At 60.0% G+C, this 57,671-nt stretch carries 45 protein-coding genes and 1 pseudogene (1 of these 46 running past the window's edge); 20 read left to right on the top strand and 26 right to left on the bottom strand.

Annotation, left to right across the window (positions count from 1 at the left end; translation table 11 throughout):
* Both AC27VU_RS22435 and AC27VU_RS22430 read left to right on the top strand, forming a co-directional pair.
* A protein-coding gene (locus tag AC27VU_RS22435) for a heavy metal response regulator transcription factor (RefSeq protein ID WP_103520045.1) crosses the window boundary here: on the top strand, window positions 1-363 show its 3' portion. 318 nt of this gene lie to the left of the window's left edge; only the last 363 of its 681 coding nucleotides appear in the window; the start codon falls outside the window, past its left edge; it ends in the stop codon at window positions 361-363.
* Complete coding sequence (locus AC27VU_RS22430; protein WP_488724954.1) at window positions 363-1,712, top strand: heavy metal sensor histidine kinase; 1,350 nt, start codon at window positions 363-365, stop codon at window positions 1,710-1,712. Before AC27VU_RS22435 ends, AC27VU_RS22430 begins: the two co-directional genes overlap by 1 nt.
* A 108-nt stretch (window positions 1,713-1,820) precedes the next feature.
* On the opposite strand, the gene AC27VU_RS22425 is transcribed toward AC27VU_RS22430, so the two are convergent.
* The 3 genes from AC27VU_RS22425 to AC27VU_RS22415 form a co-directional block, all read right to left on the bottom strand.
* Entirely contained in the window at window positions 1,821-3,065 is a 1,245-nt protein-coding gene (locus tag AC27VU_RS22425; protein ID WP_103485785.1) for a lipoprotein-releasing ABC transporter permease subunit, read from the bottom strand.
* Window positions 3,066-3,128: 63 nt separating this feature from the next.
* Complete coding sequence (gene lolD, locus AC27VU_RS22420; RefSeq protein ID WP_177327499.1) at window positions 3,129-3,812, bottom strand: lipoprotein-releasing ABC transporter ATP-binding protein LolD; 684 nt, start codon at window positions 3,810-3,812, stop codon at window positions 3,129-3,131.
* Window positions 3,813-3,819: 7 nt separating this feature from the next.
* Window positions 3,820-5,070 carry a lipoprotein-releasing ABC transporter permease subunit gene (locus tag AC27VU_RS22415; protein ID WP_003226577.1) on the bottom strand — a complete coding sequence of 417 codons (1,251 nt, stop codon included), beginning with the start codon at window positions 5,068-5,070 and terminating at the stop codon, window positions 3,820-3,822.
* 94 nt (window positions 5,071-5,164) lie between these two features.
* On the opposite strand from AC27VU_RS22415, the gene AC27VU_RS22410 reads away from it, so the two are divergent.
* Together AC27VU_RS22410 and AC27VU_RS22405 are read left to right on the top strand one after the other, a co-directional pair.
* On the top strand, window positions 5,165-5,746 hold the full coding sequence (locus AC27VU_RS22410; RefSeq protein WP_003226578.1) for a PilZ domain-containing protein: 582 nt from the start codon (window positions 5,165-5,167) through the stop codon (window positions 5,744-5,746).
* 14 nt (window positions 5,747-5,760) lie between these two features.
* Complete coding sequence (locus AC27VU_RS22405) at window positions 5,761-6,483, top strand: glycerophosphodiester phosphodiesterase (RefSeq protein ID WP_003226579.1); 723 nt, start codon at window positions 5,761-5,763, stop codon at window positions 6,481-6,483.
* Between the two features lie 42 nt (window positions 6,484-6,525).
* Here AC27VU_RS22405 and sthA read toward each other — a convergent pair whose 3' ends face one another.
* Both sthA and AC27VU_RS22395 read right to left on the bottom strand, forming a co-directional pair.
* A complete protein-coding gene (gene sthA, locus AC27VU_RS22400; protein ID WP_003226580.1) occupies window positions 6,526-7,920 on the bottom strand; it encodes a Si-specific NAD(P)(+) transhydrogenase in 1,395 nt (464 codons plus the stop codon).
* A 197-nt stretch (window positions 7,921-8,117) separates the two neighbouring features.
* On the bottom strand, window positions 8,118-9,062 hold the full coding sequence (locus AC27VU_RS22395; RefSeq protein WP_488724965.1) for an FAD:protein FMN transferase: 945 nt from the start codon (window positions 9,060-9,062) through the stop codon (window positions 8,118-8,120).
* Window positions 9,063-9,477: 415 nt separating this feature from the next.
* Here AC27VU_RS22395 and AC27VU_RS22390 point away from each other — a divergent pair, with 415 nt between their 5' ends.
* Window positions 9,478-10,779: an MFS transporter gene (locus AC27VU_RS22390; RefSeq protein WP_003226582.1), complete on the top strand. Its 1,302-nt coding sequence runs from the start codon at window positions 9,478-9,480 to the stop codon at window positions 10,777-10,779.
* A gap of 181 nt (window positions 10,780-10,960) precedes the next feature.
* Here the strand turns inward: AC27VU_RS22390 and AC27VU_RS22385 are convergent, their stop codons facing one another.
* Complete coding sequence (locus AC27VU_RS22385) at window positions 10,961-12,424, bottom strand: glyceraldehyde-3-phosphate dehydrogenase (protein ID WP_003226583.1); 1,464 nt, start codon at window positions 12,422-12,424, stop codon at window positions 10,961-10,963.
* Window positions 12,425-12,778: 354 nt separating this feature from the next.
* Between AC27VU_RS22385 and mfd the strand changes: the two genes are divergently transcribed.
* Genes mfd through AC27VU_RS22370 form a run of 3 tightly spaced genes read left to right on the top strand, consistent with a single transcriptional unit; the run spans window position 12,779 to window position 19,507 of the window.
* Entirely contained in the window at window positions 12,779-16,228 is a 3,450-nt protein-coding gene (gene mfd / locus AC27VU_RS22380; protein WP_103521281.1) for a transcription-repair coupling factor, read from the top strand.
* Between the two features lie 10 nt (window positions 16,229-16,238).
* Entirely contained in the window at window positions 16,239-16,805 is a 567-nt protein-coding gene (locus AC27VU_RS22375) for a CsiV family protein (RefSeq protein WP_103485790.1), read from the top strand.
* 11 nt (window positions 16,806-16,816) lie between these two features.
* On the top strand, window positions 16,817-19,507 hold the full coding sequence (locus AC27VU_RS22370) for an SNF2-related protein (protein WP_488724953.1): 2,691 nt from the start codon (window positions 16,817-16,819) through the stop codon (window positions 19,505-19,507).
* Between the two features lie 148 nt (window positions 19,508-19,655).
* Here the strand turns inward: AC27VU_RS22370 and AC27VU_RS22365 are convergent, their stop codons facing one another.
* The 4 genes from AC27VU_RS22365 to AC27VU_RS22350 form a co-directional block, all read right to left on the bottom strand.
* Entirely contained in the window at window positions 19,656-22,949 is a 3,294-nt protein-coding gene (locus AC27VU_RS22365) for a DEAD/DEAH box helicase (RefSeq protein ID WP_488724952.1), read from the bottom strand.
* A 9-nt stretch (window positions 22,950-22,958) separates the two neighbouring features.
* Entirely contained in the window at window positions 22,959-23,696 is a 738-nt protein-coding gene (locus AC27VU_RS22360) for an S-methyl-5'-thioinosine phosphorylase (RefSeq protein ID WP_103485793.1), read from the bottom strand.
* A 12-nt stretch (window positions 23,697-23,708) separates the two neighbouring features.
* Window positions 23,709-24,707, bottom strand: coding sequence for a beta-N-acetylhexosaminidase (nagZ, locus tag AC27VU_RS22355; protein ID WP_169844079.1), 999 nt, complete (start codon window positions 24,705-24,707; stop codon window positions 23,709-23,711).
* Window positions 24,708-24,878: 171 nt separating this feature from the next.
* On the bottom strand, window positions 24,879-25,586 hold the full coding sequence (locus AC27VU_RS22350; protein WP_007961819.1) for a TetR/AcrR family transcriptional regulator: 708 nt from the start codon (window positions 25,584-25,586) through the stop codon (window positions 24,879-24,881).
* A gap of 229 nt (window positions 25,587-25,815) precedes the next feature.
* Between AC27VU_RS22350 and lexA the strand changes: the two genes are divergently transcribed.
* Both lexA and sulA read left to right on the top strand, forming a co-directional pair.
* Complete coding sequence (gene lexA / locus AC27VU_RS22345) at window positions 25,816-26,424, top strand: transcriptional repressor LexA (protein WP_103485794.1); 609 nt, start codon at window positions 25,816-25,818, stop codon at window positions 26,422-26,424.
* A gap of 10 nt (window positions 26,425-26,434) precedes the next feature.
* Window positions 26,435-26,908 carry an SOS-induced cell division inhibitor SulA gene (sulA, locus tag AC27VU_RS22340; RefSeq protein ID WP_003226591.1) on the top strand — a complete coding sequence of 158 codons (474 nt, stop codon included), beginning with the start codon at window positions 26,435-26,437 and terminating at the stop codon, window positions 26,906-26,908.
* A 94-nt stretch (window positions 26,909-27,002) separates the two neighbouring features.
* On the opposite strand, the gene AC27VU_RS22335 is transcribed toward sulA, so the two are convergent.
* The 7 genes from AC27VU_RS22335 to AC27VU_RS22305 form a co-directional block, all read right to left on the bottom strand.
* Window positions 27,003-27,236 carry a hypothetical protein gene (locus tag AC27VU_RS22335; protein WP_003226592.1) on the bottom strand — a complete coding sequence of 78 codons (234 nt, stop codon included), beginning with the start codon at window positions 27,234-27,236 and terminating at the stop codon, window positions 27,003-27,005.
* Window positions 27,237-27,342: 106 nt separating this feature from the next.
* Window positions 27,343-27,867: a DUF6586 family protein gene (locus tag AC27VU_RS22330; RefSeq protein ID WP_488724951.1), complete on the bottom strand. Its 525-nt coding sequence runs from the start codon at window positions 27,865-27,867 to the stop codon at window positions 27,343-27,345.
* 144 nt (window positions 27,868-28,011) lie between these two features.
* Window positions 28,012-30,642 carry a type I DNA topoisomerase gene (gene topA, locus AC27VU_RS22325; RefSeq protein ID WP_003226594.1) on the bottom strand — a complete coding sequence of 877 codons (2,631 nt, stop codon included), beginning with the start codon at window positions 30,640-30,642 and terminating at the stop codon, window positions 28,012-28,014.
* A 114-nt stretch (window positions 30,643-30,756) separates the two neighbouring features.
* Window positions 30,757-30,993 carry a DUF1653 domain-containing protein gene (locus tag AC27VU_RS22320; RefSeq protein WP_003226597.1) on the bottom strand — a complete coding sequence of 79 codons (237 nt, stop codon included), beginning with the start codon at window positions 30,991-30,993 and terminating at the stop codon, window positions 30,757-30,759.
* Window positions 30,994-31,091: 98 nt separating this feature from the next.
* On the bottom strand, window positions 31,092-32,267 hold the full coding sequence (gene fadA / locus AC27VU_RS22315; RefSeq protein ID WP_488724950.1) for an acetyl-CoA C-acyltransferase FadA: 1,176 nt from the start codon (window positions 32,265-32,267) through the stop codon (window positions 31,092-31,094).
* A 29-nt stretch (window positions 32,268-32,296) separates the two neighbouring features.
* The gene (fadB, locus tag AC27VU_RS22310) at window positions 32,297-34,444 is read right to left on the bottom strand and encodes a fatty acid oxidation complex subunit alpha FadB (RefSeq protein WP_024013640.1); all 2,148 of its coding nucleotides are present in this window, start codon (window positions 34,442-34,444) and stop codon (window positions 32,297-32,299) included.
* 527 nt (window positions 34,445-34,971) lie between these two features.
* A complete protein-coding gene (locus AC27VU_RS22305; RefSeq protein WP_003226602.1) occupies window positions 34,972-35,409 on the bottom strand; it encodes a hypothetical protein in 438 nt (145 codons plus the stop codon).
* 104 nt (window positions 35,410-35,513) lie between these two features.
* Between AC27VU_RS22305 and AC27VU_RS22300 the strand changes: the two genes are divergently transcribed.
* Complete coding sequence (locus tag AC27VU_RS22300; protein WP_262142945.1) at window positions 35,514-35,951, top strand: universal stress protein; 438 nt, start codon at window positions 35,514-35,516, stop codon at window positions 35,949-35,951.
* Between the two features lie 174 nt (window positions 35,952-36,125).
* Here AC27VU_RS22300 and AC27VU_RS22295 read toward each other — a convergent pair whose 3' ends face one another.
* Window positions 36,126-38,048, bottom strand: a complete 1,923-nt coding sequence (locus AC27VU_RS22295; RefSeq protein WP_488724949.1) for an ATP-binding cassette domain-containing protein — start codon at window positions 38,046-38,048, stop codon at window positions 36,126-36,128.
* A 214-nt stretch (window positions 38,049-38,262) separates the two neighbouring features.
* On the opposite strand from AC27VU_RS22295, the gene AC27VU_RS22290 reads away from it, so the two are divergent.
* Window positions 38,263-40,191: a transglycosylase SLT domain-containing protein gene (locus AC27VU_RS22290; RefSeq protein WP_262143425.1), complete on the top strand. Its 1,929-nt coding sequence runs from the start codon at window positions 38,263-38,265 to the stop codon at window positions 40,189-40,191.
* Window positions 40,192-40,275: 84 nt separating this feature from the next.
* Here AC27VU_RS22290 and AC27VU_RS22285 read toward each other — a convergent pair whose 3' ends face one another.
* On the bottom strand, window positions 40,276-42,054 hold the full coding sequence (locus AC27VU_RS22285; protein WP_488724948.1) for an ABC transporter transmembrane domain-containing protein: 1,779 nt from the start codon (window positions 42,052-42,054) through the stop codon (window positions 40,276-40,278).
* Between the two features lie 256 nt (window positions 42,055-42,310).
* On the opposite strand from AC27VU_RS22285, the gene AC27VU_RS22280 reads away from it, so the two are divergent.
* Complete coding sequence (locus AC27VU_RS22280) at window positions 42,311-42,490, top strand: PA1571 family protein (protein ID WP_045122558.1); 180 nt, start codon at window positions 42,311-42,313, stop codon at window positions 42,488-42,490.
* Window positions 42,491-42,658: 168 nt separating this feature from the next.
* Here the strand turns inward: AC27VU_RS22280 and pdxB are convergent, their stop codons facing one another.
* Window positions 42,659-43,801, bottom strand: coding sequence for a 4-phosphoerythronate dehydrogenase PdxB (pdxB, locus tag AC27VU_RS22275; RefSeq protein ID WP_488724947.1), 1,143 nt, complete (start codon window positions 43,799-43,801; stop codon window positions 42,659-42,661).
* Window positions 43,802-44,026: 225 nt separating this feature from the next.
* On the opposite strand from pdxB, the gene AC27VU_RS22270 reads away from it, so the two are divergent.
* Window positions 44,027-45,436: an MATE family efflux transporter gene (locus tag AC27VU_RS22270; RefSeq protein ID WP_003226614.1), complete on the top strand. Its 1,410-nt coding sequence runs from the start codon at window positions 44,027-44,029 to the stop codon at window positions 45,434-45,436.
* A gap of 135 nt (window positions 45,437-45,571) precedes the next feature.
* On the opposite strand, the gene tusA is transcribed toward AC27VU_RS22270, so the two are convergent.
* Both tusA and rlmM read right to left on the bottom strand, forming a co-directional pair.
* Window positions 45,572-45,823 carry a sulfurtransferase TusA gene (tusA, locus tag AC27VU_RS22265; protein ID WP_488724946.1) on the bottom strand — a complete coding sequence of 84 codons (252 nt, stop codon included), beginning with the start codon at window positions 45,821-45,823 and terminating at the stop codon, window positions 45,572-45,574.
* A 178-nt stretch (window positions 45,824-46,001) separates the two neighbouring features.
* Window positions 46,002-47,075, bottom strand: coding sequence for a 23S rRNA (cytidine(2498)-2'-O)-methyltransferase RlmM (rlmM, locus tag AC27VU_RS22260; RefSeq protein WP_338802560.1), 1,074 nt, complete (start codon window positions 47,073-47,075; stop codon window positions 46,002-46,004).
* A gap of 222 nt (window positions 47,076-47,297) precedes the next feature.
* Between rlmM and acnA the strand changes: the two genes are divergently transcribed.
* On the top strand, window positions 47,298-50,039 hold the full coding sequence (gene acnA, locus AC27VU_RS22255; RefSeq protein ID WP_262143429.1) for an aconitate hydratase AcnA: 2,742 nt from the start codon (window positions 47,298-47,300) through the stop codon (window positions 50,037-50,039).
* 361 nt (window positions 50,040-50,400) lie between these two features.
* Here acnA and AC27VU_RS22250 read toward each other — a convergent pair whose 3' ends face one another.
* Together AC27VU_RS22250 and AC27VU_RS22245 are read right to left on the bottom strand one after the other, a co-directional pair.
* On the bottom strand, window positions 50,401-51,222 hold the full coding sequence (locus tag AC27VU_RS22250) for an aminoglycoside phosphotransferase family protein (RefSeq protein WP_488724945.1): 822 nt from the start codon (window positions 51,220-51,222) through the stop codon (window positions 50,401-50,403).
* Window positions 51,209-51,697: an SRPBCC family protein gene (locus tag AC27VU_RS22245; protein WP_201136982.1), complete on the bottom strand. Its 489-nt coding sequence runs from the start codon at window positions 51,695-51,697 to the stop codon at window positions 51,209-51,211. Before AC27VU_RS22245 ends, AC27VU_RS22250 begins: the two co-directional genes overlap by 14 nt.
* Window positions 51,698-51,882: 185 nt before the next feature.
* On the opposite strand from AC27VU_RS22245, the gene AC27VU_RS22240 reads away from it, so the two are divergent.
* Window positions 51,883-52,803, top strand: coding sequence for an ADP-ribosylglycohydrolase family protein (locus AC27VU_RS22240; protein WP_400509571.1), 921 nt, complete (start codon window positions 51,883-51,885; stop codon window positions 52,801-52,803).
* Window positions 52,804-52,859: 56 nt separating this feature from the next.
* Entirely contained in the window at window positions 52,860-53,264 is a 405-nt protein-coding gene (locus AC27VU_RS22235; RefSeq protein WP_003226627.1) for a lysozyme inhibitor LprI family protein, read from the top strand.
* Between the two features lie 113 nt (window positions 53,265-53,377).
* On the opposite strand, the pseudogene AC27VU_RS22230 reads toward AC27VU_RS22235, so the two are convergent.
* A pseudogene (locus AC27VU_RS22230) lies at window positions 53,378-53,698 on the bottom strand (hypothetical protein); the annotation flags it as partial.
* Window positions 53,699-53,955: 257 nt separating this feature from the next.
* Between AC27VU_RS22230 and AC27VU_RS22225 the strand changes: the two are divergent.
* The 3 genes from AC27VU_RS22225 to AC27VU_RS22215 all read left to right on the top strand — a co-directional run bounded on the left by AC27VU_RS22225 (window position 53,956) and on the right by AC27VU_RS22215 (window position 55,533).
* Complete coding sequence (locus AC27VU_RS22225; protein ID WP_003226630.1) at window positions 53,956-54,561, top strand: hypothetical protein; 606 nt, start codon at window positions 53,956-53,958, stop codon at window positions 54,559-54,561.
* A gap of 9 nt (window positions 54,562-54,570) precedes the next feature.
* The gene (locus AC27VU_RS22220) at window positions 54,571-54,777 is read left to right on the top strand and encodes a helix-turn-helix domain-containing protein (protein ID WP_102356381.1); all 207 of its coding nucleotides are present in this window, start codon (window positions 54,571-54,573) and stop codon (window positions 54,775-54,777) included.
* An 84-nt stretch (window positions 54,778-54,861) separates the two neighbouring features.
* The gene (locus AC27VU_RS22215) at window positions 54,862-55,533 is read left to right on the top strand and encodes a hypothetical protein (protein WP_262143436.1); all 672 of its coding nucleotides are present in this window, start codon (window positions 54,862-54,864) and stop codon (window positions 55,531-55,533) included.
* A 67-nt stretch (window positions 55,534-55,600) separates the two neighbouring features.
* Here the strand turns inward: AC27VU_RS22215 and mrdA are convergent, their stop codons facing one another.
* Window positions 55,601-57,493 carry a penicillin-binding protein 2 gene (gene mrdA / locus AC27VU_RS22210; RefSeq protein ID WP_488724944.1) on the bottom strand — a complete coding sequence of 631 codons (1,893 nt, stop codon included), beginning with the start codon at window positions 57,491-57,493 and terminating at the stop codon, window positions 55,601-55,603.
* Between the last annotated feature and the right edge of the window lie 178 nt (window positions 57,494-57,671).

Here is a 57,671-nt window from a genome sequence, read left to right as displayed (position 1 = left end):
GAACTGCTGGCCCGGGTGCGCAGCCTGCTGCGCCGGGGCAGCGCCCTGCCCCAGGAAACCAGTCTGCAACTGGCCGATCTGCGTCTGGACCTGATCCGTCGTCGGGTCGAACGCAGCGGTCAGCGCATCGACCTGACCGCCAAGGAGTTCGCCCTGCTGGAAATGCTCCTGCGCCGTCAGGGTGAAGTGCTGCCGAAATCGCTGATTGCCTCGCAAGTCTGGGACATGAACTTCGACAGCGACACCAACGTGATCGAAGTGGCAATCCGGCGCCTGCGCCTGAAGATCGACGATGACTTCCCCAACAAACTGATCCACACCGTGCGCGGCATGGGTTACGTGCTTGAAGAGCGTCCGGCCTGATGCCTCGCCTGTCCCTGAGTTCGCGTCTGGCCTTGCTGTTTGCCGCCTGCACCGCCGTGGTCTCGCTGTTCGCCGGGGTGCTGTTCAACCGCGCCAGCGAGGCGCACTTCATTGAGCTCGACCAGCAATTGCTCGACGGCAAGCTGATCGGTTTGCGCCGTGCCTTGCAGGATGTTCAGGCCAGCGAGAGTGAAACGCGGCTGGCCGATGAACTCAGCCGGCAGGCCGATCTTTCGCTGCGCATCACCGGGGCCGATGGCCAGCGCTGGTACGACAGCTCGATCAAGGTGCCACCGGACTTGCCGCAACAGCCCGGCCTGTCGACCATCAGCAATGACGGCATAGACTATCGCGTGCTCAATGCCCCGCTCTACCCGGACAAACCCGATACGCCCCAACTGACACTGCTGCTGGACATCACCCATCACCAGCACTTTTTGCAACGCATGCAGCACCTGATCTGGCTGACCGTCGGGCTGTCGGCGCTGGCCACCGCGCTGCTCGGCGCCTGGGCCGCACGCAGCGGCTTGCGTCCGCTGCGGCGCATGAGTGCAGTGGCGCGTGGGATTTCCGCACATTCGCTCAACGCCCGACTGCCGGAAGCGCAAATGCCGCCAGAACTTGCGGAAATGGCCCACAGCTTCAACGCCATGCTCGGACGCCTCGACGACTCGTTTCAACGGCTGTCGGCGTTCTCTGCCGACATCGCCCATGAACTGCGCACACCGCTGTCGAACCTGCTGACCCACACCCAGGTCACCCTCACCCGCCCGCGACCGATCGAGGATTACCGCGAAGCCCTGCACAGCAATCTCGAAGAACTGCAATGGATGGCGCAACTGATCAACGACATGCTTTATCTGGCCAAGGCTGACCACGGTTTGCTGATGCCCAAGCGTGAGGCACTGGAACTGGCGGATGAGAGCGATGTGCTGCTGGAGTTTTTTGCGCCATTGGCCGAGGACGCCGGGGTGACGCTGAGCCGCGAAGGTCATGCGCGCATGGACGGTGATCGCAATATGTTGCGCCGGGCCTTGTCGAATCTGCTGGACAACGCGCTGCGCTTTACTCCGGCGACAGGCAGCGTGCGCTTGTCCATCGTCGATCAGCCGCACAGGGTGCAGGTGTCGGTGGAGAACAGTGGTGAAGGGATTTCAGCAGAACTGTTGCCACGGCTGTTTGACCGGTTTTATCGGGCGGATCCGGCGCGGCAGGAAGGCAGCAGTGAGCATGCTGGGTTGGGGTTGGCGATTACCCAGTCGATCGTCCGCGCGCATGGTGGGCAGATTCATTGCGAATCGGCTGCGGGGTGGACGCGGTTTGTGATTGAGTTGCCCAAGGGAGTTTGAGGCCAGCAGGTCCGGCCCCTTCGCGAGCAAGCCCGCTCCCACATTGGATCTGCGTCGTACACAAATCCCCTGTGGGAGCGGGCTTGCTCGCGAAGGCGGTATTGGCGCTTACGAATATCTCAACGCGTGAGCCGGCTCGATCTTCGCCGCCCGCAACGCCGGGTACACCGTCGCCAGGAAGCTCAGAATAAAGCCCGCCGAGCAGATCAACAGCACATCCCCGCCCTGCAATTCCGAAGGCAGGTTGCTGACGAAGTACACGTCGGAACTGAAGATGTGCTGCCCGGTAACGCGCTCAACCCAGCCGACCATCTCGCTGACATTCAGTGCCGCGATCACCCCGAGCACGCCGCCAATCAGTGTGCCGACAATGCCGATCACCGTGCCCTGCACCATGAAGATCGCCATGATCTGCCGTGGCGTGGCGCCGATGGTGCGCAGGATCGCGATGTCCGCGCCCTTGTCGTTCACCACCATGATCAGCGTGGCGATGATGTTGAACGCCGCCACGGCGACGATCATCAGCAACAGCAGGCCGATCATGGTTTTTTCCATTTTCATCGCGCTGAACAGGCTGCCCTGGGTGTGGGTCCAGTCATCCGCCTTGAAGTCGGCACCGAGGCCCGCGGCGATGTCCGAGGAGACTTTCGGCGCGGCGTACAGGTCCTTCACCGCCAGGCGCACGCTCTGCACCTGATTCGGCTGCCAGTGCTGCATGGTCGCGGCATCGGCCACGTGGATCAGGCCCATCGAACCGTCCAGCTCGGCGCCGACCTTGAACACACCGACTACGTTCAGGCGCTGCATGCGCGGGGTGATGCCCCCCGGTGCGGTGCTGACTTCCGGCACGATCAGGGTGATCTTGTCACCGACATTGAGACGGAAGCGCCGCGCGGTGATTTCACCGATCACCACACCGAACTCGCCGGGTTTCAGATCATCAAGACGGCCCTGCACGATGTGCTGGGCCACGATCGACACCTTGCCTTCCTGGGCCGGATCGACACCACTGATCTGGATCGGCTGCATCGAGCCCTTGTAGGACAGCATGCCTTCCATCTCGGTGAACGGCACGGCGGCGGTCACTTCGGGATTTTTCAGCGCGGCGGCGGCCACTGGCTGCCAGTCATCGATCGGCTTGACGCCAACGATGGTCGCGTGCGGCACCATGCCGAGGATGCGCGAGCTCATCTCGCGCTGAAAACCGTTCATCACCGACAGCACCACGATCATCGCCAGCACGCCGAGGGCGAGCCCGATCATCGAAGTCATCGAGATGAACGAAACAAAGCGATTGCGGCGTTTGGCGCGGGTATAGCGCGTGCCGATAAAGATCGATAACGGTCTGAACATTCGCTGGGGCACCGTATAAAAATAAAAGACCCGATGCCTTTTCAGGCACCGGGTTTCGGTCGGTCAGATGGTGGTCAAGCAGCCTTCCTGCAATTGAAGGACGCGGTCCATCTGGCGGGCCAGGTTCATGTCGTGAGTCACCACCAGGAACGCCGTGCGCATCGAGGTGCTGAGTTCCAGCATCAAGTCCTGAATGCCTTCGGCGGTGTGCGAATCGAGGTTGCCAGTCGGCTCGTCGAGCATTACCAGGCCCGGATTGTTCACCAGTGCACGGGCGATAGCCACACGCTGGCGTTCACCACCGGACAGCTCGGCCGGTTTGTGTTCCAGACGATGACCCAGACCTACGCGCTCGAGCAACGCCGTAGCGCGCTGACGTGCTTCCGGGATCGCAGTCTTGCCGATCAGCAGCGGCATGCAGACGTTTTCCAGCGCGGTGAACTCCGGCAGCAAGTGGTGGAACTGATACACGAACCCGAGGGCGCGGTTACGCAGCAGGCCACGCTTCTTCTCGCTCAGGGCCGACAGTTCTTCACCGTCGAGCCAGACGCTGCCCTCGGTCGGCGTATCGAGACCGCCCAGCAGGTTGAGCAAGGTACTTTTGCCCGAACCGGACTTGCCGACGATCGCGACACGCTCGCCCGGGTGCAACTCCAGTTGCAGACCGGCCAACACTTGCACCGACTCCGGGCCTTCCTCGTAGGATTTGCCGAGGTTGCGGCAGCTCAAGATTGCTTTATCACTCATGCCCGACTCACTCATAACGTAGCGCCTCCGCCGGCTGGGTGCGCGCGGCACGCCAGGCGGGATACAGGGTGGCGAGGAAACTCAGGACCAACGCAGCCGCGCAGACCATGACCACGTCCTGGCTCTGCACCTGCGACGGCAGGTAATCAATGAAATACACATCGGCGTTGAGGAACTTGTGGCCGATCAGCCCTTCGAGGGCGGAAATCGCCGCGCTGACGTTCAACGCCGCGAGAATCCCGACCACCGCGCCGATGGCCGTACCGACCACGCCGATCACGGTGCCCTGCACCATGAACGTGCGCATGATCGTCCCCGGCGTAGCGCCGAGGGTGCGCAGAATGGCGATGTCGCTCTTCTTGTCATTCACCACCATCACCAGCGTGGAAATGATGTTGAACGCAGCCACGGCGACGATCAGCAGCAACAGCAGACCGATCATGGCTTTTTCCATGCGGATCGCCTGATACAGATTGCCGTGGGTGCGGGTCCAGTCGCGGGCGTAGTAATGGTCTTCGCCCAGTTGCTGGGCGATGGTCCAGGCCACGCGCGGCGCCTGGAACAGATCATCGAACTTCAACCGGATGCCCTGCACCTGATCAGGTTTCCAGCGGTGCATCTTCGCCAGATCCTGCAGGTTGGTGACGCCCAGATAGCCGTCCAGCTCACCGGCGCCGACATGAAAAATGCCGACCACGGTGAAACGCTTCATGCGCGGGAACATCCCGGCCGGGGTCACGCTGACCTCCGGCGCGACGAAGGTGACCTTGTCACCGAGGCCTACGCCGAGCTTGGTCGCGGCCTTGTCGCCGATGACGATGCCGAAGCTGCCCGGCGTCAGGTCGTCGAGTTTGCCCTGCTTCATGAAGTTGTCGATGATCGACACATTGCGCTCGAGCGCGGGGTCGATGGCGTTGAGCAACACCTTGGACACCTGGCCGTTGTTGGTCAGCAAACCCTGCATCTGGGTGAACGGCGCAACGGCCGTCACCTCCGGGTTGCGCTTGACCTTGGCGGCGAGGCTTTGCCAATCGTTGATCGGTTCGCCGGTTTCAAGAGTCGCGTGGGGCACCATGCCCAACACGCGGGTGCGCATCTCATGATCGAAGCCGTTCATCACCGATAGCACCACGATCATCACGACCACGCCAAGGGCGAGCCCGATCATCGAAGTCAGGGAAATGAATGACACAAAATGATTGCGACGCTTTGCACGGGTATAACGCGTGCCGATAAATACGAAGAGAGGTCTGAACATGTCGGGGCTTGTTCGGAGGGAAAAGGAACGTCCTTGTGGCGGGGGTCGATAACCAGCTTTACACTCAGACCACCGCCGCTACCATGGGTTCGCCATGTCGACATTAGATGAAGAAGATCGCCGCGAATACTACCGTATCGAGGACACGATCGCACTGGAAATTCGGCCCCTGTCCGCTCCCGAAGCCGCAGGCCAGGAAGTGTTGCAGGATGCTTCCCCGCTGTTCAACCTGCTCAGCGAACTGCACCTGAGCGAATTCGAGTCGCAGCACCTGTTGCGCCAGATCAGCGAGCGCGACCGGGCCATCGCCGCGTTCCTCAAATCCCAGAACAAACGTATCGACCTGCTCAGCCAGGTGGTCGCCCTGACCGTGCTCGGCCATATCGGCGAGCCGCAACCGGTGATCATCTCCGAAGGCGGGATCGATTTTCAGCACCCGACCGCGCTGGCCACTGGCGCGCACCTGTCGGTGAAACTGGTGCTGATGCCGCAGGCGCTGGGTCTGTTGCTGCGCGCCCGCGTCACCCATTGCGACCGCAAGGGCGATGGCTACGACGTCGGCACCGAGTTCGAACACTTGACCGACGCCCAGCGCCAGTTGCTCGCCCGCTATATCCTGCAGAAACAGGCCCAGGAACGACGCCTGGCCCGTGAACAGAACGAATCAGGCATTTAAATTAAGGAAGCACCGTGACCCTCATCTACGGCCACCGCGGCGCCAAGGGCGAAGCACCGGAAAACACCCTGACCAGTTTTCAGGAATGTCTCAAGCACGGCGTGCGCCGTTGCGAACTGGATCTGCACTTGTCCAAGGACGGCGAGCTGATGGTGATCCACGACCCTACCCTCAAGCGCACCACCGACCGGCGCGGCAAGGTGGTCGAGCACACCGCCGCCGAGCTGGTGACCTACGACGCGCGCAAGGGCGGCCCGGGCTGGATCAAGCCGTGCCCGATTCCGACACTGGAAGAGCTTTTCGAAAAATGTGATTTCGAGCACTGGCAGCTGGAAGTCAAAAGTGCATCGCGCACCCGCGCGGCGACCACCGTGCTGGCGATTCGCGAGATGGCCCAGCGTCATGGTTTGCTGGACAAGGTCACCATTACTTCGAGTTCGCGAGAAGTGCTGAAGGCGGCACTGGACCTGGTGCCGGACGTGTCGCGGGGACTGGTAGCCGAATACGCCTGGCTCGACCCGCTAAAGGTCGCGGCCAGCTATGGCTGTGAGATTCTGGCGTTGAACTGGACGCTGTGTACGCCGGAACGCCTGCAGAAGGCGCAGCGTCAGGGGCTGCATGTGTCAGTGTGGACCGTCAACGAGCCTGCGCTGATGCGCAGACTCGCAGACTTCGGCGTTGACAGCCTGATTACAGACTTTCCCGGTTTGGCCACTGCCACCCTCGAGAATTGCTGAAATCGGTCTCCCCGGCCGGCTCAGGCCACCGGCCGGAGCCCGTCAAAAAAGCCGGTTGAGGCCGTCGTACGCCGCTACCCGATAGGCTTCGGCCATGGTCGGGTAGTTGAACGTGGTGTTGACGAAGTACTTCAGGGTGTTCAACTCGCCCGGCTGGCTCATGATCGCCTGACCGATGTGCACGATCTCCGACGCCTGATAACCGAAGCAGTGAACGCCCAGCACTTCCAGGGTTTCACGGTGGAACAGGATCTTCAGCATGCCTTGCGGCTCGCCGGCGATCTGCGCACGCGCCATGCTCTTGAAGAACGCCTTGCCGACTTCATACGGCACCTTGGCCTGGGTCAGCTCCTGCTCGTTCTTGCCGATCGAGCTGATCTCCGGAATGGTGTAGATGCCGGTCGGCACGTCGTTCACAAAGCGCCAGCTACCGTTATCAACGATGCTGCCGGCAGCCGAACGACCCTGGTCGTGGGCGGCACTGGCCAGGCTCGGCCAGCCGATCACATCGCCGGCGCCGTAGATGTTCGGCACGCAAGTGCGGTAGGCCTCGTCGACTTCGATCTGGCCACGGCTGTTGACCTTGACGCCGATGTTTTCCAGACCGAGCTGGTCGGTGTTGCCAGTACGGCCGTTGCACCAGAGCAAGGCGTCGGCCTTGATTTTTTTGCCGGACTTCAGGTGCAGGATCACACCGTTGTCCACACCTTCAACGCGATCGTAATCCTCGTTGTGGCGCACAGTGATGTTGTTATTGCTGAAGTGGTAGCTCAACGCCTGGGAGATTTCCGAGTCGAGGAAGCTCAGCAACTGACCACGGTTGTCCACCAGTTCAACCAGTACCCCCAGACCGCTGAAGATCGAGGCATATTCGCAACCGATCACGCCGGCGCCGTAAACGATCAGTTTGCGCGGGGTGTGGCCGAGGCTGAGGATGGTGTCGCTATCGTAGATACGCGGGTGATTGAAATCGATGTCCGCCGGGCGATACGGGCGCGAACCGGTGGCGATGATGATGTGCTTGGCCACCAGTTTCTCGACTACGCCGTTGGCGCAGACCACTTCGATGGTTTGCTCGTCGGCGAAGCTGCCGGTGCCGAAGAACACGTCGACGCGGTTACGGGCGTAGTAACCGGTGCGCGAAGCGACTTGCTTGGAGATGACTTTCTCGGCGCTTTTCAACACGTCCGGGAAGGAGAACCAGCGCGGCTCGCCGATCGCCCGGAACATCGGGTTGGTGTTGAACTGCATGATCTGCCGGACCGAGTGACGCAGGGCCTTGGACGGGATGGTTCCCAGGTGGGTGCAGTTACCGCCGACCTGGCGACGGCTATCGACCATCGCCACCTTGCGCCCTGCTTTGGCGGCGTTCATTGCCGCGCCTTCTCCCGCCGGGCCGGAACCCAACACCACCACGTCGTAGTTGTAGACAGCCATGCGTACTCCTCAGAACAGGCCGCGGTGCCAGCAGCACCGGCGGCTAAATCACGCCGAATCGCGGCGCGAAGGAACAATTGGGGGTCAGTAAAGAACCCGGACACAGTCTATAGAAGCGTCAACGCCGCGCACATTAACCCTTGGTCGCGTCGTAGGCTACTTTTGCCTGCACTACAACGCCAGCTTTCGTACTGTTTTCAGTCAACTTTTGCGTGATTGAGGCGCTCGAAAGCCGTACTTGTGCGGATAACGAAACCTGTATCGGCACGAATGACGAAGAATGCACCAATGTCATGTTTTTCGGCATAGTCCCAAGCCCTTTCAGGCCCGAGAATCAGCAACAGCGTCGATAGTCCATCGGCCATCAACGCTGAAGGATGAATCACCGTGACCGACGCCAGGTTGTGTAGGACCGGCGCCCCGCTACGCGCATCGAAGGTGTGGGAATAGCGCCGGCCATCCTGCAGGAAATAGTTGCGGTAATCACCGGAGGTGGAAACGCCGTAGCCGTCGACCTGAATGATCCGTTCGGCCACCTGTTGATCGTCTCGCGGTTCTTCCAGCGCAATACGCCAGGACGAGCCATCAAGCTTCTTGCCCTTGGCCTTTAGCTCACCGGTGGCTTCGGCGAGATAGTCATGGATGCCCATCGACTCGAGCCTGGCTGCGATGGCGTCGACGGCATAACCGGCGGCGATGCTGTTGAAGTCGACTTCGACCGGCGCATCCTTGCACAAGCGGTCGCCGTCGATATGCAAATGGCGGTAGCCGACCCGCTCAAGGGTTTCGGCCAGAGCGGCAGTACTGGGGACTTTCTCTTCACGCCCTTGCGGGCCGAACCCCCACAGGTTCATCAGCGGCTCGACGGTCAGGTCGTAGGAACCTTCGCTTTGCTCTGACAGCTGTTCGCCGACACGGACCAATTCGAGCACGGCAGCCGGCATGGTCTGACAGCTGTTCGCCGGCAAAGCATTGAAGCGCTCGATGTCTGAGTCACTGCGATAGGTCGACATCTGCTGATCGACGTCGGTGAGGATTTTTTCCACTTCAAGCTGGACCTGCGCGGCCTCGGGAAGACCGGCGTGGCGCACGTACTTGATTGAATAGGTGCTGCCCATGGTCGGACCGCCGAAGCTTTCCATGGAATCGCCGTTGCCGCAGCCGGACAAGGCGCCCACCAGCAGCAAAAGGCTGATCAGCCTCCTTTTAGACAAATCCCCTACTCCCCACACAAAGCTGAAGATTATGCGCCAGAACCTGTAGGAGCTGCCGAGTGAAACGAGGCTGCGATCTTTTGCTTTTGATCTTTTCAAGCAACATCAAAAGATCGCAGCGTTCCGCAGCTCCTACAGGTTTTTCATTCGCTTGAAGCGTCATGCTGGCCTTCGTAATGGCTATATCGTTTAAGCAGTGCCCTAACCAATTGTTGCCTAACGTTCTTTATACACATATGGTTACAAAACTGTTCACGGGTACTGCCTGAGTTTGCCGCGTGACGGCGAGGACGTGTCTAGTTCAGGGATTTCCAATAAGACAGCCAACAGAGAGTACGAACCAATGTCCTCCACCACGGGCAAAGGCAAAGCGATTTTTCGCGTTGTCAGCGGCAATTTTCTCGAGATGTTCGACTTTATGGTCTATGGCTTCTACGCCACGGCCATTGCCAAAACCTTCTTCCCGGCCGACAGCGCCTTCGCTTCCCTGATGCTCTCCCTGGCGACGTTCGGTGCCGGCTTCCTGATGCGTCCGCTGGGAGCGATTTTCCTCGGTGCCTATATCGACCGCCATGGCCGTCGCCAAGGTCTGATCATTACGCTGGCGCTGATGGCCGCCGGTACGGTGCTGATTGCCTGCGTCCCCGGCTACGCCACCCTCGGCGTCGCCGCCCCGCTGATCGTGCTATTCGGTCGTTTGCTGCAAGGCTTCTCGGCCGGCGTCGAGCTGGGCGGTGTTTCGGTGTACCTGGCGGAAATCGCCACACCGGGCCGCAAGGGCTTTTTCGTCAGTTGGCAGTCGGCAAGCCAGCAAGCAGCGGTGGTCTTTGCCGGCCTGCTCGGGGTGGGTCTCAACCACTGGCTGAGCCCGGAACAGATGGGTGACTGGGGCTGGCGCGTGCCGTTCCTGATCGGCTGCATGATCGTTCCGGTGATCTTCGTGATTCGTCGCTCGCTGGAAGAAACGCCGGAATTCCAGGCGCGTAAACATCGCCCTACCCTGCGCGAAATCGTCCGTTCGATCGGCCAGAACTTTGGCATCGTCATCGCCGGCATGGCGCTGGTGGTGATGACCACGGTTTCGTTCTACCTGATCACCGCCTACACCCCGACCTTCGGCAAGGCCGAACTGCATCTGTCGGACTTCGACGCGCTGCTGGTGACCGTGTGCATCGGCCTGTCGAACTTCTTCTGGCTGCCAGTGATGGGCTCGGTATCTGACAAGATCGGGCGCAAACCCCTACTGCTGGCGGCGACCATTCTGGCAATCCTGACCGCTTACCCGGCATTGTCGTGGCTGGTGGCGAACCCGAGCTTCAGTCATTTGCTGATCGTCGAACTGTGGCTGTCGTTCCTGTACGGCTCGTACAACGGGGCGATGGTGGTGGCGCTGACCGAAATCATGCCGGTGGAAGTGCGCACGACCGGGTTCTCGCTGGCCTATAGCCTGGCGACGGCGACCTTTGGCGGCTTTACGCCAGCGGCCTGTACTTACCTGATCCATGTGCTGGACAACAAGGCTGCGCCGGGGATCTGGCTCAGCGGTGCGGCGGTGCTGGGGCTGATTGCGACGCTGGTGCTGTTCCGTGGCAACAAGCATGAGCTGCGGACTGCGCAGGCCTCGATAGTCGGCGGCGCCCGATAGGACGCCTTCGGGAGCAAGCCCCCTCCCACAGTGTCCGGTGGTGCCAACACGATGATGTGAACACCGCCAAACCTGTGGGAGGGGGCTTGCTCCCGAAGAGGCCGGTACAGGCAATAGAGATTCAGCAGGCATAAAAAAACGCCCCGACCAAAGTCGGGGCGTTTTCATTTGCAGCTAAGGCTTAGCGCGGGAACGCTGGCGGGTTTACACCGGCCATGTCTTCCATCACGCGAACCACCTGGCAGCTGTAGCCGAACTCGTTGTCGTACCAGACGTACAGAACAACGCGGTTGTCCTGAACGATGGTTGCTTCAGCATCGACCACACCGGCGTGACGCGAACCCACGAAGTCAGTGGACACCACTTCCTGCGAGTTGACGAAGTCGATTTGCTTGTGCAGATCGGAGTGCAGCGCCATGTAGCGCAGGTACTCGTTCATCTCTTCACGGCTGGCGGCTTTCTCAAGGTTCAGGTTGAGAATGGCCATCGACACGTTTGGCGTCGGAACGCGGATCGCGTTACCGGTCAGCTTGCCGGCCAGCTCAGGCAGGGCCTTGGCAGCAGCGGTGGCAGCACCGGTCTCGGTGATCACCATGTTCAGCGCGGCGGAACGGCCACGGCGATCGCCCTTATGGAAGTTGTCGATCAGGTTCTGGTCGTTGGTGTACGAGTGAACGGTTTCGACGTGACCGTTGATGATGCCGAACTTGTCATTCACTGCCTTCAGCACCGGCACGATGGCGTTGGTGGTGCAGGAAGCGGCGGACACGATCTTGTCGTCAGCGGTGATTTCGTTGTGGTTGATACCGTGAACGATGTTCTTCAGCTTGCCTTTGCCAGGCGCGGTCAGAACAACGCGAGCAACACCCGGGCATTGCAGGTGCTGACCCAGGCCATCGGCGTCACGCCATACACCGGTGTTGTCCACCAGCAGCGCGTCTTTGATGCCGTACTGGGTGTAATCCACCTCGGTCGGGTTCTTCGCGTAGATCACCTGGATCAGGTTACCGTTGGCGGTGATGGTGTTGTTTTCTTCGTCGATGACGATGGTGCCGTTGAACGGGCCGTGTACCGAATCGCGACGCAGCAGGCTGGCGCGCTTGGTCAGGTCGTTTTCAGCGCCCTTGCGCACGACGATGGCACGCAGACGCAGACCGTCGCCACCACCGGTTTTCTCGATCAGGATGCGCGCCAGCAGACGGCCGATACGACCGAAGCCGTACAGCACAACGTCAGTGCCTTTACGGGCCGAAGCGTTTTGCTGACCAACCACGTCAGCCAGTTCTTCACGAACGAACTGCTCGGCGCTGCGGCCATTGCCTTCGCTGCGGAATTTGAACGCCAACTTGCCCAGGTCTACCGAAGCCGCGCCGAGCTTGAGCTCGCTCATGGCTTTAAGCAGAGGGAATGTTTCGTGGACGGAGAGTTCGCTATCGTCGGAGGAACGGTGGCGAGCAAAGCGGTGAGCTTTGAGAATCGCGATGACAGACTGGTTGATCAGGCTGCGGCCATAGATCGAGCTCACCACGTTGTTATTGCGGTAGAGCTGACCGATAAGCGGAATCATCGCTTCTGCGAGTGCTTCACGGTCGATCCATTCACCAAGACACTGGTCGGGCTTCTGAGTCACGGGAACCTTCCACATGTAGGGGCAGAAAAAAGGGGCTACATTATGCCGCCGAGAACCTCTTGTAGCAATGCGCGCTTGTCGCGCAATCGGTAACAAAATTCCGTTCAAAAAAATTACGCCCCGCGCCAGCCCAGTAAAACCGGGGCTTTCAGCGCAGTCAATTTTTCGACGACTGTTAGACGATGTCTGTAACCCTCCGTAACACCAGTCGATTTCAGCACTACATAACCACTAAAAAAGTGCTCGTTTTTATGGTTACCACTACATTTCGCGCAAACCGCGAAGATAGACGCAGTCTGCAACTGACAGGCGGCACCGGACGCCGCTACAATTACCGACTTTGTCGCAACGCCTGGAGCTCAACCTTCCGTGCCTGTTCTGCGTCTACCGCTTCTCCCTGCCGCGGCAGGTAAACAGCATTGGGGCAACTTGCCCGGTGCCGCCCTCAGCCTGGCGATTGCCGAGGCTGCCAGCGCAGCCAAGCGCTTCACGCTGCTACTGACCGCCGACAGCCAGAGTGCCGAACGGCTGGAGCAGGAGCTGAGCTTCTTCGCCCCGGATTTGCCGGTTCTGCATTTTCCCGACTGGGAAACCCTGCCGTACGATCTGTTCTCGCCGCACCAGGACATCATTTCCCAGCGTATCGCCAGCCTTTATAGACTGCCGGAACTGGCGCACGGCGTGCTGGTGGTTCCGATCACCACCGCCCTGCACCGCCTGGCGCCAACCAAATTCCTGCTCGGCAGCAGTCTGGTGCTGGATGTCGGCCAGAAGCTCGATGTCGAACAGATGCGCGCGCGCCTGGAAGCCAGCGGCTATCGCTACGTCGATACGGTTTACGAGCACGGCGAGTTCACCGTACGCGGTGCGCTGATCGACCTGTTCCCGATGGGCAGCAAACTGCCCTATCGCATCGACCTGTTCGACGACGAAATCGAAACCCTGCGCACCTTCGATCCGGAAAACCAGCGTTCCATCGACAAGGTCGATTCGGTCAAGCTGCTGCCGGCCCGCGAGTTCCCGCTGCAGAAAGATGCGGTCACCCGCTTCAAGGCACGCTTTCGCGAGCGTTTCGACGTCGACTTTCGGCGCTGCCCGATCTTCCAGGACTTGAGCAGCGGCATCACCCCAGCCGGTATCGAGTACTACCTGCCGCTGTTCTTCGACGAAACCTCGACACTGTTCGATTACCTGCCGCAGGACACTCAAGTGTTCTCGCTGCCGGGTATCGAACAAGCGGCAGAAAACTTCTGGAACGACGTGCGCAATCGCTACGAAGAGCGCCGCGTCGATCCATCGCGCCCTCTATTGCCGCCTGCGGAATTGTTCCTGCCGGTGGAAGACTGCTTCGCCCGCCTCAAGAGCTGGCCACGGGTCGTCGCCAGTCAGCAGGACGTCGAATCCGGTGCCGGTCGCGAGCGCTTCCCGGCGCAGGCACTGCCAAACCTGGCGATCGAAGCCAAGGCCACGCAACCGCTGGCGGCGCTCTCGGCGTTCCTCGATGAATTCCCCGGGCGTGTGCTGTTCACCGCCGAGTCCGCGGGCCGTCGTGAAGTCCTGCTGGAACTGCTGGAACGTCTGAAGCTGCGGCCGAAAACCGTCGACAGCTGGCCGGACTTCGTTTCGAGCAAGGATCGTCTGGCGATCACCATTGCGCCGCTCGACGAAGGCTTGATGCTCGATGACCCGGCGCTGGCGCTGGTGGCCGAGAGCCCGCTGTTCGGTCAGCGAGTCATGCAGCGCCGCCGTCGCGAAAAGCGCGCCGACGCCAACAACGATGCGGTGATCAAGAACCTCACCGAACTGCGCGAAGGCGCACCGGTGGTGCACATCGACCACGGTGTCGGACGTTATCTCGGCCTGACGATTCTGGAGATCGACAATCAGGCGGCGGAATTCCTCACCCTGGAATACGCGGAGAACGCCAAGCTCTACGTGCCGGTGGCCAACCTGCATCTGATCGCCCGCTACACCGGCAGCGATGACGCGCTGGCGCCGCTGCACCGACTCGGCTCCGAGACCTGGCAGAAAGCCAAGCGCAAAGCCGCCGAACAGGTGCGCGATGTCGCGGCTGAGCTGCTCGACATCTATGCCCGTCGTGCCGCCCGCGAAGGCTACGCGTTTGCCGACCCGAAAGCCGATTACGCGACGTTCAGCGCCGGTTTCCCGTTCGAAGAAACGCCGGACCAGCAAGCGACCATCGAAGCCGTGCGCGAAGACATGCTCGCGCCAAAGCCGATGGACCGTCTGGTCTGCGGCGACGTGGGTTTCGGCAAGACCGAAGTTGCAATGCGCGCCGCGTTCATCGCCGTGCACGGCGGACGCCAGGTAGCGATTCTGGTGCCGACCACCCTGCTCGCCCAGCAGCACTACAACAGCTTCCGCGACCGCTTCGCCGACTGGCCAGTGACCGTGGAAGTGATGAGCCGCTTCAAATCGGCCAAGGAAGTGAATGCAGCGATTGCCGATCTCGCGGAAGGCAAGATCGACATCGTCATCGGTACGCACAAACTGCTGTCCGACGACGTGAAGATCAAAAACCTGGGTCTGGTGATCATCGACGAAGAACACCGCTTCGGTGTGCGCCAGAAAGAACAGCTCAAGGCCCTGCGCAGCGAAGTCGACATTCTCACGCTGACCGCCACGCCGATTCCGCGCACACTGAACATGGCGGTGTCGGGCATGCGCGACCTGTCGATCATCGCCACGCCGCCGGCGCGACGCCTGTCGGTGCGCACCTTCGTCATGGAGCAGAACAAGAGCACGGTCAAAGAGGCCCTGCTGCGTGAATTGCTGCGTGGCGGTCAGGTTTACTACCTGCACAACGACGTCAAAACAATCGAGAAGTGCGCGGCGGATCTCGCCGAACTGGTACCGGAAGCGCGAATCGGCATCGGCCACGGGCAGATGCGCGAACGCGAACTCGAACAGGTGATGAGCGACTTCTATCACAAGCGCTTCAACGTGCTGATCGCCTCGACCATCATCGAGACCGGCATCGACGTGCCGAGCGCCAACACCATCATCATCGAGCGCGCCGACAAGTTCGGCCTGGCGCAATTGCACCAGTTGCGTGGACGCGTCGGGCGCAGTCACCACCAGGCCTATGCCTACCTGCTGACGCCGCCACGCCAACAAATCACGTCCGATGCGGAAAAGCGTCTGGAAGCGATTGCCAACACTCAGGATCTGGGCGCCGGTTTCGTGCTGGCGACCAACGACCTGGAAATCCGTGGCGCCGGCGAACTGCTGGGCGATGGTCAGAGCGGGCAGATTCAGGCAGTCGGTTTCACCCTGTACATGGAAATGCTCGAGCGCGCAGTGAAGTCGATCCGCAAGGGCGAACAGCCGAACCTCGATCAACCGCTCGGCGGAGGCCCGGAGGTCAACCTGCGGGTGCCGGCGCTGATTCCGGAAGACTATCTGCCGGATGTTCACGCCCGTCTGATTCTGTACAAGCGCATCGCTTCGGCCACCGACGAGGAAGGCCTGAAGGATCTGCAAGTGGAGATGATCGACCGTTTCGGTCTGCTGCCTGAGCCGACCAAGAACCTGGTGCGCATTACCGCACTGAAGTTGCAGGCCGAGCAGTTGGGCATCAAGAAGGTCGACGGTGGGCCGCAGGGTGGACGTATCGAGTTCGCCGCGCAGACGCCGGTAGACCCGATGACTCTGATCAAACTGATCCAGACTCAGCCAAAACGCTACAAATTCGAAGGCGCCACGATGTTCAAGTTCCAGGTGCCGATGGAACGCCCGGAAGAGCGCTTTAATACTGTAGAGGCGCTGTTCGAGCGCCTCCTCCCGAAAACTGTTTGAAGGACGCCGCATGCGCCTGTTTCGCTCACTGACTTTGCTACTTGCCTTGGTAGCCCCTTCGGTTTTTGCCGATGACCTGTATCAGGTCGAAATGATTCTGGTACGCCAGAACGCCGTGCCAGCGATTGTCAGCCGTGCCGCCCCGGAAGACTGGGCCGCCGGCGCTCAACGCCTGGGTGATGACAGCCTGCGCACACCCGCGCTCGGCGACGTTGCCAGCAAACTCAGCGCCAGCGGTGATTACAGCGTGCTGATGCACAAGGCCTGGCAGCAGACCCTCGGCGAAGCGCCGACCAAGGTCGCCGTCAGCGACGGCAAGGAACAGTTCGGCCAGTTCCCGATCGAGGGCACCCTGGAATTGAAACTCGGGCGCTTCACCGACGTGAACGCCGACTTCTGGGTCAACCAGATCGACAGCAACGGCATGGTCACTGCCAGCGAACGCCTGAAGCAGGACAGCCACACCAAGAACGGCCAACTCAACTATCTCGATAACGGCCACTTGGCGCTGCTGATCAAGATCACCTCCCTGACGGCGCCCGCCCCTCGGCAAGCCCCTGAAGCGATTCCGGACTGATCGAAGTCCTTATGTCCCCGCCCCTGAGTAAACCGTTGGCACCCTCCTGGGTCAGCCGATTCAAGGAACAGAGCCTGGAGCGTGGCCGCCGCTACGCCCTGGAGAACCGGGTACGCATCGCACAGGTTGGCGATGCGACCATTACCGCCAGTTGCGAAGGCTCTGGCGGTAACGTCTACCGTCAGACCATTCACCTGCGCGAGTCAGCCAAAGACACCCTGTTGCTGGTTGACGCCACCTGCACCTGCCCGGCGCGCAACAACTGCAAACACTGCGCCGCGGTGCTGCTGCAAGTGCAGGAAACCCTCGAATACCCTGCCGCTGCGAAAGACGCCGAGCTGCTGGAAAAACTCCAGGCCGTATTGGAGAACCGTAGCCCCAAAGCGCCGCCGCAAGTGCTGGTGGACAACGTGCAACCGCTGCCGCGCCTGTGGCTGGCGAGTGTCGAGTTCAGCGCGTTCGAGCCGCGCAACGGCAAAATGCAGCGTTACATTCAGCATCGAGCAGCGCTGTCGTTCAGCTATCTGGATGAATACGTCAGCGGACAGAAAAACAGCGACATTCTGATTCGTCAGGAAACGCAGACCCTGCGGATAAAACGCCATCCGGAAGTGGAACAGTCCTACCGCGAACAGTTAAGAATCCTCGGCTTCCGTATCGCCACGCGCCAGAGCAAAGCGCTGCCGGAAAGCGCCGGCGAGCTGTACGAGATGGTCAACGACAGCGCCTGGCTGACGTTTACCCTCAACGAACTGCCGAAGCTGCGCACCCAAGGCTGGGAATTGCAGATCGACGAGGAGTTCGGTTTCGACCTGACCGCCGTCGACGACTGGTACGCCACCGTCGAACAGGCGCCGGAGCGCGACTGGTTCGATCTGGAACTGGGGATCATCGTCAATGGTGAACGCCTGAGCCTGCTGCCGATCCTGCTCAACCTGATGCGCTCGCACACGGAAATCCTCAACCCGGAACGCCTGGCGCGGCGCCGCGATGACGAGCTGATTCTGGTCAATGTGCCGCAACGCAACAGTGAGCACGGGCCGCTGCAAGTGGCGCTGCCCCTTGGCCGACTAAAACCGGTACTGGCAACGCTGGGCGAGTTCTACTTGCAGGAACCGGGCGAAACCACCCTGCGCCTGAGCAAGGCCGACGCCACGCGCCTCAATTCGCTGGAAGGCATTCCCCTGCTGTGGGAAGGCGGCGAGCAGATCCGCAGTTTCGCCCAACGCCTGCGCGATATTCGCGATTACACGGCCAAAGCGCCGAAGGGCTTGAACGCGACGTTGCGTCCCTATCAGCTCGAAGGCTTGAGCTGGATGCAGTCGCTGCGTCAGCTTGAGGTTGGCGGGATTCTGGCGGACGACATGGGCCTGGGCAAAACCCTACAGACCCTGGCGCATATTCTCAGTGAGAAAAACGCCGGACGCCTGGATCGACCGTGCATGGTGGTGATGCCCACCAGCCTGATCCCGAACTGGCTCGACGAAGCCGCGCACTTCACGCCGCAACTGAAAGTGGTCGCGCTGTACGGTGCCGGCCGCAAAAAGCATTTCGATCATCTGGCCGACTTCGACCTGATCCTGACCACGTATGCGCTGCTGCCCAAGGACGTCGATCGGCTGGCACAACAGCCCTTGCACGTTCTGGTGCTCGACGAAGCCCAGTACATCAAGAACCCCAACAGCAAGGCCGCGCAGGCCGCTCGCGAACTCAACGCGCGCCAGCGCCTGTGCCTGAGTGGCACACCGCTGGAAAACCACCTCGGCGAGTTGTGGTCGTTGTTCCACTTTCTGCTGCCGGGCTGGTTGGGCGATGTCAAAAGCTTCAATGCCGACTACCGCGTGCCGATCGAAAAGCGCGCCAGCGAAGTCAGGCTGCAGCACCTCAATGGGCGGATAAAACCGTTTCTGCTGCGCCGCACCAAGGAACAGGTGGCCACCGAACTGCCGCCCAAAACCGAGATCATCCACTGGGTCGATCTCAATGAGGCGCAGCGCGACGTTTATGAAACCATGCGCCTGGCGATGGACAAGAAAGTCCGCGACGAGATCACTCGCAAAGGCGTGGCGCGTAGCCAGATCATCATTCTTGAAGCCCTGCTCAAGCTGCGTCAGGTCTGCTGCGATCTGCGCCTGGTCAACGACGCCACCCTGCCCGCCCGTGGCAGCACCTCGGGCAAACTCGACAGCCTGATGGAAATGCTCGAAGAGCTGTTCGAAGAAGGTCGGCGGATTCTGTTGTTCTCGCAGTTCACCTCGATGCTGTCACTGATCGAAGACGAACTGAAAAAACGCAACGTGGCCTACGCCTTGCTGACGGGCCAGACCCGCGATCGGCGCACGCCGGTGAAGGAATTCCAGAGCGGCAAGCGTCAGATCTTTCTGATCAGCCTGAAGGCCGGCGGCGTCGGCTTGAACCTGACCGAAGCGGATACGGTGATCCATTACGATCCGTGGTGGAACCCGGCGACCGAGAATCAGGCGACTGACCGCGCGTATCGAATCGGTCAGGAGAAACCGGTGTTCGTCTACAAGATGATTGCCCGGGGCACGGTGGAAGAGAAGATTCAGCACCTGCAGAAGGAAAAGTCTGACCTGGCAGCAGGCGTACTGGATGGGCGCAAGGCCGGGGACTGGAAACTGCAGAGCGATGATATTGAAGCGCTGTTTGCGCCGTTGCCGGACAAGTTCGACAAGCGTTGAGATGCGTTTTTTCCGATAAATTGCCATCGCTGGCCAGCCAGCTCCCACGGTGCTTTGCGTTGAGCACTAATTTGTGAACATTACAAAACCTGTGGGAGCTGACTTGCCAGCGATAGGGCCATCAGATGTCGAACTCTGACCTGGACAGTCAACCCTTGGAAACCGGCAGCGGCGCAAACAGCGCCTCGATGTCACTCTGCTCCAGCTTGAACCCACCTGTCGTACCCCCTTCCAGCACCGCCCCGGCCAGCGCAGCCTTCTCCTGCTGCAGCGCCTGGATTTTTTCCTCCACGGTACCTTTGGCAATCAACTTGTAAACAAACACCGGATTGTTCTGCCCGATACGATAAGCGCGATCAGTGGCCTGATTCTCCACTGCCGGGTTCCACCACGGGTCGAAGTGGATCACCGTGTCCGCAGCCGTCAGGTTCAGACCGGTACCGCCAGCCTTGAGGCTGATAAGGAACAACGGCACCTTGCCGCCCTGGAAATTCTTGACTGGCGTACGCCGGTCGGTGGTGTCGCCAGTCAGCAACGAATAATCGATAGCGCGCTGCTGCAACTCCTGCTCGATCAGCGCCAGCATCGAGGTGAACTGGGAGAACAGCAGGATGCGCCGACCTTCGCCGAGCAACTCTTCGAGCATCTCCATCAGGCTGATCAGCTTGCCGCTGCCCGAGCGCAATGCCTTCGCCGTGAGCGGCATGTTGATCAAGCGCAGATCGCAGCAGACCTGACGCAGCTTGAGCAAGGCATCAAGAATGATGATCTGACTGCGCGCCACACCACTGCGGGCAATTTCGTCGCGCACTTTTTTGTCCATCGCCACGCGCACCGTTTCATAGACGTCGCGCTGGCCGTCGCTGAGTTCAACCCAATGGATGATTTCGGTTTTCGGCGGCAGCTCAGTGGCGACCTGATCTTTCTTGCGACGCAGCAGAAACGGCTTGATGCGCGCCGTCAGGTGCTGCATGCGCTGGACATTGCCATGCTTCTCGATCGGTGTGCGGTAATCGCGGTTGAAGGATTTGCTGTCGCCCAGCCAGCCAGGCATGAGGAAATGAAACTGCGACCACAGCTCGCCGAGATGGTTTTCCAGTGGCGTGCCGCTCAGACACAAGCGCTGACGGGCCTGCAAGTCACGTGCGGCCTGCGCCGCTTTGCTCAGCGGGTTCTTGATGTTCTGCGCTTCGTCGAGAATCAGTACGCTCCACGACTGCGGCCGCAACGTTTCAAGATCCCTGGGCAGCAAGGCGTAAGTGGTCAGCACCAAGTCGTATTCGGCGAGATTGGCGAAGTCTTTTTGCCGCCCGGCCCCATGCAGCGCCAAAACCTTCAACTGAGGCGTGAAGCGCTGGGCCTCGTCGAGCCAGTTGGGAATCAGGCTGGTCGGCATCACCGCCAGTGCCGGGCAATCGAGGCGCCCGGCGTGCTTTTCCGTGAGCAGATGCGCCAGGGTCTGCAGGGTTTTGCCCAAGCCCATGTCATCGCCAAGAATGCCGCCGACCTCCAGCTCCCGCAGAGTCTGCATCCAGCCAAGGCCTTCGAGCTGATACGGGCGCAGTTGCGCATTAAGGCCGGCCGGCGCAGCAACGTGGGTGTGACTGGAATTGTGCAGCCGCTTGGCAAAAGTGCGCAGGCGTTCGCCGCCCTGCCATTCCAGTGGCACGCCATCGAGCATACTCAGGCGCGCGGCGTCTGGAGCAGTCAAGCGCAGCGCATCGCCCTGATGTCCGCCCAGGTACAGCTCGCCCAGCGTCGCCATCAGCGGTTTGACCCGACTCAGCGGCAACGCCACCTTGGCGCCTGCCGGGTCGCCAAAACCGCTGGGCTTGAGTTCGATCAGGAGTTTTTCGTCGTCGCTGCGTTGCGCCAGACTCACCGGGTCGAGCAAACGTGGCTGGGTGCGCAACAGATGCAGAAGGATCGGCAACAAGCTGTAGCGCTCGCCATTGACGACGATGCCCAGTTGCAGATCAAACCATTGATGCCCGGCCTCTTCTTCGACCTCCGCGTACCAGTGTTCAACCGGCTGCACATCGAAATGGAAGCCGGGACTGATTTCGATTTCCCAGTCCGCGGCGCGCAGTGTGGCAAGCCCTTCATGCATGAATCCGAGCCAGGCGGAATCATCCGGCAAGGTGAACATCTCGCCGAGACGATCCATAGCGCTCTTGCGCGTGGCTTTTTTGAAGCCGTGCTTTTGCAGGCTCTGGCGCAGCTTCTTTTCCATCGCAGGCTGGCGTCGAATACGCTGGGTTTCAGTGCCATTGAGGATCATCACTTCCGGATGACGATCCACCGCCGGATGACCGTTGTAGGTAAACACCAGAGCGGCGCGGTGCTCCAGAACGTATTCCCAGCGCGAACGCTCCCGGCCGCTGACCAAGGTCAGTTGCGGCTGCGGAAGCACGTCATCGATGATTCGTTCGGTGAGTTTGTGCGGCGGCGGGATTTTGGTCATCGCGCTCATGCGATGGCTGAACTGCATGGCCTGACGCGCGGGGATGTCTGGGGCGAGGGTCAAATGGCAGGCCAGTTTTTCTTCCAGCTCACTGAACAGAGGGCCAACCTGTCGCTGCTCACGATCGAGGTAATAAAGCGGCTCCAGCGCCAGCACGGTTTCCTGCGCAGCCTCGGCACTGCTCCACTGGGCGCGGAACCCACCGTCGGCCTGCTCGGCCCAAGAGAACAGACCCATGCGTTTCGCGCCCGGCGTCAGTGGCTGCAAGTTTTCGAAGTCGAGGAACAGGCGCGAGGTGCGCAGGAGCATTTCCAGCAGTTCCGCGCCACTGCTGCCTTCCAGCGGATAGCCGCTGTAATAGGCGTGATGGGAATGCATGGCGACCAACAGCCTGGCGACGCGCAGATCCAGTTCGGACAGATAACCGGGCTGACGCATGAGCATGTCCGACAGCGAATACATCGGTTTTACTTCGCGTAACTCGCCGCTCTTGAGCTGATAGACCTTGAAAATATCGAGCAGCCACTTGCCGTTCGCAGACGTGGGTTTGAGTTTGTAAAACAGGCGCGTGCCCGCGGTTTGCGCCCCTTCGTCGACGGGCCTGGCCGGGACGGGGACTGTCGAAAGCCAATGCTCCAGCGCCCGACCCAAGGGGATCTGCGCGTCACTTTCGGACGTATCGTCGTCAATGCCCTGCAGGTGATAGAGCACCGCCGCGCAGTGCTTGCAATCAATCACGACGGGGCAGGTGCACAAGCAACGCAAATTAACCGATCCCAGGCGATCTTCGGACAGGTAGATGCTTTGTTCATACGCCTGAGTTTCCGAACCGACGCAGAACGCCTCGATCTTCCTGTCATCGATCTCGATGATCTCTACCCGATCATCGGCAGCATAAGCGCGGGCCTTGGCCAACGCCTTGCTACTGAATGCGTCAGTCCATGCCAGCCCTTTAAGCCGCTCGATGAAAATGCTCATGGACAGTCCTTAGCTGGCCAACACCCGCGCCAACGTCGATTTCACCTTGCCCATCCCGTCATGCAGCGCCTGCTCGATTTCGGCCATGGTGATCACCGCCGTGGTCTTGCCTGCTGCCGGGTTCACCACCAGCGACAGGCAGGCGTAATCCAGATCCAGCTCACGGGCCAATGCCGCTTCCGGCATGCCGGTCATGCCGACGATGTCGCAACCGTCACGCTCCAGACGCACGATCTCCGCCACGGTTTCCAGACGCGGGCCCTGGGTGCAGGCGTACACCCCCTGATCGCTGTATTCGCAGCCTTCGGCAGCCAGCGCGGCGATCAATTGCTGACGCAGCGGCTCACTGTAAGGGAAGCTGAAATCGATATGGGTGACGTGCTCCAGATCATCGGCGAAAAACGTGTGTTCGCGGCCACTGGTGTAATCAACGATCTGATGCGGCACGCAGAAATGGCCGGTGCCCATCGCCGGATGAATCCCGCCCACCGCATTGACCGCGATGATCGCCTCGGCGCCGGCCTGCTTCAGCGCCCACAGGTTGGCGCGGTAGTTGACCTTGTGCGGCGGGAAGCGATGTGGATGGCCGTGACGGGCGAGGAACAGCACTTCCTTGCCGGCGTACTCGCCGATTTGCACCTCGGCCGAAGGCGCACCGTAAGGGGTGTCCACCGCCAACGACTGACGAATGCTCAAGCCTTCGAGCTGGGTCAGGCCGGTGCCACCGATGATTGCGTAAACCGTCATAACGAAGAGTCCTTAATCGATCAATTGAGCGTCTTTGAGCGCGCCGATGGCGGTGAGCCAGCGCGGATCCTGACGGTAGTCGGTGCTGGCGAACGCCTGCCCGCGCATCCGCGCAATGCGTGCGGACGGCTTGACCTTCATCCGTTGCGCAGCACTCAGGGCCAGTTCGGCCGCAGCGCGGTCGTTGCACACCAGGCCCATGTCGCAACCGGCGCTGAGCGCGGCTTCAATGCGACTGGCGGCGTCGCCGACCACATGGGCGCCGGCCATCGACAGGTCGTCGCTGAAAATCACGCCGTCGAACTGCAACTCGCCGCGCAGGATGTCCTGCAACCAACGGCGGGAGAATCCGGCCGGCTGCGAATCGACTTGCGGATAGATGACGTGCGCCGGCATCACCGCTGCCAATTGCTTGCTGAGTCTGGCGAACGGTACGAGGTCGTTGGCGCGGATCTCGTCGAGGCTGCGTTCGTCATTCGGGATCGCGACGTGGGAGTCGGCTTCGGCCCAACCGTGACCGGGGAAATGCTTGCCGGTAGCGGCCATGCCCGCGCTGTTCATGCCGCGGATGAAGGCGCCGGCGAGCAACGCTGCGCGCTCGGGATCCCCTTCGAACGAACGCGTGCCGACCACGGCGCTGCGCTGGTAATCCAGATCCAGCACCGGGGCGAAACTCAGGTCGAGGCCGACCGCCAGCACTTCGGTAGCCATGATCCAGCCGCATTGTTCGGCGAGGTATTCGGCGTTCGGGTTGTCGGCAATGGCGCGCATCGCCGGCAGGCGCACGAAGCCCTGACGCAGACGCTGCACGCGACCGCCCTCCTGGTCGACCGCCAGCAGCAGATCCGGGCGAATGGCGCGGATGGCGGCGCTCAACTCACGCACCTGGCGCGGATGCTCGATGTTGCGGGCAAAAATGATCAGGCCGCCCACTTCGGGCTGACGCAACAATTGGCGATCCTCGGCCGTCAGCCAGGTACCGGCGACGTCCACCATCAACGAGCCTTGCAGGCCAGCAGTCATAGAGAATTCCTTGAAAACGAAAAACCCGATCCGCACGACATCGCCACCGAGAGCGGTGCCCGGCAGGTTGGCGATGTCGATAGGAAACGGGTTCAGAACGAGAGTCGGCATGGGCGGCTAGCTTAGCGGATGTAAACTGCCGCGCCCACCCGTGTGCGGTTAAACCTTGGCGGCTACCGGGGTCGATTTGCTGCGCGGACGAAGTTGCGCAGTCGCCATGGCCGGGTCGGTGACACCGGTTTCGGCACGCATGCCGGCGGCAAGGAACGGCACCATCAGACGCATCACCTGTTCAATCGAGGTGTTGACGCCGAAATCGGTCTCGGCAATCGCACGCAAGGCCTTGATCCCGGACATGCTGAACGCCGCAGCGCCGAGCATGAAGTGCACGCGCCAGAACAGTTCGATAGGTGGAATGCGTGGAGCTGCTTCATTGACCAGCAGCATGTAGCGGCGGAACACCTTGCCGTACATGTCTTCCAGATAGCGACGCAAGTGGCCTTGGCTCTGGCTGAACGCCAGGCCGAGCAAACGCATGAAGATCGACAGATCGTTACCGCTGCGTGGCTGCACCACGAGCGCCTGTTCGACGAGGATTTCCAGCAGTTCTTCAAGAGTCGGCTTGTTTTCAGGCTTGGCCTGGCGACGCTCCAGCTCCTTATCGAGGCTGATGCAGAACGGCCCGAGGAAGCGCGAGAAAACCGCCTGGATCAGCGCTTTCTTGGAGCCGAAATGATAGTTCACCGCCGCCAGGTTTACTCCGGCTTTGCTGGTGATCAAACGCAATGAGGTTTCCGCGAAACCTTTCTCCGCGAACAACTGCTCGGCAGCATCAAGAATGCGTTCAACGGTTTCCGACTGGGCCATGGCTACTCCGCCTGACAAACACTTGTTTGAAACATACGTTTCAGCCTGTGCCTTGTCAAGCCTGCCAGTCCGTTTTGGGAATGGTCGGTCAGCTATTTAACCACACTGGACCGCTCCTTTAATAAGCACGGCTGCCGACCGTCCGGCGGCCTGCAAAAAAACGGGCATTGCCAAGACCGCTTCACTGTATATAATCCCAGTCACTGTATAAAAAGACAGAGCGATCAATATGCTAAAGCTGACGCCACGCCAAGCCGAGATTCTGGCCTTTATCAAACGCTGCCTCGAAGACAACGGCTACCCGCCAACCCGCGCGGAAATCGCTCAGGAACTGGGATTCAAGTCGCCCAACGCGGCGGAAGAACACCTCAAGGCCCTGGCCCGCAAGGGTGCCATCGAGATGACTCCGGGCGCCTCCCGCGGCATTCGCATTCCCGGGTTTGAAGCCAAGACTGACGACTCTACCCTGCCGATCATTGGCCGGGTCGCCGCCGGTGCACCGATCCTCGCCCAGCAGCACATCGAAGAGTCCTGCAATATCAACCCCGCGTTCTTCCACCCTCGCGCTGATTACCTGCTGCGCGTACACGGCATGAGCATGAAGGACATCGGTATTTTCGACGGTGACCTGCTGGCGGTTCACACCACCCGCGAAGCACGCAATGGTCAGGTCGTGGTTGCGCGAATCGGCGACGAAGTCACCGTCAAGCGCTTCAAGCGCGAAGGCAGCAAAGTCTGGCTGATTGCCGAAAACCCCGAGTTCGCCCCTATCGAAGTCGACCTGAAAGATCAGGAACTGGTGATCGAAGGCTTGAGTGTCGGCGTAATCCGCCGCTAAAGGAGGCTTTATGCAGTTCCCACACACACCTCAGCAAACACAACTGCCGTTATTCGAAGCGTTTCTGGCACAACCGATGGCGCCGATCCTGAAAGATGTGGTCGAGCGCCCATGGATTGCCGAACCGGAAGTATTCAGCGAGCTGTCACTGCGCGGTGCAGCCGGGAACTGCCTGAACCTGCTAGCCCCGATCCTGCGCGAACTGAGCGAAGATCAGGACGCGCGCTGGCTGACGCTGATTGCCCCTCCTGCCAGCCTGACCCAGATCTGGCTGCGCGAGGCCGGCCTGAACCGTGAACGCATTCTGCTGCTGCAACCACGTGGCGCGCAAAGCGCCCAGCAACTGGCCTGCGAAGCATTACGTCTGGGTCGTAGTCACACGGTGGTGACCTGGCTCAACCCGCTGAACACAAGCTCACGACAGCAGTTGATCAGTGCTGCGCGCACGGGCGACGCTCAGAGTCTGAATATTCGATTGGGTTGATTCACTTGTGACACGCGCTGTGTGAAGCGCATGGCTTCTCCAAGGACAGAGAAGCCGATCTGATGCGGTAACAGCAAACGCCGACAGGCGGGGCTCAGTGAAGAACCCGCGGCCCTTCTTCCTTATCAAATTCGCCTTCAACCATACGACCGGCCATCTGCACGCCGACGCTCAACATCGCCTTGGCGATTTCCACGTGCTGGCCTTGCAGGAACGCCTTGGCATCCTCGGAGAAATCCAGCGTCACCAGAGACCCCTCGTCCTCAGCCCTGCGCAGTTCGATTCGGCCGTCTGGTAACTCGACAATTTCTAGAAAGGACGTTGGCATATAGGTCTGTTCTCCACGAAAGGCAGGGATTATATAGACATCATTCAGGCTTCGCTCGGTATCTTGACCAGCAGCATGTTTCAGATTGCCACCGTGTCAATTGTCCTCAGCATTCGTTCAAGCCTTCGCGAAAGCGGATGGCCAGGCCTTTGAGATTCTGCCGCCAGCCCTCCAGCTCTTCGCGACTCAACTCTTGCGGCGTCTCTTCTTCATCCAGATTAACGGCCTGAATCAATGGCTGTGTCACATCACCCTTGGGCTTGTGTGGCACCCGTGGCGGCTGAAACAACGCCGAGTGCGCCGCCAGCAGTTTCGCCAGCCAGGTTTCAGGATTGCCTGCCAACTCGATCATCTCGGCCAGCTCAGGGATCGCAATCGATTCCAGGACTTCGCGAGTCAGCAACGCTTCCGCTCGCGACGCATTGGCCTGAGGCAGACGGTAGAAACCGGCGATCTCATGGCACAGCCCCAGAAGCGCGCCATAGAGGTGAAACAACGCCGATTCACGCCCAGCCTGAATCAACGCCAACGAATTCATCGCCCGCCCCTCTTCGGCGCGAGCCAGAGCGTCCAGCGACAGGCCGGCGAAATAGATCTTCTGATTGGTGCGGGTATAGAGTTCGTGCGCCATGCCGGCAGTCTCCACAGCGAAATAATTGCGTCACACAGATCCGACAGTGTCATGGATCAACGGATCCGACCGCAAGCACAAAACAAAAAGGCCGCATGAAAACCCGAGGGTCATCATGCGGCCTTTTGTGTATCAGGCTATCGCTTACTCAGCCTTGGCTTTCGTGCGCTTGTCTTCAACAGTCCACTTGCCACCGTCGTAATAAGCCTTCCAGCCGGTAGGCTTGCCGTCGACCTCGGTCTGCACGTATTGCTCCTTGGTCTTGCGGCTGTAACGGATGACCGCTGGCAGACCATCAGGATCCTTCTGCGGTGCTTCGCAGAGGAAATGGTACTTCGGATCGATCTCGTCCTTGTGCGGCAGAATCTCGATCACCAGCGGAGCACGAGTCTCGCGGTTTTTCGGGAACTGGCTGGCCGCCAGGAACAGACCGGAAGCACCGTCGCGCAGGATGTAGGTGTCGTTGACCTTTTCGCATTTCAGCTCAGGCATCTTCACCGGATCCATCTTCGGCGGCGCCGCATCACCGCTCTTGAGCAGTTTGCGGGTGTTCTTGCAGGTCGGATTGGTGCAACCGAAGAACTTGCCGAAGCGGCCGGTCTTGAGCTGCATCTCGCTGCCGCACTTGTCGCATTCCAGGCTCGGACCTTCGTAGCCCTTGATACGGTAGTTGCCCTCTTCGATTTCGTAACCCGCGCAATCCGGGTTGTTACCGCAGATGTGCAGCTTGCGCTTCTCGTCGAGCAGGTAAGCGTCCATCGCCGTGCTGCAGATCGGGCAGCGATGCTTGCCGCGCAGCACCAGCGACTCCGATTCACCCTCGTCGTCCGCCGCAATCTCGTCGCCCGGAACCAGGTTGACGGTGGCCTTGCAGCGCTCTTTCGGTGGCAGGCTGTAACCCGAGCAACCGAGGAACACGCCAGTCGATGCGGTACGAATCTGCATCGGACGACCGCACGTGGTGCACGGAATATCAGTCATGACCGGCTGGTTGGCACGCATGCCGTTGTCCGGGTTCTCGGCCACTTCGAGCTTCTTCTTGAAGTCGCCGTAGAACTCGTCCAGCACGTTTTTCCAGTCGCGCTCGCCCTGAGCCACGTCATCGAGGTTCTCTTCCATGCCGGCGGTGAAGCCGTAGTCCATGAGATTCGAGAAGCTCTCCGACAGACGCTCGGTGACGATGTCGCCCATCTTTTCCGAATAGAAACGACGGTTGTGCAGAGTCACGTAGCCGCGATCCTGAATGGTCGAAATGATCGCCGCGTAGGTCGAAGGACGACCGATGCCGCGTTTTTCCATTTCTTTCACCAGACTGGCTTCCGAGTAACGGGCCGGCGGCTTGGTGAAGTGCTGCGATGGATCAAGCTTGATCAGCTTCATCACGTCGCCCTGCGCCATATCGGGCAGAACGTCGTCATCGCCAGGCTTGGCGATCTGCGGCATGACGCGGGTGTAGCCGTCGAACTTCAGGATGCGGCCCTTGGCGCGCAGCTCGAAATCCCCAGCGGCGACACTGACGGTGGTCGACAGGTACTGCGCAGGCAGCATCTGGCAAGCGAGGAACTGGCGCCAGATCAGCTCGTAGAGGCGCTCTGCGTCACGCTCCATGCCCGCAAGCTTGCTCGGCGTGGTGTTGGCGTCAGACGGACGAATCGCTTCGTGAGCCTCTTGTGCGCCTTCCTTGCTGCTGTAGACATTCGGCGTTTCCGGCAGGTACTTCTTGCCGAACTCATCTTCGATGTAAGTGCGCGCCATTGCCACGGCATCAGCCGAAAGATTGGTCGAGTCGGTACGCATATAAGTGATGTAGCCGGCTTCATATAAGCGCTGGGCCATCATCATGGTTTTCTTCACGCCGAAGCCCAGGCGGTTGCTCGCGGCCTGCTGCAGGGTTGACGTGATGAACGGCGCCGACGGCTTGCTGCTGGTCGGTTTGTCTTCGCGCTTGACGATGCTGTAGCTGGAAGACTTGAGCTTCTCCAGCGCGGCCGTGGCCTGGGCTTCGTTGAGCGGCTTGAAGGCTTCGCCCTTCTCGCGAGCCACTTCGAAGCGTACGGTCGAGCCTTTGGCGGTGCCGAGATCAGCGTGCACTTCCCAGTATTCTTCCGGGTTGAATGCGCGAATCTCGCGCTCACGCTCGACCACCAACTTCACGGCAACCGATTGCACGCGACCGGCCGACAGACCACGGGCGATTTTGGCCCATAGCAGCGGCGAGACCATGTAACCCACAACGCGGTCGAGGAAACGACGCGCCTGCTGGGCATTTACACGATCGATGTCCAGCTCGCCCGGCTCGGAGAAGGCTTCCTGAATCGCCTTCTTGGTGATTTCGTTGAACACCACGCGCTTGTAGCGGCTGTCATCACCACCGATGGCTTCGCGCAGGTGCCAGGCAATGGCTTCCCCCTCGCGATCCAAGTCGGTTGCGAGATAGATGGTGTCAGCATCCTTGGCGAGCCGGCGCAGCTCTTCGATGACCTTTTCCTTGCCCGGGAGGATCTCGTACTTGGCTTTCCAGCCGTGTTCCGGATCGACACCCATACGCGAGACCAGCTGTTTGCGCGCCTTCTCTTTCGGCGTGAGCACCGGCCCTTCACCTGCGGCAGCCTTGCCGCGCTTGGCGGCTGGTTCTTTGCTGGCGCTAGCCGAACCGCTGGTGGGCAGGTCTCGGATATGGCCGATACTCGACTTCACCACGTATTGGTTACCCAGATACTTGTTGATGGTCTTGGCCTTAGCCGGGGATTCCACAATGACCAGCGATTTGCCCATGGATCAGAAAATTCCTGAATTCTAGAAGTGAAAGGCGGTTGGCGCCTGACGCGGCACCGCTATATATAGTTGATACAAGGTGAGGTCAAGCGCAGGGTTCTGCACGCACTCGTCTCATACCTTGGAAAAAAGGCTCGGTTCGGCTTGCACCAAAGCAAAGCGTGGCACCTGCTCGCCGTCAACCTCGACCGACTCCAGAAACATGCTCAAGGGGCGCACCCAAAAGCCGTATTCGCCATACAGGGCTTGATAAAACACTACTTCTTCTTCGGTCTCGGAATGCCGCGCAACACTGAATACGCGGTACTGCGGCCCCTTGTAATGTTGGTAGAGCCCAGGTTGTATCGGCATGCTTCGGCCCTCACTCAAATTTTTTCAAAATAAATACAAAATAAATCCACAAAAACAAAAACCGGGGCACTTGGCCCCGGCTTCCATCGACGAGACGCTTAAACGCGTTCGAAGACGGTGGAGATGCCTTGGCCGAGACCAATGCACATGGTAGCCACCCCGAAGGTGCCGCCATTCTGCTTCATCACGTTCAGCAAGGTGCCGGAAATACGGGCACCGGAGCAACCGAACGGGTGACCCAGGGCGATCGCGCCGCCGTGCAGGTTAACCTTCTCGTTCATCTTGTCGAGCACTTTCAGATCTTTCAGCACTGGCAGGGCCTGTGCAGCGAAAGCTTCGTTGAGCTCAAAGAAGTCGATATCGCTGATGCCAAGGCCCGCACGCTTCAGAGCTTTTTGTGTAGCCGGAACTGGACCATAGCCCATGATCGCCGGATCCACACCCGCCACTGCCATCGAACGGATCACGGCCATCGGCTGGATCCCCAGATCCTGCGCACGCTGCGCCGACATCACGATCATGCACGAAGCACCATCGGTGATCTGCGACGAAGTGCCGGCAGTCACGGTGCCGCCCTTTGGATTGAAGGCAGGCTTGAGGGCCGCCAGACTTTCCAGAGTGGTTTCCGGACGAATGGTTTCGTCGTAGTCGTACAGCTTCAGGAAGCCGTTTTCGTCGTAGCCCTGCATCGGGATGATTTCGTCTTTGAACTTGCCTTCCACAGTCGCCTTATGGGCGAGCTGGTGGGAGCGCACGCCAAAGGCGTCCTGCTGCTCACGGGTGATGCCATGCATCTTGCCGAGCATTTCTGCAGTCAGACCCATCATGCCCGAGGCTTTCGCCGCGTACAGCGACATATGCGGGTTCGGATCAACACCGTGCATCATGCTCACGTGGCCCATATGCTCGACGCCACCAACCACGAATACGTCACCGTTGCCGGTCATGATCGCTTGCGCCGCCGTGTGCAGAGCACTCATCGACGAGCCGCACAGACGGCTGACGGTCTGGCCGGCAGAGGTGTGCGGGATCTGGGTCATCAGCGACGCCATGCGTGCGATGTTCCAGCCCTGCTCCAGGGTCTGGTTTACACAGCCCCAGATCACGTCCTCGACTTCAGCAGGATCGACCTTGGCGTTGCGTTCCAGCAGTTTGCTGATCAGGTGTGCCGACATGTCTTCGGCACGGGTGTTGCGGTGCATGCCGCCCTTGGAGCGGCCCATCGGCGTACGACCGAAGTCGACAATCACGACGTCTCTAGGATTCAAGCTCATAAGTTCACTCTCACTCTAGTTGGGGGCGCTTAACCGAAGAAGCTCTGGCCGTTTTTGGCCATTTCGCGCAGCTTCGCAGTCGGGTGGTACAGCGCGCCCAAATCAGCGTACTGGTCAGCCAGGGCAACGAACTCGGCAACACCGATCGAATCGATGTAGCGCAGCGCACCGCCACGGAATGGAGGGAAACCGATACCGTAAACCAGACCCATGTCGGCTTCGGCGGCAGTTTCAACGATGCCGTCTTCCAGGCAGCGCACGGTTTCCAGGCACAGCGGGATCATCATCCAGTTGATGATGTCTTCGTCAGTGACTTCGCGCTGCTCATAAACGATCGGCTTGAGCACTTCGAGTACCGACGGATCGGCGACCTTCTTCTGCTTGCCTTTCTTGTCGGCCTCGTAGGCGTAGAAGCCCTTGCCGTTCTTCTGCCCCAGGCGTTTGGCTTCGTACAGCACGTCGATGGCCGAACGACGGTCATCCTTCATGCGATCCGGGAAACCTTCAGCCATCACGTCACGACCGTGGTGACCGGTGTCGATGCCGACCACGTCCATCAGGTACGCCGGGCCCATTGGCCAGCCGAATTTTTCCATGACCTTGTCGATGCGGACGAAGTCCACGCCGGCGCTGACCAGTTTGGCGAAGCCGCCGAAGTACGGGAACAGAACGCGGTTGACCAGGAAGCCCGGGCAGTCGTTGACGACGATCGGGTTCTTGCCCATTTTCTTGGCGTAGGCAACGGTGGTGGCAATCGCCAGCTCGCTGGACTTCTCGCCACGGATCACTTCCACCAGCGGCATCATGTGCACCGGGTTGAAGAAGTGCATGCCGACGAAGTTTTCCGGACGCTTGAGGGCCTTGGCCAACAGGCTGATGGAAATGGTCGAGGTGTTGGACGCGAGGATGGTGTCCTCTTTGACTTTGTCTTCGACTTCAGCCAGTACCGCTTGCTTGACCTTCGGGTTCTCGACCACGGCTTCTACAACCAGGTCGACGTGACCGAAGTCGCCGTAAGATAGGGTCGGACGAATGCCGTTGAGCACTTCAGCCATTTTCGCAGCAGTCATGCGGCCTTTATCAACGCGGCCAACCAGCAGTTTGGCGGCTTCGGCCAGACCCTGCTCGATACCGTGCTCGTTGATGTCCTTCATCAGGATCGGCGTACCTTTGGAGGCCGACTGATAGGCGATGCCGCCACCCATGATGCCGGCGCCCAGTACGGCAGCCTGCTTCACGTCCTTGGCGATTTCGTCGTAGGCCTTGGCCTTTTTCTTCAGTTCCTGATCGTTCAGGAACAGACCGATCAAGCTCTGCGCGGCAGAGGTCTTGGCCAGTTTGACGAAACCTGCTGCTTCGACTTCCAGCGCCTTGTCACGACCGAAGTTCGCGGCTTTCTGGATAGTCTTGATCGCTTCGACCGGCGCCGGGTAGTTCGGGCCAGCCTGACCGGCCACGAAACCTTTGGCGGTTTCGAAAGCCATCATTTGTTCAATGGCGTTGAGCTTGAGCTTTTCCAGCTTCGGCTGACGCTTGGCCTTGTAATCGAACTCGCCGGAGATGGCACGCTTGATCAGTTCAAGGGCAGCTTCCTGCAGCTTCTCTGGAGCAACCACGGCGTCGACGGCGCTGACTTTCAGCGCGTCTTCAGGACGGTTTTCCTTGCCGGCGGCAATCCACTCGATGGCGTTATCGACGCCGATCAGACGTGGCAGACGCACGGTACCGCCGAAGCCCGGGTAGATGCCCAGTTTGACTTCCGGCAGACCGATCTTGGCCTTGGTCGACATGACGCGGTAGTCCGCAGCCAGGCACATTTCCAGACCGCCACCCAGAGCGATGCCGTTGATCGCGGCCACGGTCGGAACGTTGAGGTCTTCGAAATCGCTGAAGATCTTGTTGGCTTCGAGATTGCCAGCAACCAGCTCGGCATCCGGCAGCTTGAAGTTGTCGACAAATTCGGTGATGTCGGCGCCGACGATGAACACGTCCTTGCCACTGCTGACGATCACGCCCTTGATCGAAGCATCTGCCTTGATGGTGTCCACGGCCTGACGCAGTTCGTTCAGGGTAAGACGGTTGAACTTGTTGACGGACTCACCCTTGAGGTCGAATTTCAATTCGACGATGCCACTTTCAAGAGCTTTAACCGTGATGGCTTTACCTTCGTAAATCATCAACTGATCTCCACGATATGGAAGCTGAACAGTACACGTCGGACGCAGGTAAATGGCTCGGCAGGACGTTTTTTCGTCGATGCTGACGCCAATCCACCCGGCACACCCGCCAACGCGATAGTCGGGATTCTGTAGGAGCAGTCTGTAAGACAAACGCTCAATTCATACGCCCGTTTGATTTGGGTACGTCACCTTCACGGAATTTCCAACAATTGTCAATCGCCCAAAATACGGGTGGAAATGCGACTTTGCGGTCACTTCCGTCGCACGCAGAGCTGCAATACGCCTCTGCATGCAAAGCCATTCATAGAATCAATAGTTAGAAAAGTCGCCCTAATTCGCAACGAGCCCTGTTTAAAAGGCTACGCTGGCTGGACTACAGGGATATCCGCTGACTGCAAAAAGACGAATCAGCGACAAAAACAGTTACCGGCCTGCCTGGCCACCCCGCCCGATGAATCATGTCGGGCTTTTTATTGCTCGTCTGCCGGACGCTCCCCACCCTTGCAGTGGGAAAAGTCCGCGAGTCATGCCAGTGCTTTCAGAGTCGCATCGATATCCTGCAGAACCGTGGCTTCGCCCTTCTCCCCCCAGTACAAAGCGATCATCTGCTTGTCGGCCTCGACCTTGAACACGTTGCCCGGCAACTTTTCGAAATGATTGAGCAACAATCGGTCTTCGCAGACTTCCTGCCACTGATTGACCCACACGCCCGGCGATTTCTGCCAGTAGGTCCAGCACGCCGGCTGACTGCCACGCCGTGGCCGATGATATTGCGCACACGGGTTGGGCGGCTCCTGAGACAGCCAGTGCGGCCACTCCTGAGGCGCTAACTGCATGGCCAGTCCGATGCGCCGAGCCTCCATGCGCAGGGCCATCCGGCCACTCTGCACGCGCGATGGGCGCAACCATGCCAGTGGACTCAGAACCACCAGCAGGATTGACACCACCAACCAGACCGTCATATCTCTACTCCCGACTTATAGGTGAGCGCATTGCGTCACTTTGGAACCAATGCGCTTGAAACCAGCCATACTTAACAATATTGAACCGTCACGAGGAGCACCTCATGCCCTACAACCATATCCTGGTCGCCGTAGACCTGACCGAAGAGTGCGACCCTGTGATCCACCGCGCCCGCGAGCTGTCAGCGAGCAACGGTGCCAAGCTGTCGCTGGTGCATATCGTCGAACCAATGGCGATGGCATTCGGCGGCGATGTGCCGATGGATCTGTCACAACTGCAACAGCAGCAGTTCGATCAGGCCAAGCAACGCCTTGATACGCTCAAGCACAAATACCCCGAGCTGGAAGGCGCCAATTGCCACCTGACCTACGGCCAGCCACGCCAGGAAATCCATCACTTCGCCAAGGAGCAACTGTGCGACCTGATCGTGGTCGGCAGCCATGGCCGCCATGGTCTGGCGCTGCTGCTCGGCTCCACCGCCAACGACGTGCTGCACGGCGCGCCCTGCGATGTGCTCGCAGTGCATCTGGTCAAACGCTGAAACACTGATCAGTGTGGGAGCGAGCCTGCTCACGAAGGCGTCGGAACATTCAGCATTAATGCCGCCTGACACACCGCATTCGCGAGCAGGCTCGCTCCCACATTAGGTCTCCACCCGTATATGAAAAGCCCGGCGCTCATCACTGAACGCCGGGCTTTTTCATGGCCGGATCAATCAGGCATCCAGCTCGGCCCAACGCTCCACCAGTGCATCCAGCTCAACCTGCAACTGCTCCAGCGAAGCAATCACCTTGGCCGTTTCTGCCGGCGGACGCTGATAGAAGCCGGCTTCGGCCATTTCGGCTTCGACGGCCGCGATCTGCTGCTCCTTGGCATCGATATCGCCCGGCAATGCTTCCAGCTCGCGCTGCAGCTTGTAGCTCAGCTTCTTCTTGGCTGCCGGCGCGGCAGCGGCAGGTGCGGCAGCCACGACAGGTTCAGCGGTGACCACCGCCGAGTTAAGGTCAGCCTTGCCCGACTTGCTCTCGGTCACGCCCAGCAGGCGCGGCGAGCCGCCCTGACGGATCCAGTCCTGATAGCCACCGACGTATTCACGCACCTTGCCTTCACCTTCGAAGACCAGGGTGCTGGTGACCACGTTGTCGAGGAATGCCCGGTCGTGACTGACCATCAGCACAGTGCCGTTGAAGGTCAGCAGCACTTCTTCGAGCAGTTCGAGGGTTTCCACGTCGAGGTCGTTGGTCGGTTCGTCGAGTACCAGCAGGTTCGCCGGTTTGCTGAACAGTTTGGCCAGCAGCAAGCGCGCGCGCTCACCACCGGACAGCGCCTTGACCGGCGTGCGGGCACGCTGCGGGCTGAACAGGAAGTCGCCGAGGTAGCTCAGAACGTGGCGGCTCTGGCCGTCGATATCGATGAAGTCGCGACCTTCGGCGACGTTGTCGATCACGGTCTTTTCCAGATCCAGCTGATGGCGCAACTGGTCGAAGTAGGCCACGTCGATGCGCGTGCCCTCTTCCACCTTGCCGCTGGTCGGCTGCAGACCATTGAGCATCAGTTTCAGCAAGGTGGTCTTGCCGGTACCGTTGGCGCCGAGCAGGCCGATCCGGTCGCCGCGCTGCAGGACCATCGAGAAGTCCTTGATCAAGTACGGGCCATCCGGGTGATGGAAGCTGACATTTTCCAGCACCATCACTTGCTTGCCGGACTTGTCGGCGGTTTCCAGCTGGATGTTCGCCTTGCCGGTACGCTCGCGACGCTCGCTGCGCTCAACACGCAGGGCTTTCAGGGCGCGAACGCGACCTTCGTTACGGGTACGACGGGCCTTGATGCCCTGACGGATCCACACTTCTTCCTGAGCAAGACGCTTGTCGAACAGCGCGTTGGCAGTTTCTTCCGCGGCCAGCGCAGCTTCTTTGTGCACGAGGAAGCTGGCGTAGTCGCCGTTCCAGTCGATCAGACCGCCGCGATCCAGTTCGAGGATGCGCGTGGCGAGGTTCTGCAGGAAGGAACGGTCGTGCGTGATGAACAGCACGGCGCCCTGGAAATCCTTCAGCGCTTCTTCGAGCCAGGCAATTGCACCGATGTCCAGGTGGTTGGTCGGTTCGTCGAGCAGCAGCAGATCCGGTTCCGAGACCAGCGCCTGCGCCAGCAGCACGCGACGGCGCCAGCCGCCGGACAACTCGGCGAGGGTCTTGTCGGCCGGCAGTTGCAGGCGGCTCAGGGTGCTGTCGACCAGAGTCTGCAAGCGCCAGCCGTCACGGGCTTCGAGGTCGTGCTGAACGTGCATCAGCTTGTCCAGATCGGCGTCGGTGACGATGTTCTGGCTCAGGTGATGGTATTCGGCGAGCAAGGCGCCAACGCCGTCGAGGCCTTCGGCAACCACGTCGAATACGGTCCGCTCGTCGGCCACCGGCAATTCTTGCGGCAATTCGCCGATTTTCAGACCGGGGGCACGCCACACCGAGCCGTCATCGGGCTTCTGGTCGCCCTTGACCAGTTTCATCATGCTGGATTTGCCAGTGCCGTTGCGGCCGATGATGCACACCCGCTCACCACGGGCGATCTGCCAGGACACCTTGTCCAACAACGGCATCGCGCCGAATGCAAGGGACACATCGCTGAATTTGAGCAGGGTCATGAGCTTCTCCAAAAACCGGGCGCGCATTCTACCTGAGTTAGGCCCTCAGCAGGCCGGCAATTTGTCTGCTGAAGCACTCTGCACAACATTTGTTGCGAACTTGTGCTGCGAGACCCGCAAAGCTTTCGCCGCTCGCTGGCAAAAGGCTAAGCTACAGACAATTCAGTGCTGATCGAGGTCGGCACTTGTCATGATTTCTCTGCCCGGATGTCTCATGCGCAGTCGCCTTTTCAGTGTCTTGTCCTGTTTGCTACTCACCGCCGCTGCCGCTCAATCCGCCCAGGCGGTGGATCTGTCCACCCAACGCCAGTATTACGATGAAGCCAAGCGCGCACTGGCCAAGGGCGATACCGGCCCATACTTCCGCTACAGCCAGGCCCTGGCCGATTATCCGCTGGAACCGTACCTGGCCTACGACGAACTGACCGCGCGCCTGAAGACCGCCAGTAACGAGGAAATCGAGAAGTTCCTCGCCGAACACGGTGACCTGCCACAGGCCAACTGGATGAAACTGCGCTGGTTGCGCTGGCTCGCCGACCGTGGCGACTGGGCGACTTTCGTCAAGTATTACGACCCGAAACTCAATTTCACCGAACTGGACTGCCTCAACGCGCAGTACCAGATCAGCAGCGGCCACAAGGCCGAGGGTTACGCCAACGCCGACAAACTGTGGCTGACCGGTAAATCGCAACCAGCCGCCTGCGACGGGCTGTTCGGGATCTGGGCTGCCGATGGCCAGTTGACCGAACAGAAACGCTGGGAGCGCACCAAACTCGCCGCTCAGGCGCGTAACTATCCATTGGCGAACAGCCTGGTCAACGGCCTGACCACCCTCGCGCCGCGCGGCCGTCTGCTGGTCGATGTGGCGCAAAAACCTGAACTGCTCAATCAGCCTTCGCGCTTCACCCCGAACGACGAGCCGATGTCCGACATTGTCAGCCTCGGCCTGCGTCGCCTCGCCCGTCAGGATCCGGACAGGGCCATGGCCCTGCTCGACGGTTACGCCAGCAGCATGCATTTCTCCCGTGACGAGAAGGTCGCGATTGCCCGGGAAATCGGCCTGACCCTGGCCCGGCGTTTCGACAGCCGCGCGCTGGACGTGATGACCCAATACGATCCCGAGCTGCGTGACAACACCGTTTCCGAATGGCGCCTGCGTCTGCTGTTGCGTCTGGCACGCTGGGACGATGCCTATCAATTGACCCGTCGCCTGCCACAGGATCTGGCGACCACCAACCGCTGGCGCTACTGGCAGGCCCGCAGCCTGGAACTGGCGCAACCGCAGAATCCGGAAGCGCAGACCCTGTACAAGAATCTGGCCAAGGAGCGCGATTTCTACGGTTTCCTCGCCGCCGACCGTTCGCAATCGCCTTATTCGCTAATGAACAAGCCGCTTGTGCTCAGCCAGGCCACCATCAACAAGGTGCGCAATACACCGGGCATACGCCGTGCTCTGGAATTCCATGCCCGTGGGCAGATCGTCGACGGGCGTCGCGAGTGGTATCACGTCAGCCGCCATTTCAATCGGGACGAAATGGTCGCCCAGGCCAAACTGGCCTACGACCTGAAATGGTACTTCCCGGCGATCCGCACCATCAGCCAGGCGCAGTACTGGGACGACCTGGACATCCGCTTCCCTATGGCCCACCGCGACACGCTGGTGCGTGAAGCCAAGGTTCGCGGGTTGCATTCGAGCTGGGTGTTCGCCATCACCCGTCAGGAAAGCGCCTTCATGGACGATGCCCGCTCCGGTGTCGGCGCCAGCGGTCTGATGCAGTTGATGCCCGGCACCGCCAAGGAAACCGCACGCAAGTTCAGCATCCCGCTGGCCTCGCCACAGCAAGTGCTTGATCCTGATAAAAACATCCAGCTCGGCGCCGCTTACCTGAGTCAGGTGCACAGCCAGTTCAACGGCAACCGCGTGCTCGCCTCCGCCGCCTACAACGCCGGCCCCGGCCGCGTGCGTCAGTGGCTGCGCGGCGCCGATCACCTGAGCTTCGACGTCTGGGTGGAAAGCATCCCGTTCGACGAAACCCGCCAGTACGTGCAGAACGTGCTGTCGTACTCGGTGATCTACGGCCAGAAACTCAATTCACCGCAGCCGCTGGTGGATTGGCATGAGCGGTATTTCGACGACCAATGACCGGTGCTGATTACCTGAAATGAAAAATGCCCGCATCAATCGATGCGGGCATTTTTTTGTCGTCAGCAAAGGCCTGCGCCAGTTCTAAACCGCCACGGCGTGCCCATCATTGAACTGCAGCGCCGCCAACCGCGCATACAGCGGATTGCTCACGATCAGCTCCTGGTGGGTACCGATCGCTACCAACTGGCCCTGATCCATCACGGCGATCCGGTCGGCGTTTTTCACCGTGGCCAGTCGATGTGCGATCACCAGCGTGGTGCGGTTTTGCATCAGGCTGGGCAAGGCTTCCTGAATCAGATGTTCGCTTTGCGCATCGAGGGCGCTGGTAGCTTCGTCCAGCAGCAGAATCGGCGCATCCACCAGCAGCGCGCGGGCAATCGCCAGGCGTTGACGCTGGCCGCCGGAAAGGCCGAGGCCGGCGTCCCCCAGATGGGTCTGATAGCCGTTGGGCATCTTCTCGATGAAGTCATGGGCATGGGCAATTCTTGCCGCTTCCTTGACCTGCTCCAGTGTCGCGCCAGCATTGCCGTAACGAATATTCTCTTCGACGCTGCCGAAAAACAGCGCGGGCGATTGCGAGACCAGGGCGAAATTGCGGCGCAGGTCCAGCGGGTCGAGGCTGGTCAGCGGCACGCCGTCGATCAGGATCCGGCCCTCAATCGGGTCGTAGAAGCGCAACAGCAAGTCATACACCGTGGATTTGCCGGCACCGGATGGGCCGACAAGGGCCAGGGTCTCGCCGGCCCTGATGGTCAGGCTCAAGCCGTTGACGGCGTAGCTGTCCGGACGCGACGGGTAGGAAAAGTGCACATTCTGCAATTGCAGTTCGCCCTTGATCCGTTCTGGCAACGTCACCAGCCCGATGGTCGGTGGCTGGATGATGTTTTTTGAACTGAGCAATTCAGCGATCCGCTCGGCGGCCCCCGCCGCACGTTGCAGCTCACCGATCACCTCGCTCAACGTGCCGATCGCACTGCCGACGATCAGGCTGTAGAAGACGAAAGCCGCCAGTTCGCCGCCGGTGATGCGCCCGGCAATCACGTCCATGCCGCCGACCCACAACATCACCGCCACCGCGCCCAGCACCAGCACGATCACCACAGTGATCATCCAGGAACGCTGAAAAATCCGTTTGCGCGCCGTGTCGAATGCATCCTCGACCGTCGTGGCGAAACGCCGCTCGTCCTGCACCTGATGGTTGTAGGCCTGCACGGTCTTGATCTGGCCGAGGGTCTCGGAGACATAGCTGCCGATGTCGGCGACCCGGTCCTGGCTCAGCCGCGACAGATTGCGCACGCGCCGACCGAAAATCAGGATCGGCGCGACTACGAACGGCAAGGCAATCACCACGATGCTGGTGAGTTTCGGGTTGGTGACGAACAGCAGGACCACCCCGCCGATCACCATCAACAGGTTGCGCAGAAACATCGACAGTGACGAGCCGATCACCGATTGCAGCAATGTGGTGTCGGCAGTCAGCCGTGACTGAATCTCCGAACTGCGGTTGTTCTCGTAAAAACCGGGATGCAGATACACCAGATGGTTGAACACTTCGCGCCGGATATCCGCCACACAACGCTCGCCGATCCACGATACCCAGTAAAACCGCGCAAACGTGCCGATCGCCAGGCCAAGCACCATCAGCATGAAGATCCCGATGCTCTGGTTCAGCTGGTGCGGCGACTGGGTCATGAAGCCCCGATCGACCAGCAATTTGATCCCCTGCCCCATCGACAAAGTGACGGCCGCGGTGACGATCAACGCCAGCAGCGCAGCGCAGACTTGCCAACGATAAGGCGCCAGAAATCGGCTGGTCAGACTCAGCGCGCGACGGTGCCGGGAAGAAAGCTTCGAGATCATTCAGGTACACATCCGTGTTGGTGAAAGGGCTAGCCTAAACCTTCTATGGGGCGGAACTCTGTAAATCACAATGAGTCAGGTTAAATATGCCCCCAAAGACTAGGCCATAGTTGCTATTGGTCTAATGTCCCGGTTGAGACGAGCGGTCATTTCTGTTGGAGTGGAGATGCCGCTTTTGACAGACCCAAAGGTGTTGTCACAGCCTGGTCACGTGGCGGTTTTAATCTACGTGCACAACCTGATGAGGAGACAGGCCATGTCCTTGCAACACCGCAGCGATGACAAGATTCAAGTGATCCGCACCAAGCCCGGCCAACCTCTGGGTTGCTCGATTATTGATAAGGACGGGCGTGAAGTACCGATCACTGAAGACATGATCCAGCAAGCATGCCGCGAACTGGAGAAGCGATTGGTCAAGCCTGCCGAACAAAAGTGATATAGCCACCGTCTTCCTGACCCGGCCCCTGTTTGGCCGGGTTTTTTCTGCCTGCCGTTCTGTTCTGTTCTGTTCTGTGTAGGAGCTGCCGAAGGCTGCGATCTTTTGACTTTGTTTTTCAAAGGCAAGATCAAAAGATCGCAGCCTCCGGCAGCTCCTACAGGATCTTCAGACAGCCACCGCCCCCAGCGCCGCCACAATCTGTTGCAACTGCGGCGAATCACCGTCGATCCGCACCTTCAGCCCTTCAATCTCGCGTCGCACCGGGTACTGCTTGCGCAACACATCGAACGCCGCACGCTGTTCAGCGACATTGCCTACAAGACTGCGGCGAAAATCCGCGTCATCGCGGCGTGGGTCGTACACCCCGCGGCACAACATCGCCAGCGCCCAGGCCGGATCGCTGTCGGCGTGCAGGGTCACTTCTGACAGCCACGGTGCCGGCAACAGGTCACTGAGCTGGATACTCGGCGGCTGACCGATAAATTCGCAATAAGCCTGATAGATCTGCGCCGTACCGCGCTGTTTGCCATCAAGGCTGTAGCCGGCAATGTGCGGCGTGGCCAGCACGCAGAGTTCGGCGAGGGCCACATCGACTTCAGGCTCGGCTTCCCAAACGTCGAGCACTGCTTGCAGGTCTTCGCGCGCCAGCAGCACTTTGCGCAGAGCGGCATTATCCACCACCGGACCACGGGCGGCGTTGATCAGCCAGGTACCGGGTTTGAGCTGTTGCAAACGCTGCTCATCAAACAGGTGCCAGGTCGCGCCTTCGCCGATACGGGTCAGCGGCGTGTGCAGGCTGATCACGTCGCACTGCTCGATGATCTGCTCGAGGCTGACGTAATCGCCGCCCTCGGCCGCCTGACGCGGCGGGTCGCAGACTTTGACATTCCAGCCCAGGCCCTTGAGGACCTTGATCAACCGGCCGCCGACTTCACCGGCACCGATGACGCCGTAAGTACGTTGTGGCAGATCGACGCCTTCAATTTCCGCCAAAGTCATGAGGCTGCCGAGTACGTAATCGACCACGCCCCGCGCATTGCAACCGGGTGCGCTGGACCAGGTGATGCCGGCCTCGTTGAAATAATCGAGATCCAGATGATCGGTGCCGATAGTGCACGTGCCGACGAAACGCACCTTGCTGCCTTCGAGCAGCGCGCGATTGACGTTGGTCACCGAGCGCACCAGCAGCACGTCGGCCTGCTCGACCGTCGCACGGTCGATGGAACGGCCCGGGACCCGGCGGATCTCGCCGAAACCGGCAAAAAAGGCATCGAGCAGCGGAATATTTTCGTCGGCAACAATCAGCATGGCGGGCTCCTTGGGGGGATCGGCAGTTTAGGTGCTGATCCACCGTTGAGCCAGCGCAGACTACACGGTGGCGAGGGCGCTTCGCTTCCCGGCGGGAGCAAGCTGCCTCGCCACAGTGGATGGCCTTGATGATTACAAATCCGCAACAGAGGATTTTTCCTGACTGTCACGTCAGCGGCGTAGAATGCGGCGCCTTGCGCATCAACACCTGTGGACGCTTTGCCTGTGAATTCTGTTACTGATCAACCTCTCGCTGCCTCACTCACCCGCCCCGCGCGAATTCGCCTGGAGTTCAGGAACCTGCTCGCCCTGGCGTTGCCGATAATCATCGCGCAACTGGCGACCACCGCCATGGGCTTCGTCGATGCCGTGATGGCCGGCCGCGTCGGGCCACGTGATCTGGCGGCGGTGGCACTGGGCAACTCGATCTGGGTCCCGGTTTTTCTGTTGATGACCGGCACCCTGCTGGCCACCACACCGAAAGTCGCCCAGCGTTTCGGCGCCGGCACCCACAGTGAAATCGGCCCGATCGTCCGTCAGGCGTTGTGGCTGGCGCTGGTGGTGGGGTTGATCGCGACTTGCATGCTGGTCGCCGCCGAACCGGTGCTGCACCTGATGAAAGTCGATCCCGAGCTGATCGGCCCGTGCATGCAATACCTGCACGGCATTGCCAGCGGCCTGCCGGCGGTGGCGTTCTATCATGTGCTGCGCTGCACCAGTGACGGCATCGGCCGCACCCGTCCGGCGATGGTGCTGGGCCTGTGCGGTCTGGCGCTGAACATACCGCTGAACTACATCTTCATCTATGGCCACTTCGGCGTGCCGGCCATGGGCGGCGTCGGCTGCGGCTGGGCCACGGCGATCGTGATGTGGGTCATGGCGCTGGGTCTGGCCGGTTACGAGCGCTGGGCGCCAGCTTATCGTTCGAGCGAGATCTTCAGCCGTTTCGACTGGCCACAATGGGCGGTGATCAAGCGTCTGCTGGCGATCGGTCTGCCGATTGGCATCGCGGTGTTTGCCGAGTCGAGCATCTTCGCCGTGATCGCCCTGCTGATCGGCAGCCTCGGCGCGACGGTGGTGGCCGGGCACCAGATTGCGCTGAACGTCAGCTCGCTGGTGTTCATGATTCCGTATTCGCTGGGCATGGCGGTGACCGTGCGTGTCGGCCAGGCACTGGGCCGTGAAGAACCGCGTGAAGCACGCTTCGCCGCCGGCGTCGGCATGGGCACTGCGTTGGCCTACGCCTGTCTGTCGGCGAGCATGATGCTGTTGCTGCGCGAGCCGATTGCGGCAATCTACACCGCCGACCCGACGGTGATTCATATCGCGGCGATGCTGATTGTGTATTCGGCGCTGTTCCAGTTTTCCGACGCAATCCAGGTGACGGCTGCCGGCGCCCTGCGCGGTTATCAGGACACCCGGGTGACGATGATCCTGACGCTGTTCGCCTACTGGGGCATCGGCCTGCCGGTGGGTTACGCCCTCGGCCTGACCGATTGGCTCGGCGAGCCGCGTGGCCCGAGCGGCTTGTGGCAGGGTTTGATCGTTGGTCTGAGCTGCGCGGCGTTCATGCTGTCGATTCGCCTGACGCGCAGTGCGCGCAAGCGTATTCGGATGAGTCGCAGCGCGGGTTAAGCCAATAACACAGTACAAAAAAGTGGGAGCGGGCTTGCTCGCGAAAGCGGTGTTTCAGTCGACACTTACAGTGACTGACACATCGATTTCGCGAGCAAGCCCGCTCCCACATTGGGTTTTGCGTTTGCCTGAGGGTCAGGCTTGTTTCTTGCGGATCCAGTACAGATAAGTACCAGCCTCTTCGTGCTGGCACACCAGTTCGTGGTCGAGGAACACGCAGAACTTGGGAATGTCGCGACGGGTCGAGGGATCGGTGGCGATCACCTTGAGCAGGCCGCCAGGCACCAGGTCACGGATGTGCTGGTGCAGCATCATCACCGGTTCCGGGCAATTGAGACCGGTGGCGTCGAGGGTGCCGTCGACCGGCGTGTCGATCATTTCACTCATGATTCACTCCTGAAACTGGCCGGCATTGTCGCGCATTGCCGGGTGCTCAGTCATCTGTAGCGAGGGGATTTATCCCCGACGGGTCGCGAAGCGGCCCCAAAGACTGGGAATGCGCTACATCCCATCGGGGATAAATCCCCTCACCGCAGAGATCATTCCCACAGGGTTTAGTGGTGACTCAGCGGGATTTGTTTTTCTTCACGTCATGCCGGCGCAGGTGGCACGTGACCTCTTCACGGTCGTGATACAGCTGCTTGCAGCCAATATCGACCTTGATCCCGCGCGCCTTGAAGCCATCGGCGATGCGCTCGAGCAGGCGCTTCACTTCGGCATAGCGCTGTTTCATCGGCAACTTGAGGTTGACCACCGCTTCGCGGCAATGCCCCTCGCCGATCCACTCTTCGAGCATCGCCGCGTTACGCGCCGGCTTCTCGACGATGTCGCAGACCATCCAGTCCACCGGTTGCTTGGGCTTGAAGGTGAAGCCGTCGGCCATCAAGTGCTGTACCAGCCCGGTGTCCATCAGGCTCTCGGCCATCGGGCCGTTGTCGATCGCGGTGACCAGCATGCCGCGGTTGACCAGTTGCCAGGTCCAGCCGCCCGGAGCGGCGCCGAGGTCGACGCCGGTCATGTCGCTGTGCAGGCGCTCGTCCCACTGATCACGCGGGATGAAGTGGTGCCAGGCCTCTTCCAGCTTCAACGTCGAACGGCTTGGTGCCTCGCGCGGAAATTTCAGGCGCGGAATGCCCATCGGCCACATCGCCGAGTTGCCGGCATCGGCCATGCCGAGAAACACTTCGCGACCACTCTTGAAGGTCAGCAGCAGGCGCGGTTTGTTCGCGTCGTCCACCAATTTGCCGGCGCCGGTCAGTGCCTTGCGCAGCGGGCCTTCGAATTTCTTGCAGAAGTTCGACAGTTCTTTACCGTCGTTGGTGTCGACCACTTCCAGCCACAGGCTGCCGCAGACCGGGAAGTCCGCCATGTGCTCGAGGATGACGCTAATGCGGTCGGTTTCCGGCAGGTCGATGAAGACGCCACGCGCCCATTGCCGCGGGAAAATCAGCTCGGCGAAACGTTGGCCGCGCATCAGACGCTCGGCACCGTCTTCTTCGGTGCAGACAAACTCGGCGTAAGCGGTGGCCGGTTTGGCCTTGGCGTAACCGGCCACGTTGAGTTGGGCGGCGAGGTCGGAAATCTCCGAACAGACTTCGCCTTCGAAGCCTGGCCGGCAATGCATGAATAGGGTGTTCATTCTTACTCCTGGGCAGAGGGCGGACATTCGGCCCCTGCGCGCTGCTCAAGCCTTGCGGTGAAGCAAAGCCTGTCACGAAAACCGGCGCATGATAGCCGATGTCGGAACCTTGGTTCCGTCAATAGAGTCCAGTTATTAGCCAGCTACTGAAAACAGGGCTACGTTGATAGCTCTGCCCGTCCCCTCAGTCCGTAGCCGTGCGGACTCAAAGGAGTGATCGTAATGCCGTCCCTCGATAGCCTGAAAACCCTTAAAACCCTGAAAGTAGACGAAAAAACCTACCACTATTTCAGCCTGCCGGATGCCGCGAAAAGCCTGGGCAATATCGACCAGTTGCCGATGTCGCTGAAAGTCCTGCTGGAAAACCTGCTGCGCTGGGAAGATGAAAAAACTGTCACCGGTGCCGACCTCAAGGCCATTGCCGCGTGGCTCAAGGAGCGACGCTCCGACCGGGAAATCCAGTACCGCCCGGCCCGGGTATTGATGCAAGACTTTACCGGCGTACCCGCCGTGGTCGACCTCGCCGCCATGCGCGCGGCGATGGCCAAGGCCGGCGGCGACCCGCAGCGGATCAACCCGTTGTCGCCGGTGGATTTGGTGATCGACCACTCGGTAATGGTCGACAAATTCGCCACCCCGAGCGCCTTCGAACAGAACGTCGACATTGAAATGCAGCGCAACGGCGAGCGCTACGCCTTCCTGCGCTGGGGCCAGAGCGCCTTCGACAATTTCAGCGTGGTGCCGCCGGGCACCGGGATCTGCCACCAGGTCAACCTTGAATACCTTGGGCGCACGGTATGGACCAAAGATGAGGACGGCCGCACCTACGCCTTCCCCGACACCCTGGTCGGCACCGACTCTCACACCACCATGATCAACGGTCTCGGCGTACTCGGCTGGGGCGTCGGCGGGATCGAGGCGGAAGCCGCGATGCTCGGCCAACCGGTGTCAATGCTGATTCCGGAAGTGATCGGTTTCAAACTCACCGGCAAACTCAAGGAAGGCATCACCGCCACCGACCTGGTGTTGACCGTCACCCAGATGCTGCGCAAGAAAGGTGTGGTCGGCAAATTCGTCGAATTCTACGGTGACGGCCTCGCCGATCTGCCACTGGCCGACCGCGCGACCATCGCCAACATGGCCCCGGAATACGGCGCGACCTGCGGCTTCTTCCCGGTCGATGACGTCACTCTGGAATACCTGCGCCTGTCCGGTCGCCCGGCCGAAGTGGTGAAACTGGTCGAGGCCTACACCAAGGCTCAGGGCCTGTGGCGCCTGCCCGGCCAGGAACCGGTGTTCACCGACAGCCTGGCGCTGGACATGGGCAGCGTCGAAGCCAGCCTCGCCGGGCCGAAACGCCCACAGGACCGGGTCTCCCTGCCGAATGTGGCGCAGGCCTTCAGTGATTTCATGGACCTGCAATTCAAGCCCACCAGCAAGGAAGAAGGTCGCCTGGAAAGCGAGGGTGGTGGTGGCGTGGCCGTGGGCAACGCCGATCTGATCGGCGAAACCGAGTACGAATACGAAGGCCACACCTACCGCCTGAAAAACGGCGCAGTGGTGATCGCCGCGATCACCTCGTGCACCAACACCTCGAACCCGAGCGTGATGATGGCGGCCGGTCTGCTGGCGAAAAAAGCCGTGGAGAAAGGCCTGACCCGCAAGCCGTGGGTGAAGAGTTCGCTGGCACCCGGCTCGAAAGTGGTCACCGACTACTACAAGGCTGCGGGGCTGACGCAATACCTTGATCAACTCGGGTTCTCGCTGGTCGGTTATGGCTGCACCACCTGTATCGGCAACTCCGGGCCGTTGCCGGAGCCGATCGAAAAAGCCATTCAGAAAGCCGACCTCACCGTGGCGTCGGTGCTGTCCGGCAACCGCAACTTCGAAGGCAGGGTGCATCCGCTGGTCAAGACCAACTGGCTGGCCTCGCCACCGCTGGTGGTCGCCTACGCCCTGGCCGGCAGCGTACGCACCGACATCAGCAGCGAGCCGCTGGGTAACGACCAGCAAGGCAATCCGGTGTACCTGCGGGATATCTGGCCGAGCAGCAAGGAAATCGCCGACGCAGTCAGTCAGGTCAACACCGCGATGTTCCACAAGGAATATGCCGAAGTGTTTGCCGGCGACGAGCAATGGCAGGCGATCGAGGTGCCGCAAGCCGCTACCTATGTGTGGCAGGACGATTCGACCTACATCCAGCATCCACCGTTTTTCGACGACATTTCCGGCCCGTTGCCGGTGATCACTGATGTCAAAGGCGCGCGGGTTCTGGCGCTGCTCGGCGATTCGGTGACCACCGACCACATCTCCCCTGCCGGCAACATCAAGGCTGACAGCCCGGCCGGGCGCTATCTGCGCGAGAAAGGCGTGGAGCCGCGGGACTTCAACTCCTACGGCTCACGGCGCGGCAACCACGAAGTGATGATGCGCGGCACGTTCGCCAACATCCGCATTCGTAACGAGATGCTTGGCGGCGAAGAAGGTGGCAACACGATCTACATCCCGAGCGGCGAGAAAATGCCGATTTACGATGCGGCCATGCTGTATCAGGCCTCAGGCACGCCGCTGGTGGTGATCGCCGGTCAGGAGTACGGCACCGGCTCCAGCCGTGACTGGGCAGCAAAAGGCACCAACCTGCTGGGAGTCAAAGCGGTTATCGCTGAAAGCTTCGAGCGCATCCACCGTTCCAACCTGGTGGGTATGGGCGTGTTGCCGCTGCAGTTCAAGCTCGATCAGAACCGCAAGAGCCTTAACCTCACCGGCAAGGAAACCCTGGATATTCAGGGCCTGACCAGCGTCGAGCTGACGCCCCGCATGAACCTGACGTTGGTGATCACCCGTGAAGACGGACGGCAGGAGAAAATCGAAGTGCTGTGCCGCATCGATACATTGAATGAGGTGGAGTACTTCAAGTCGGGTGGCATCCTGCACTACGTGCTGCGGCAGCTGATTGCCTCTTGATTGCTTGATTCCTGTGGTGAGGGATTCATCCCTGGTGGACTGCGCAGCAGGCCATTTTTTGGGGTCGCTTCGCTACCCATCGGGGATAAATCCTCTCGCTACAGGTGCCCGACACAAGCCTTCAGCACTTTTCTCCAGGCGAAAAAAAACCCGCCGAAGCGGGTTTTTCCCAAGACCATTATCGACTCCCTGTCGGCAGCGATCCTTGCTAATGGTCGATCATCCGTGATCCTGAAACACTCCCTGTGTCTCAGTTGATGGGTGTAGATTACGCCGTGGATCCAATCGGCAATAGTCGCAAAAGCTACCAACGCGTGTAAGACATTCGCTATACAGGCCCTTCCGAAAACCCTTAGCCTCTTCAGGAATCCAGCAGGCAAGCCGCGATTCGCGCGATCTGTAGCTGCCCGGCAGCCTGCGGCTGCGCGTCGTCTTCCAGAAACCACGCCGCGGACAACCCGGCGAACGCCAGCACCCACTGCAGCAAGCGTCGGCGATCAAGCCCGGACGCCTCGACGATCACCTCGACCTGCCGGCGCAATCGCTGTGAATCGCCAGCCGTCGGCAAGTCCGGGTTGCAGATCAGGTTGGCGTAGTCATAACCACGCTCGCCACGGACCCGTTTGGGATCAATCGCCAGCCAGCCGTGTGCACCGAAATCGAGAACGTTGTCGTGGTGCATGTCACCGTGCAGCACCACTACGTCCTGCGGGTCAGCGAGCAAGGCTTCAGCCGTTTGCAGGCTCAGGACATAGGTCCCGCCCTGTTCGGCGGCGGCCACCCGCAGCGAGGCGAACCACGGCGTCAGCTCTACCAGCGGCGGTGGCGGCGTCGAACGCGGCGCATGCAAGCGCGCCAGTGTCGCGCACATGATCCGCGTGGCCTCGTCGTCTTCACCGTTGAGCGCCATGTGCATCAGCGAACGCCGGCCCATGGCCCGTTCCAGTAACAAACCTTCCTCGTGATGGGCCAGCACTCGCGCGGCGCCGTCACCGTCCCACCAGGTCATCAGCTGATTGCCGAATTGCTCGTCCGTATCCAGCGCAACCTTGAGCATCGCCGGCGTGTCGCCGAAACGTACCGGTAACAGGCGGCTGCCCGGGGTAATGATCGGTTCACCGTCCGGTACCAGCGCCCAGCATTGCAACCAGGGTGCGAAGATTGCGCAGTCAGTCACCGTCACGCTCGCGAGTCTTGGCGCTTTCGGCGAGAAACTGTTCAAGTCGGTTCAGTTGTTCCTCCCAGCCGCGGCTGTCCATGTAGTACGCCTCCTTTTGGCGCACGTCGGGAATATGCGCAAAACCGGACTCAGACACCTTGAGCAAGGTACCGTCCTCGTAATCCTGCAGGTCGAACTTGACCAGCGTCGTCGGTTCCTGGGAATAGTCGATGCTCGGGTTGACTGCGTAGGGGTGCCAGCGAAATGAAAACAGCTGCTGCGGCTCGACCCGCTCGACCAGCACGTTCCACAACACATGTTCATAACCCGGATAGGTGACCTGCCCTTGCGTCCATTCCCCGGCAATGAACCGCCTGCCCTCCAGCGCCACGCCAAACCACTGGCCAAACGCCTCGGCATCGACCAGTGCGCGCCAGACATAGGAACGCGGCGCCTTCAGCTTGATTTTGCGTTCGAAACTATTGGGTACCGGTTTCATAAGTCACCTCCTGTTCTGAACAGTAGGCTTGTATGACCACATGTCCAACCTGAAGTTGTATCAAAGCAGTGCAACTGTGCAGCATGGGGAAACATTCGGCGGCATTTCCGCTGGTTGAATCGAGCGCTCTCCGCCGATGAACCTGTTACCTTTTCCTGCGAAATGGAAACAAACAAGGACGAACCATGCAGCCATCCCTCTCCGAACGTTATCGCGGCGCTCTGCTCGGCCTTGCCTGTGGCGATGCTGTCGGGACCACGGTGGAATTCAAGCCGCGGGGCTCATTCCAGCCACTGACGGACATGGTCGGTGGCGGCCCCTTTCACTTGAAGCCAGGGCAATGGACGGATGACACTTCGATGGCGCTGTGCCTGGCGGAAAGTCTGCTGAGCAAAAACACCTTCGATGCGGCTGACCAGATGGGGCGCTATCTGAACTGGTGGAAATGGGGCTATCTCAGCTCCACCGGTGATTGTTTCGATATCGGCACGACGGTCAGCCAGGCGCTGTCGCAGTATCAACAAACCGGTCAGCCCTTTGCGGGATCTGCCGACCCGTTTACCGCCGGCAACGGTTCACTGATGCGCCTGGTGCCGGTGGTGCTGTTTTACTTTCCTGATGCCCCGCTGATCCGCCAGTTCGCCATCGACAGTTCGCGGACAACTCATGCAGCCCCCGAAGCCATCGAGTGCTGTCAGTTGTTTGCCGAACTGATCAGCAAAGCCCTGCTTGGCGCCTCCAAAACAGAGTTGCGCAAACTGCCGGACTCAACCTTCACTCAACCGAAAGTCGCAGCCATCGCTCGAGGCGATTACCTCGCGAAGTCGGCGAGCGAAATCCGTGGCAGCGGCTACAGTGTCGAGTCACTGGAAGCGGCGCTGTGGTGTTTTCACCGCACCGACAGTTTTTCATCGGCGATTCTGCAAGCCGCCAATCTTGGCGATGACGCCGACACCACTGCCGCTATCGTTGGTCAGGTGGCCGGCGCTTATTACGGCGTTCGGGCGATTCCCACCCACTGGCTGGAAATGCTCCATGACGGCGAGGAGATTGCGGCCACCGCAGATCGCCTGCTCGAAGCATCCCGGCTACGCGTACCTGAATAGAAACCCCAGAGCCGCTAAACTGCTCGGTACTCCCATCTGACACAGTGAGAACCCCCATGTCCCCACGCCTGCTGCTGGCCCTGACGCCCTTTCTGTTCACGCCCCTCGCCCATGCCGCCGTCGACTGTGCCAATGCCAACGATCAGGCCACCATGAACCAGTGTGCCGGGCAGGAATTCAAGGCTGCCGACAAGGAACTGAATGCGGTTTATCAGCAAATTACCGCCCGTTTGAAAGACAACGCCGACGCCAAAAAGCTGTTGGTGAGTGCGCAGCGGGCGTGGATCGGGTTTCGCGATGCCGAGTGCAAGTTTTCGGCATCCGGAGTCGCGGGCGGCAGTGTTTATCCGCTGATTTACAGCAATTGCCTGACGGGTGTCACCAAAGTGCGGGTCGAGGCGTTGAAGCAGTATTTGAAGTGTGAAGAAGGCGACATGAGTTGCCCGGTGCCGGGGGCCTGACCTTGTAGTGGTTTCGAGGGCCTCTGCGCGAGCAAGCCCGCGCCCACATTTGAAATACACTCCAATTGTGGGCGCGGGCTTGCTCGCGAAGACGTCAGCACAGGCGCCACCCATTACCGGACAAACACCTGCGCCGTCGTAATCGCCATATCCCCACCCGGCAACTTGATGCTCCCCGTCTGCTTCAGGGTCTCGACATCAAAAATCGCCACATCGTTGAACGTCCCGGCCAGATAGATCTTGCTGCCATCCTTATTGAACGAAATGCAGTAGTAGGAATGCTCCGGAGTCGCGGCCTGCAGCAGCTTCTTCTGCTTGATGTCGTACTTGGCCAAGCGATTGAGCACGCCGAACATCAGGTTCGGTTCTTTCGGCGAACACATGCCGCTGAAGTAGATTTCAGTCAGCGGGCCGAAGTCAGTGGTTTCGGTCTCATCAAGCGTTCCGCTTTGCGCTTTTTTGATTTCAGCGCCCTGTGGGCATTCTTCACGTGAACGTCAGGACGATGGCAAGCACCACGGGGCGATTGGGTGTATGCGGCTGGCGGATCGTCTTCTTATCAACGTTTCGAGCAGCAATGCGATGCTGACCGCAGAAAAGGCAGCCGCAGAAATAAATCAAAATAAATTATTGTAATTAGATAATTATTCATCGAAAATTCGCTACCCAACTGAAACAACCAGGAATTTTCATGAGTACTCACAACAACGGACTGGCGCTGCAGCGCATGCATTGGATCGGGCTGCTGGCAGCGATACTTGTCTGGGTTCTGGGTGTAACGGAGGTCGGCGGCAACACTACGATCTGGATCTTCAAAAAGGATGAAATGCTGGCAAGCCTGCTCTATGCGTTCGCTGAAGGCTCACCACAATTGCTTGACCCGTTTGTCGAAGGCGCACTGCTCGATCCCGACACCTGGCTGTCGTCATTCGCCACTGCGCTGATCGTTGTCCTGGACTTCCTGCCCGTTGTCCTGTCGGCGTACACGTTATGGCTGACAGGGTTATTTTTCCTGCGCTTGTCGAGAGGCGAAACCTGGACCGACCGCAATATCGGGGTCCTGTGGCGAGTGGGGGTACTGTGCATCGTTTCTCCGGCCGCCTATCCGCTGGTAGAGACCCTGCAAGGTCTTGCCTTGTCGATAGATCTGCCGCCGGGGGATCGCATTTTTCAGTTCTCTATCGGCCTGTCCTCCTCTTCTGCCTACGAAATTATCAAAGGCGTATTGCTGTGTTCGTTTTCAATTATCATGCGCGATGCAAAAGTGCTCAGCGATGAGCAAAGTCAATACATATAGAACAATATAATGACCATTATCGTCCGCCTTGATGTTGTTATGGCCACGCAAAAAATTCGCTCGAAAGAGCTGGCCACCCTGCTCGGGATCACCGAGGCCAATCTGTCATTGCTGAAAAACGGCAAAGTCAAAGGCGTGAAAATGGCAACCCTCGACAAGCTCTGCGCGGCGCTCGATTGCCAACCGGGCGATCTGCTGGAATATCAGAAAGACTAAGACTTTCCCCTGACGGCGAGTTGTTTATCGCCAGTCGCAATCGTTTAACTCTCATTCAATCCTTAGTTTCAAGGCGGCTATTTCATGTCCCGTTATTTGTCATGCGCGCTGTTATTGCTGACAGCGTCACTCAGCGGCTGCGCCACACAATTGGACGTAGCGCTCAACGCGATACCTGATCCGGACTATCAGTTCGACCGCAAGGCAACAGTACTTGTGACCTCGGCAAGCGCCACTGCTGAAAATGCATTGAATGCTCGCTACTATCTTCGCGATATGGTGAATGCGTTGAAGGATCGGGGATTCCAGGAGGTTTATACCGACGCTGATCTGCCCAGAAACCATGCTCCGGTGAAAATGACCATCACCCTCGATATCGGCAGCCGGCAAGTGTCCTACCGTTACACCGCCACCGATTACGGGCAGGTCGTAACCAGCACTTCGACGGTGTGCAAAAACATCAAGAAGAAAGACGATCGGCTGGCCTGCACCAGTACCCCAAACACTACATATGGTCCGGTGGGTACCTCGGAGCGAATCGGTTACACCACTCTCAGCACATTCGTTGCCACCGCCCGGGACGAAGTGAGCAAGCGTACCGTCTACCTGCTTCGGGCTTCGTCCTATAACGACGACTGCCAGGCCGCCAAGGTCGAAACCTTTCTGGTGGAACAAGGCCTGCAGAACCTGAGTTTCGAGGATCGCGTGCAGCGCAACTATACCGTGACGATGCCCGAGGGTTACCGCTGCAAGTAATACGTTTCCGTGGGCGTCTCCCGGCTTTGCTCAGCGTGCGCGAGCCTGTGCCGGGAGACGTCTCAGGTTAAACGTGCGGATCACCCGGCGGCTTGGCAGGCGCAGCGTATTGCGGCTTGAGGTGGCCGTCCTGATCCAATAGCCAGGCGTCCATGATCTGCCGCACCACCGGACCGGCGACGCGACCACCAGCCTCGCCGTTTTCGATCATTACCGAGATGGCGATCTTCGGGTGCTCCGCCGGAGCGAAGCCGACGAACAAGGCGTTGTCGCGATGGCGTTCGAGGGTTTTCTCACGGTTGTAGCGCTCGCCCTGCTTGATCGCCACCACTTGCGCGGTACCACTCTTGCCCGCAATGCGGTACTGCGCACCCACCGCCGCCGCACGAGCGATCCCACGGGCATCGTGCATCACCATCTGCATGCCGTGGTTGACCTGATCCCAGTCACGCGGGTTCTTCAGCAGGATGTTGGGCATCGGATGCTCGTCAACCGGCGCCACACCATCGACTGTCTTCGCCAGGTGCGGTCGGTTCCATACGCCTTTGTTGGCGATCAGCGCGGTGGCCTGAGCCAGTTGCAGCGGCGTGACCTGCATGTAGCCCTGACCGATGCCGAGAATTACCGTTTCCCCCGGGAACCAGGCCTGGCGGCGTGTTGTGCGTTTCCAGGCCTGAGATGGCATCAAACCGGGCGACTCTTCGAACATATCCAGCGAGACTTTTTCGCCAAGGCCAAACATTGCCATGTAGTCGTGCAGGCGATCGATGCCGAGCTTGTGCGCCAGATCGTAGAAGTAGGTGTCGTTGGAACGCATGATCGCCGCGTCCATGTCCACCCAGCCATCGCCGCTGTGGTTCCAGTTGCGGTACTTGTGATCAAAGTCGGGGAGTTGGTAGTAACCCGGGTCGAAAACGCGGGTTTGCGGGGTCACGACGCCGGCATCGAGACCGGCAATCGCCACTTCTGGCTTGATGGTCGAGCCTGGCGCATACAGGCCGCGCAGCACGCGGTTGAACAGCGGTCGGTCGATGGAGTCGCGTAGCGCCGAATACTCCTTGGAGCTGATGCCGGTGACGAACAGATTCGGGTCGAAACTCGGGTTGCTGACCATGGCCAGCACCTCACCGGTGGACGGATCAAGCGCCACCACCGAACCACGACGATCCCCCAGTGCCGCTTCGGCAGCTTCCTGCAGCTTGACGTCGAGACTGAGCACGATGTTTTTGCCAGGGACCGGATCGGTGTGCTTGAGCACCCGCAACACTCGGCCCTGGGCGTTGGTCTCAACTTCTTCATAGCCTACGTGGCCGTGCAACTGCGCTTCGTAGAAGCGCTCGATGCCGGTTTTGCCGATGGATTGGGTGCCGCGATACTCCACCGAGTCGAGGGTTTTGGACTCTTTCTCGTTGATCCGGCCAACGTAGCCGATTGAATGCGCGAAGTGCGGCCCCAGCGGGTAATGCCGCACGAACTGCGGCTCGACATCGAGGCCCGGCAAACGGAACTCGTTGACTGCCAACACGGCGATCTGTTCTTCCGTCAGTTCGTAGAACAGTGTCACCGGGGTAAATGGATGACGGGACTGCTTCATTGCCTTATCGAAAACCGTGCGATCTTCAGCGGGCAGATGCAGGAGATTGATCACCTCGTCCAGCTCCTGATTGACATCAGTGGCGCGTTCGCGGGTGATCACCAGGTTGTAACTGGGTCGGTTATCAGCGAGCAGCACGCCATTGCGGTCATAGATCAAGCCTCTTGTCGGCGGGATCGGCAAAATGTGCACGCGGTTGTTTTCGGAGATGGTCGAGTGGTAGTCGTACTCAACCACTTGCAGGATGTACAGGCGCACCACCAGCGCGCAGCTGATAGCAAAGACGAAGAGAGCGCAAGCGATCAACCGTTTATTGACCAACCGCTTCTCTTTCTCGTGATCCTTGATGGGAATGGGTTCAGGCATTTCTACAGCGACTCTTTGACATAATTTGAGTGCCGATCCATGGGCATGACATCAGTCCGTTAAAAAACGAGCTGCACCATACCAAAAACCGAGTGGTCACTTCAGAAGGATTTTGCCCAATGGCAGTCCTGGCGACGGTTGGAGCGCGTGTAGCGTGTGAGTCTGGCGATCAAACCAA

It is taken from the genome of Pseudomonas sp. 14P5.3.2 (assembly GCF_057799175.1).
The sequence above is the reverse complement of the archived record's forward strand: the minus strand, read 5'-3'. Positions and strand labels throughout refer to the sequence as shown.

Coding starts and splice junctions, on each gene's coding strand:
- AC27VU_RS22430 (WP_488724954.1), top strand. CDS start 363: ATGCCTCGCCTGTCCCTGAGTTCGCGTCTGGCCTTGCTGTTTGCCGCC.
- AC27VU_RS22425 (WP_103485785.1), bottom strand. CDS start 3,065: ATGTTCAGACCGTTATCGATCTTTATCGGCACGCGCTATACCCGCGCC.
- lolD (WP_177327499.1), bottom strand. CDS start 3,812: ATGAGTGATAAAGCAATCTTGAGCTGCCGCAACCTCGGCAAATCCTAC.
- AC27VU_RS22415 (WP_003226577.1), bottom strand. CDS start 5,070: ATGTTCAGACCTCTCTTCGTATTTATCGGCACGCGTTATACCCGTGCA.
- AC27VU_RS22410 (WP_003226578.1), top strand. CDS start 5,165: ATGTCGACATTAGATGAAGAAGATCGCCGCGAATACTACCGTATCGAG.
- sthA (WP_003226580.1), bottom strand. CDS start 7,920: ATGGCTGTCTACAACTACGACGTGGTGGTGTTGGGTTCCGGCCCGGCG.
- AC27VU_RS22395 (WP_488724965.1), bottom strand. CDS start 9,062: ATGGAAAGCTTCGGCGGTCCGACCATGGGCAGCACCTATTCAATCAAG.
- AC27VU_RS22390 (WP_003226582.1), top strand. CDS start 9,478: ATGTCCTCCACCACGGGCAAAGGCAAAGCGATTTTTCGCGTTGTCAGC.
- AC27VU_RS22385 (WP_003226583.1), bottom strand. CDS start 12,424: ATGTGGAAGGTTCCCGTGACTCAGAAGCCCGACCAGTGTCTTGGTGAA.
- AC27VU_RS22375 (WP_103485790.1), top strand. CDS start 16,239: ATGCGCCTGTTTCGCTCACTGACTTTGCTACTTGCCTTGGTAGCCCCT.
- AC27VU_RS22370 (WP_488724953.1), top strand. CDS start 16,817: ATGTCCCCGCCCCTGAGTAAACCGTTGGCACCCTCCTGGGTCAGCCGA.
- AC27VU_RS22365 (WP_488724952.1), bottom strand. CDS start 22,949: ATGAGCATTTTCATCGAGCGGCTTAAAGGGCTGGCATGGACTGACGCA.
- AC27VU_RS22360 (WP_103485793.1), bottom strand. CDS start 23,696: ATGACGGTTTACGCAATCATCGGTGGCACCGGCCTGACCCAGCTCGAA.
- AC27VU_RS22350 (WP_007961819.1), bottom strand. CDS start 25,586: ATGGCCCAGTCGGAAACCGTTGAACGCATTCTTGATGCTGCCGAGCAG.
- lexA (WP_103485794.1), top strand. CDS start 25,816: ATGCTAAAGCTGACGCCACGCCAAGCCGAGATTCTGGCCTTTATCAAA.
- sulA (WP_003226591.1), top strand. CDS start 26,435: ATGCAGTTCCCACACACACCTCAGCAAACACAACTGCCGTTATTCGAA.
- AC27VU_RS22335 (WP_003226592.1), bottom strand. CDS start 27,236: ATGCCAACGTCCTTTCTAGAAATTGTCGAGTTACCAGACGGCCGAATC.
- AC27VU_RS22330 (WP_488724951.1), bottom strand. CDS start 27,867: ATGGCGCACGAACTCTATACCCGCACCAATCAGAAGATCTATTTCGCC.
- topA (WP_003226594.1), bottom strand. CDS start 30,642: ATGGGCAAATCGCTGGTCATTGTGGAATCCCCGGCTAAGGCCAAGACC.
- AC27VU_RS22320 (WP_003226597.1), bottom strand. CDS start 30,993: ATGCCGATACAACCTGGGCTCTACCAACATTACAAGGGGCCGCAGTAC.
- fadA (WP_488724950.1), bottom strand. CDS start 32,267: ATGAGCTTGAATCCTAGAGACGTCGTGATTGTCGACTTCGGTCGTACG.
- fadB (WP_024013640.1), bottom strand. CDS start 34,444: ATGATTTACGAAGGTAAAGCCATCACGGTTAAAGCTCTTGAAAGTGGC.
- AC27VU_RS22305 (WP_003226602.1), bottom strand. CDS start 35,409: ATGACGGTCTGGTTGGTGGTGTCAATCCTGCTGGTGGTTCTGAGTCCA.
- AC27VU_RS22300 (WP_262142945.1), top strand. CDS start 35,514: ATGCCCTACAACCATATCCTGGTCGCCGTAGACCTGACCGAAGAGTGC.
- AC27VU_RS22295 (WP_488724949.1), bottom strand. CDS start 38,048: ATGACCCTGCTCAAATTCAGCGATGTGTCCCTTGCATTCGGCGCGATG.
- AC27VU_RS22290 (WP_262143425.1), top strand. CDS start 38,263: ATGCGCAGTCGCCTTTTCAGTGTCTTGTCCTGTTTGCTACTCACCGCC.
- AC27VU_RS22285 (WP_488724948.1), bottom strand. CDS start 42,054: ATGATCTCGAAGCTTTCTTCCCGGCACCGTCGCGCGCTGAGTCTGACC.
- AC27VU_RS22280 (WP_045122558.1), top strand. CDS start 42,311: ATGTCCTTGCAACACCGCAGCGATGACAAGATTCAAGTGATCCGCACC.
- pdxB (WP_488724947.1), bottom strand. CDS start 43,801: ATGCTGATTGTTGCCGACGAAAATATTCCGCTGCTCGATGCCTTTTTT.
- tusA (WP_488724946.1), bottom strand. CDS start 45,823: ATGAGTGAAATGATCGACACGCCGGTCGACGGCACCCTCGACGCCACC.
- rlmM (WP_338802560.1), bottom strand. CDS start 47,075: ATGAACACCCTATTCATGCATTGCCGGCCAGGCTTCGAAGGCGAAGTC.
- acnA (WP_262143429.1), top strand. CDS start 47,298: ATGCCGTCCCTCGATAGCCTGAAAACCCTTAAAACCCTGAAAGTAGAC.
- AC27VU_RS22245 (WP_201136982.1), bottom strand. CDS start 51,697: ATGAAACCGGTACCCAATAGTTTCGAACGCAAAATCAAGCTGAAGGCG.
- AC27VU_RS22240 (WP_400509571.1), top strand. CDS start 51,883: ATGCAGCCATCCCTCTCCGAACGTTATCGCGGCGCTCTGCTCGGCCTT.
- AC27VU_RS22235 (WP_003226627.1), top strand. CDS start 52,860: ATGTCCCCACGCCTGCTGCTGGCCCTGACGCCCTTTCTGTTCACGCCC.
- AC27VU_RS22225 (WP_003226630.1), top strand. CDS start 53,956: ATGAGTACTCACAACAACGGACTGGCGCTGCAGCGCATGCATTGGATC.
- AC27VU_RS22220 (WP_102356381.1), top strand. CDS start 54,571: ATGACCATTATCGTCCGCCTTGATGTTGTTATGGCCACGCAAAAAATT.
- AC27VU_RS22215 (WP_262143436.1), top strand. CDS start 54,862: ATGTCCCGTTATTTGTCATGCGCGCTGTTATTGCTGACAGCGTCACTC.
- mrdA (WP_488724944.1), bottom strand. CDS start 57,493: ATGCCTGAACCCATTCCCATCAAGGATCACGAGAAAGAGAAGCGGTTG.